Below are 57,671 nucleotides of genomic sequence, written 5' to 3'. Positions count from 1 at the left end.
CGGAGAAGGCCAACTTTTCTTTCAGGTTGCCGACCATTACCTGAATGTTTTCGGCAAGACCCGCCATCTGAAAACGAAACTTACCATGCAGCCGGGAAGAAAAATCGCCGTTAGCTACGGCTGCCGAATAAGCAAGCATACTCTGTATAGGATTAACCACGATGGAACGTATAACCGCGACCATTCCGGCGCTCAAAAGAATTGCGACAATCAAACCGGCAACAGTAAGAATATGACGTTGGTTAATTGCAGCTGAAGCCAAATCACCTTCCGAGGCAGTGATAATCATGGACCATCCGGTTTCATCCAAGGTGGAATAGGAAACAATTTTATCTTCCCCTTTCCACTCATATTCAGTGACACCCTGTTTTTCACGCAGAATTGTACGAATAAAATCATTACTGGACACATCACGGAGCATTATATTCTTGTCCTGACCATGAGCAATTACCCTTCCGTTGCGGTCAAGCATATAGGCATAGCCATTTTTACCTATTCGGATCGGATCAATGAATACTGAACTGAAATAATCCCAGAAAGGAAAAACGCCAACACCACCTATTATTTCTCCGGCATGATCATATACAGCTATGGCTGAAGCAAAAATATACTTACCCGCTGTTTTAGATTTGAAGATATCACCCGTCATATAAACAGGCTGCCCTGAAATAATTCTCTGCACATACTCCCGGGAACTACGGTCTGCACCGCTCAAGTCCTTGCCGGTAGCCGTATATCCGGAGACAACTTTGCCATTTTTATCAAAGGCAAAGGCCGCCCAGTATTTATTTGAATTTTTAAATAACGTCTTGAAGAGATTGTCTGCTTCTTTTTTCCCACCCCCTTCAAGGGCACTTCTCACTGACTGACTCTCAGCAAGCAACGAACCTACAAACTGAACCTGCTCGACATAATCAGATACTGCGGATTTTGAATTCGTGATCAGATTATCCATTTCTGCAAGCCGAGCATGAACCACGGTCCCGTAAGTATCATGACTGACCCAGGCCACTACGGCCGTCATTGTAAGAAGAATAGAAATTGAAACAACTATAATTATGAAAGTATTTACGCATTTAATCTTCATAGACCCCTCTAAAAGAGTTCAGTATTTGTAAAACAGAAACAACATAAAAAACAAAATATAAAATTCACAATTAAAACGCAGAATGAATATTAATGTTTTAATAGAGGGTCAATGGATCAGTATTGCTTTTAACTATTCCGTAACAGCAATAGCTAAATATACACACAACGCTCACACTCACAATAATACGATTACATTTTGTATCAATACAAAAACAGCCCCCCACCACAAAATATGCAGTGAAGAGCTGTTTTATTACACAAAAGTGTCGCCGCAATCGCTCTATCCATTCGGTAAGCAACTGCGGCTGTCGGCGGAGTTCAGGTGGGGAAGATTCCCCTCTGCCTCCTTACTTATAATAGTAAGTACTTATTCAGGTTTGGCAATACTTGCGAAGGCACAATGATTGTGAATCGACTCAAAACTTTCCACGTCAACTTGGTACCACAAAATTTTCGGGTGTTTTTCCAAGCCCATAGCAGCATTGCGGACAACATCCTCAACAAAGGTGGGATTTGCGAAACTTTTTTCTGTGACGTGTTTTTCGTCCTCACGTTTAAGCAGCGAGAACACTTCGCAGGAACCGGACCCTTCGGCAATTTCCACCAGATCCTCAATCCAGACGAATCCTTTTGATTTCGTTTTAATGTGTACCACAGCACGCTGACTGTGAGCACCTTCGTTACTGATAGCCTTGGAGCAGGGACAAACAGTCATGACCGGAACTTTCACACCGAGAGTGAATTCAAGATTATCCCCGACCATCTCACCTTCAACAGTACATTCGTAACTCATGATCCCCTTACGTCCGCTGACCGGGGAAGTCTTTTGCAGGCAGTAGGCAAAGCTGAGTTCGGCATGAGCACGTTCGGCTTCCAGACGGCGCAGAATATCGCTGAGCAGATTATAAAAACTCTTGTAGTCCAATTCTTCGGACCAATCTTCAAGAGCCTCCACAAAACGACTCATGTGTGTTCCCTTGAAGTGCGCAGGCAGATCAACGGACAAGGCTACTTTCGCCATAGTGCTCTGACTTCCGGATTCGCGGTCGCGAACCACAAGAGGAAGGGTCAAGTCACGCACACCGACCCGGTCGATGGACATGGCTACTTTCGCAGGACTATTTTGTACGTCTTCCATTAAACCAACTCTTCCCCGGTAGTAGTAAGCCCCAATTTGCCGTGCTTAACGCCTTTCGTGGAAATCAGACGGTGGGCCAGCTCTTTGATCTGTTTACCGTCACCCTTAAGAACCATGACTTCGAGGCAGTTGTCGTGGTCCAGATGAACATGCAGGGTGGACATGATCAGGTCATGGCTGTCGTGCTGCAATTCGGTCAGACGCTGAGAAAGACCGCTGTGATGGTGGTCGTAGACAAGGGAAAGAGTCCCCGCCATTTCGCCTTCAGTCTCATCCCATTCCCTTTCCACCAGCATGTTGCGGATCAGGTCGCGAATAGCTTCGGAGCGGGTCTGGTAACTTTTTTCGTCACAAAGCTTGTCAAATTTTTCGAGAAGATCGGAATCAAGGGAAACCCCGAAACGTATAGTTTTACCCATTTCAAACCTCCGTAACAATCATATGGATTTGCCGGGAACAACTTCCCGGATATTAACAGTCATTTCCGCGTTGCAGCAGGCGGCCTTCTCAGTCAGCGGAAGCGATGTCTTCCAACCTAGGGATTCAAGTTTCTCCCAGACCGGAACGGAAACATCCCGCCGAGGCTCGGCCATCCAGATGACTCCGCCGGGCTTCAAAACCTGTCGAAAGAGCTGTTCAAGCGGATCGAAAAATCTTTTCTCATACAAAATATCGCCGCCCCAGATAAAGTCAAAAGAATGCGGGGCAAGGGATGGTTCACGCCAGTCCATCTGCAGCCAGAGCGGCTGGGCTGTTTTGTTGGTCACAGCATTGTCTTTGGCAAAATACAGGGGCGGTAATTCATAATCAAAAGCCACAACTTCCGCGCCCAGAGATTGCCCGATAATCGCGGTAAGCCCAAGTCCGCAGCCTAAATCAAGGCATTTACGTCCTTTTATCAAGTCGGCATTGCGGTGCAACCATTCACCGAGCAGCACGCTGGCGGGCCAGAGTTCAGCCCAGTACGGCAACCGTTCATCATCCCCGAATTCATCTTCGCCGATTTCATCCCAAAGGGTCTCCAAATCAGCTGTTCGCTCAATTTTCCAGACCCTTCCGGCAGTTGCAACTTCTATGGTTTCCCGTTCACCGGAAATACAATCCTTCAAGAAAAGCTCTCCTTTCCAGAAAAATATCTATTTTCGCAGCACCTCGCCGGGAAAATATGCATGCCCGAAGAATCGCTTAAAAACTGACTTTACGCCATTAAAGGTGCTTTATTCAAGGCCTGAGTATGCCTTTTTTCGCCAAAACACAAGAGTTAGTAACACGACTTATTAACCCGCAAAATTATAAAATCATTCAATTTTGATTAATTCGATAATTTAACGAATATTTTTCTGCAATTTGACCTTGCAGAAGTCTTTTATTTCTTAAGCAGGAATGCTATCAGGAGCGAGTTATCCACATAGAGACACGGTCAAGAACTATAAAATCAGTATACATTTAAGAAGGAGGCCACATGATTCCGCAGGAACTTCTTTACGCCAAATCTCACGAATGGCTCAAAGTTGACGGTGAAAACGGAACTATCGGTATCACCCATTTTGCTCAGGAACAGCTCGGCGACCTTACTTTCGTCGAACTGCCGCAGGAAGGCGACACTTTCGCAGCAGGCGATGAATTCGGATCAATTGAATCCGTAAAAGCTGCCAGTGAAATGTACGCTCCGGTTGATTGCGAAGTTGTGGAAGTTAACGAAGCTCTCGAGGACGCCCCTGAAAAGGTCAACGAAGATCCTTACGGTGCAGGCTGGCTTGTCAAAGTTAAAATCACCGGCCCCACTGATGCACTTCTCGATGCTGCCGCTTACGAAAAGGTAACTGAAGAAGAAGCCCACTAATCGGAGCCGCTCTTTAATATATAGTACACAAACTTCCCCGCCGACCGCTTACGTCAGCGGGGAAGTAATTTTTTATACCGGAGGACATAATGCCTTACGTACCCCATTCCCCGGAAGAAATCCGGGAAATGCTTGATGTGATCGGCGTGAACTCCGTGGAAGATCTCTTTGCCGAAATCCCGGCCGAACTGCGCCCCAAAAGCTTTGCCCTGCCTAAAGGAAAAAGCGAAATGGCAGTTCTGGAAATGCTGGGCAAAATGGCAGCAAAGAACACCACGGACCTGACCAGCTTCCTCGGAGCAGGTTTCTACGACCATTTCATTCCCGCAGCGGTTGATGCCCTTTCCTCCCGCAGCGAATTCTACACAGCCTACACCCCCTACCAGCCCGAATCCTCTCAGGGGACCCTGCAGGCAATCTTCGAATACCAGACCGCCATGGCCCGGCTCATGGACATGGATTACGCCAACGCATCCGTTTACGACGGCGGTTCCGCGCTCTACGAAGCAACTCTCATGGCCGTGCGTAAAACCAGACGCAGAAAAATCATCGTCAGCGAAGCATTGAACCCCATTTACCGGGTCATGCTTGACTCCTACACCACCAACCTGAACCTTGAGCTCGTCACCGTGCCCCACGATCATGGACGCACCAACGTCAAGTCCATTACCGCAGCAGTAGATAAAGACACCGCAGCGGTTATAGTTCAGAACCCCAACTTTTTCGGTTCAGTAAATGATTTCACCGAAATGTTTGAAGCAGTGCACGAACAGAAGGCACTGGCCATCATGTCCACCTATCCGGTCATGCAGGCCCTGCTGAAAACTCCCGGTCAAATGGGTGCGGATATCGCTGTTGCAGACGGTCAGTCCATTGGACAGCCCCTCTCCTTCGGTGGTCCCTACCTCGGAATCATGACCTGCAACAAAGCCCTTGTCCGCCAGATGCCCGGCCGTATTGCCGGACGCACCGAAGACGAAGACGGCAAGACAGGTTACGTTCTGACCATTCAGGCACGTGAACAGCACATTCGTCGCCAGAAAGCGACCTCCAATATCTGCTCCAACCAGGCTCTCTGCGCACTGCGTACCCTGATCCACCTCTGCCTGCTGGGCGAGGAAGGGTTGCGCCGCACTGCGGTCCTTTCCGTTGAACGCGCCCATTACGCAGCTGAACGCCTCACCGCCATCGACGGTGTGGAAATGTTCACTAAGGGACCCTACGGCAACGAATTCGCCATCTCCCTTCCGGTAAACGCCTTTGAGGTAATCGACAAACTTACCGAACGCGGCATCATCCCCGGCTTCCCCGTGGGACGTTACTACGAAGGATTTGAAAATGTACTGCTGGTGGCTTGCACCGAAAAGACCACTGAAGAACAGATCGGCATCTTCGCCGAAATTCTGCGGGGGGCAATCTAATGAAAACAGTATTTGAAAAATCCGTTCCGGGTCGTGAAGGCTGCTGGCCTGATGAGCCCAAAGCAAAAATCGAGGACCTCATCCCCGCTGAACTTCTGCGTGAAGAAGCTGGCATGCCCTCCCTTTCCGAGCTGGACGTGGTTCGCCACTTCACCCAGCTTTCCCAGAAAAACTTCGGTGTGGATTCCAACTTCTATCCTCTTGGTTCCTGCACCATGAAATACAACCCCAAGTTCACCGAACAGGTGGCTGCCATGCCCGGATTCGCCAAGCTGCACCCGGTCATTTCACAGCTCAAGGGAGCAGGCCGTCATTGTCAGGGTGCACTTGAGGTTATCCACGAAACCGAATCCCTGCTCAGCGAACTGACCGGTATGGCTGCATTCACCATGCATCCCATGGCCGGGGCTCACGGTGAACTGACCGGTGTTATGCTCATGGCCGCTTACCACCGCGACAAGGGCAACAATAAAACCAAAATTATCTGCCCGGACTCCGCACACGGAACCAACCCGGCATCCGCAGCTGTAGCCGGATACGACGTTGTTTCCGTTGAATCCAAAGACGGCATCATCACTCCCGAAGCCCTCGCGGAAGTTCTGGATGATGAAGTAGCCGGCGTTATGATGACCTGCCCCAACACTCTGGGCCTTTTCGAAACCCATCTGCCTGAACTGGTCAAGATGATTCACGAAAAAGACGCTCTGCTCTACTATGACGGTGCAAACATGAACGCCATCATGGGTAAGCTGCGTGTTGGTGATGCCGGGTTCGATATCGTGCACCTCAACCTGCACAAAACCCTTGGAACTCCGCACGGTGGCGGCGGTCCCGGTTCCGGCCCGGTAGGCGTAAGCGAAAGACTCATTCCTTTCCTGCCCATTTCCCGCGTTGAAAAGCTCGAAGACGGCCAGTACTACCTCTCTTACGACGAACCTAAATCCATCGGTTATGTTGCTCCTTTCTACGGCAACTTCGGTGTTTACCTTAAGGCATACGCCTACATGCTCCGCCTCGGGCGCGAAGGTCTGACACGTGCAACCGAAGGTGCGGTCCTCAGCGCTAACTACATGCGCAAGCGTCTCGAAAACCATTTCGAGATTCCTTACAACCGCATCTGCATGCACGAGTTTGTTGCTTCCGCAGTGGAGCAGGCCAAAAATGGAGTTCGCGCTCTCGACGTTGCAAAAGCACTGCTCGACAAAGGCCACCACGCTCCGACCATCTACTTCCCGCTCATCGTGAAGGAATGCCTGATGATCGAACCCACCGAGACTGAGAACAAGGAAACCCTCGACCGCTTCATCGACGACCTCATCGAGATCGCTGAAGTGGCGGAAAAGAACCCTGAAAAGTTGCTGGCCGCACCGCTCACCACCTCTGTCAAGAGACTGGACGAGACCAAGGCCGCACGTTCCATGGTGATTACTGATGACATCAAATAGTTTCCCGACAGATACACGCTCCTACGACCTCGTGGTCGTAGGGGCCGGTCCGGGTGGCTTTGACGCAGCTCTCGAAGCTGCGGAGGAAGGCATCAAAGTCGCGCTGGTCGAAAAAGATCTTCTCGGTGGAACCTGCCTCAATGTGGGCTGCATTCCCACCAAGATGTACCTCGGCGCAACCTCCCCGGTGGAAGAACTTGCCGCCCAGTCCAAGGCACGCGTTGCCAAGGGTGAAATTGATATCGATTTCAATGCACTGTGCACCAAGAAGGACCGCTTCATCGCCGCAACCCGCAAGGCAATGGCCCAGAAAGCCAAAAAGCTGGGTATCGACATTTACCCTGCCGTTGCCAAAATAATCGAGCCGGGTAAAGTTGAAGTCTCCCACCCAGAGGAAAAGGCAGTACTGGAGTATAAAAACCTTATCCTCGCCACAGGTTCCCACCCGACAGTTTTCCCCGGACTGGAGCCTGACAATGAAACAGTTCTGGATAACACTGGATTTCTGTCCCTGACTGAAATGCCCACTTCACTTTTGGTCATCGGTGCTGGTTTCATCGGCCTTGAAATGGCTCAGATCGCCCATCGCATGGGCTGCCAAATCACCGTGGTGGACGCTCTTGACCGTATTGCCGTTTACGAAGACCCTGAAGTTTCCAAAGCTTTACAGTCAGTTTTCAAGCGGCACAAATGGAAATTCAATCTCGGCGTGAAGGTTAAATCTGTCACCGCTGAAAACGGACAGGCAGTACTGCGCACCGAAGACGGTGAAGAATTCACCGCAGAAAAAGCGCTCATCGCCATCGGCCGCCGCCCCAATTCCGCAGATATCGGAATTGAAGCTCTCGGATTGGAGACTGAAGGTCCCGGTTTCATCAAGGTTGACGAAAACCTCGAAGCCGCCCCCAACGTCTACGCCATCGGTGACCTTAACGGAAAAATACTGCTTGCACATGCCGCCAGCCATCAGGCCGGTTACGTTGTGCGCCGCATTGCCGGAATAACCGAAGGCCCCTACGAGCACGGACCTATCCCGTCCATCCTCTACGGTTCCCCGGAAACCATGCGCGTGGGGCTCATGCCCGCCGATCTTGAAGGTAAAGGCGAAGTAAAAACTTCTTCTTTCCCGCTGGTAGCCAACCCCATCGCTCAGGCCTACGCATCCACTCAAGGATTCGTAAAAGTGGTCTGGCTCGACGGAAAAGTGGCCGGAATCACCGCTGTGGGACATCACGTAGCCGGATTCACCACCGCAGCTGCCATGATCGTACAGGAAGGCTGGACCAAAGATGATATTCATAAAGTCGTCTTCCCCCACCCCTCTCTGGACGAAGCCCTTTTAGGTGCGCTGAAAGCAGAACAGAAATAAAATTGCCATAAAAAAGGCCGTAATATCTTACAAGATATTACGGCCCTTCTAGTCGTAAGAAAGACAACAAAACATCTGAACTTATTCAAAAGACTTCTACCCTACCGAATATAATCCCTCTCCGGTGCATATTGCAGCACAGCTGTATTACTCTGACCAGACTGCATATTCATTGCCGTTAGGATCGGCAAAATGAAATCTTCGACCTCCAGGAAATGAAAAAATTTCTTTTATAATTTTTCCGCCGGCATCTGTGATTTTCAACTGGGTTGCCTCCAATTCCTCGCTGTACAAAACAACAAGCACACTACCTTTGTCAGTAGTTGAGGTCAGGTCGGATTTATAAAATCCTCCGTCCATACCGCCATCGACGATCGCTATGTATTCTGGACCATAATCAACAAATGACCAACCAAACGTATCACCAAAAAATTCCTTGGTGATTTCTAAATTTTTGGAAGGAAACTCAACATAATTAATTTTTTCATGCTTGTTCATTTGTAGCTTTTCTCCTTTATTTACTCATACCAACACACAAAACAAACGTCACTTCCCAACAAATTTTTCTATTTCATCAATTCTGTTTAAATAATTCTGGGTATAAATCGGCCCGTTAGCACTGAATGCGGCTGCATTAACGCGATGCACCTGACACCAATGCGCGAGAACCGGATTGGGCCAGATACGGGCATAGGTTTTGATCATATGCAGGGTATTATGGCAGACCGGAGTGAATTCAGCTGTGCGGGCCAAAAGCTCAGTGTAATCTTTGCCGAGATTGAGAAAAAAAGATCCGACAGCCCGTGCGCAAAGATAATTTGAGCCGGAGGCCAACATCTGCAAAAGCTTGTCCTCAGGAAACTGTTCCGGCTGCCAAGGGCGTAACCATTCGTCGGGCACGATTTCTTCTGCTGAATATTCGATGCACCCTTCTTTTAAAAATCGATCTATTTTGCGGGCCAGCGCAGGCCACATGGAACCTATATGCTCAACATCGCGGCTGGCATGCAATCCGGTAATGGCATCGTTTTCTTCGGTTAGCTTGAATTTGAGAAACGGGCAATGCGCTTCTATTTTCTGCTCTGCCCCGTTTCCATTCCATATTCCTGCAAAAATTCGATCCAGCTCGATTACGGTAAGATTATCAAGTTCACTTTCCCAGCTTTTGAGCAGCGGCCCTGCAGTGCGCCAAAGCTCATCCCAGCCTTCAAGATAGGAATAGGGATCAGGCCCGAATGCGGGATAATGTGACAGGCGGGAAACCACGATGATGGGAACTTCCGGGAACCGTTGGCGCACATTACCGATCATTTCCCGGTAGCGTTTCAGATAACCTCCCGGTCTGGCCTGGACCATGCCGCAATTACCTTTCATCCACTGTTCGAATTCGGGATATTCTCTCCATGATTCAGCATTGACGAAAAAAATATATTTGTCTGCAGCATGCACGAAGAGCGGACTGTTTTCGTGAAAAAGATTCATCACAATAAGTTCCGGCTTGGGATCTTCCGGGCCTATCATCTGGAACTGATGCAATAATTTGCGGTCGTGGTAATATTTGTCCAGATCATATTTGCTATTCAAGGCTGCCAACTCTTCAGGAATGATTCCCGGTGAGCTGTTATAAGTAAACGGCGAAGCAAGTACACGGTAGGTACAGAGCTGCCCAGACTTCTGCACTTCCCTGCTGAGGAAATCCATTTGACAGTTTCCCAAGAAATAAAGCATTCTAGATCCTTGATAGTTGCTGTTTTTTATTATGCAAGATTTCACTCTATTGCCGACAGACAGTCAAGTCCCGAACAATGAAAGAAATACAGATCGAAACTTTTGTGCTGGGTCCCCTTGAGACCAACTCTTACCTGCTTAGTTCTGGTTCTGATGCCGTGGTGATTGACTGCGGATTGGATCCTGAACCCATGATGCAGGCAATCCATGACCGCAAACTTAGTGTCAGCTCCATATACCTGACCCATATGCATCTTGACCACGTAGGCGGCGTGGGCTTTCTGCAAAAAATGACCAAGGCAAAAGTTTACGGGAGCCACAAAGATTTATACCTGAATGAAATTCCCCTGAACGACGGCGGATGTCTCGAATTTCAAAAAGAGTTGGATTTCGAAGTAATTGATATGCAGCAGGGACGCCAGACCATTTTAGACAATCCGGTGATGATCCTCGAAACCCCCGGACACACACCCGGAAGCCTGTCCTACTTCTTTCCGGCACAGGGCTGTATTTTCGTGGGGGACCTGCTGTTCATGATTTCCGTGGGACGGACCGACCTGCCCGGAGGCAACAGTGATGAGCTGCTCAGCTCCATCAGTAATCGTATTTTCATCCTGCCCGGTGAGACAAAAGTTTTCTCCGGACACGGCCCCATGACTACCGTGAAGCACGAAATCCGTAATAATCCTTTATTTGTTTAGATTATTTGATGCGCTCCGCGCTTTTTTTATAAAAGATTTTGCCTCCGGGGAGCCTACCGGCGATCCTTCCGGGGACTTAAACCCTTTTTTATTAGCTTCGCTGCATATAATTTTTGATTGCCACTAAAAAAGGAGAAACAGCTTGAGCCGTTTCTCCTTTTTTTGCGTTTATTTATTTGGACAAAAATTAATATTTCAGTCCCAGCTGTTTTTTCAGGTAACCGAAATCGATGTGTTTTTCTACCAGCTCAACGCCGTGCTTGATCTTTGCAGATTCGCGCAGCTTGTGGCGGGAAAGGATATCTTCCATCTTCTTGGCGACTGAAAATGTGTCGTCGCGAACTATAATGATGGGTGTTTCCAGAACTTCAGAACGGGTCAGGATGATGTCGTTGGGGTAAAGATTACCGGTCAGCACCAGACAGGGACATTCGCCCTCAAGAGCCACCAGCTGGACATCGGAACGGTCACCGCCGACAATAACCGCTGAGTTGCGGTGTCTGCGGAAGTGGGTCATGAAGTTCTCAACCTGCATAGTACCGATGAGGAAACTTTCCACCGGCTGATCGATACGGTTGTGGGCAGTGATAATCTTTCCGCCGAGACGGTCGGCAAGATCACCGACTTTGATGGTTCCCATAAGCGGGTCTTTGGGGATCACGCCGAGGACTTTTACGCCCTTACGCTCAAGGAAGGGTTTGATCAGAGTGGTAATCTCGTCCATGAAGGTCGGCGGGATGTCATTCAGAACAACCCCGACCAGATTATCACCCAGTGATTCTTTGAGAACCACTAGATAGTCGTAGTTAAGCTCCTTCTGGAAACGGTCGATGACCACACACTTGATGCCCAGCTTCTTAACCAGATGAATACCGTCCACGCCGCAATATTTGCCGGAATACATTGAACCGGACCCGGCGACCAGAGTCAGGTCTTTGCCCGCGCTGATCTTCTCGTACCCCTCCACAATGGGCTGCACATGGTCCTCAACCTTGCCGTTGAAAGCCTGCACCTTGAAATCGTGGGTAACAACCACCGGGGTAACTACGTTCGGCGGATTGGAAACGCCGAGCACATCCTGAAGGAAAAAGGCATCCTCATCCCCCAGTCTGCCGTCAACCTCCGCGGGAATAGCACCGACGGGTTTCATGTAACCAACGCTGACGCCCTGCTTCTGAAAATGAAGCCCCAAGCCCATGACAATCATGTTCTTACCGGAATAACCGCTTGTAGAACCAATATATAAACCGGACATAAAGTCCTCCTTGTAATCAAAACAAAATCAAAGAAAAATCTTCGAGTAACAGCGGCGAAGCCCTAATAAAAGTTTTTGAGAGAGTCCAGAGAACCCTTTTTCCAAAAAGGGTTCTTACCTATAGCCGTTAGGCGAGAGCTTCTTGCTCGAGTCTTACGGATATAGAGAGCAACGCTGCCCCCCGGAGGACCGCCGGAGGCGAAACTAGCTTACAGTCATGCGCATATTGGCGACAACAGCACCATCAGGTCCGGCGATAACCGGGTTGAATTCAGCCTCCTGAATTTCCGGAAGATCCGAGGCCATCTGGGAAACCATTAGCAGCACATCTTCCAGCGCACCGAGGTTCACCGCCGCCCCGCTACGTACTCCACGCAGAATGGGATAGGCTTTGATCTCCCGGATCATTTCCTGCGCATCATTAAGAGCCAGCGGGGCCAGCCGTGATGATACATCACCAAGCAGGTCTACGTGAAGCCCTGCAAGGGAAAAATTTATAAGCGGCCCGAACTGGGGATCACGCTTGAAGCTGACCACAATTTCGTGGGAATCTTTCGGCCCCATAGCCTGCACCAGACACCCGGTAATGTAGGCATCCTTGCACCTTCTGGCGGCGCGGGTTGTGATTTCCAGAAAAGCCTTGCGCAATGCCTGCGGAGTCTCAATGTCAGTAACAACCAGACCAAGCTCCTGTTTGCGTGATATCTGCGGCGAAGCGACCTTGAGTACTACGGGATAGCCGATCCTTTTGGCAGCTTTGGCGGCCTGATTGGAAGTACGGGCCAGTACGGTTTCAGGAACCGGAAGCTCATACGCGGAAGCAAGCTGCTGCGCGTCCAACTCCACAAGCTCGGTCAACCCGGTCTTGCGGCAGTTTTCAACGATAGACTTGGCCTTGGAGTAATCGCGCCTGAAACAGACATCGATGGGCCAATCTTTTTTCTGCCAACGGTAGCAGCGGGTCATGGCATCAAGGGAGCGCACCGCAGCTTCGGGAAATTCATAGCAGGGTAGTCCTGCCGCACGAAGCATCCTGCGGGATTTTCTGGTCGAGTGGTCGCCCATAAAGCAGGTCAGGATCGGCTTGTCACATTCTTTTGCCAGCTCGATAATGTCGGCGGCAACTTTTTCCACATCATCAAGAATATTCGCCGCCGGAGTCAGAATAATCAGTATGGAATGAAAGACGTCATCTTCAGCTACGGCCCGCAAAACCTTATGGTAGGTATCTGCTTTGGCATCACCGAGCATATCGATGGGGTTGTAAAGCGATGCATAAGGTGGCAGCACTTCCTTCATCTTGTCGAGTGTAGCCGATGAAGGACGGGAAATATTAAGGGATCCTTTTTCACACATGTCGGCAGCAAGAATGCCGGGACCTCCGGAGTTGGTGACGATGGCTACGTTGGAGCCGTTAGGTAAGGGCTGGCAGGAAAATGCATGGGCAAGGTTGAACATATCTTCAATATCAACAGCCTGCATAACTCCTGTCTGGCGAAAAGCTGCATTGTACGCTGTGGTGGCCCCGGTCAAAGCTCCGGCATGGGCAGATGCAGCGCGAGCACCGGAAGGAGTTTCCCCGGCCCGCAAAAGGATAAGCGGTTTCTTGAAAGTGGTATCGTAAGCAGTGCGCAGAAAATCCTGACCGTCTTTGAGGGTCTCACAATAGCCGACAATTACTTTTGTATCGTCATCATTGGCCAGGTAGTTAATCATTGTCGCTTCGCCAAGCACCGCTTTGTTGCCAAGGCTGATAAATTTGGAAAAACCGACCCCTTCATTGTTTGCCCAGTCAAGAGCAGTACTGCACATGGCCCCGGACTGGGAAAGAAAGGCAATATTTCCTTTAAGTGTAAAATCCGGATTAAGGCTGGCGTTCACTGAAAGAGCTGAGTTCATGAGTCCCATGCAATTAGGACCGAGAATAATCATATCATGATTCTTGGCTGCTCTTGCCAATTCGCGTTCCAGACGATAACCTTCGCGTCCGGTCTCACCATAGCCGCCGCTGGTAACAACAGCAGCCCGGACCGGGATATTGGATAGCTCTTCGACTGCTTTTATAGCGTCAGCAGGCGGCAGGCAAATCATAGCTAGATCGGTTCCTCGGGGCAGTCCGGATATGGAAGAAAACGCATTAAGACCGTGAACTTCGGCCCCCTTCCCATTGACGGGGAATATTTTTCCCTTATATCCAGAGGCAAGAAGGTTGGCAGTAATTACGCTGGCCTTATCCTGAGAGTCAGCAGACACTCCGATTACGGCAATTGATTCAGGCTCAAACAAGGCCTTTAAACATGAATAAGAATACATTCGATAATATAAATTCAAGCAGGGTTGTATGGTAGAAAATTTTTCACGCCTCCAGCAAGGTATCCACTATCGATTTTCTCAAGTCAAGCATTTAGCAACTGCTCTTACCCATAGTTCATGGGCAAATGAACAGTCCGAACCTGTTGAAGACAATGAAAGACTGGAATTTTTGGGCGATGCAGTGCTGGAACTTTGCGTAACCGAAGAGCTTTACAAGAGGTTCCAAGACGCCCACGAAGGCCAATTGACCAAGATCAGGTCAAAGCTCGTCAAAGAAAAAAGTCTTGCCGCAATCGCCCGCGAACTGGAAATTAACTCTTTTCTCAAACTCGGGAAAGGAGAAGAAGCGCAAGGGGGCCGCACCCGCTCTTCCCTGCTGGCAGATGCAATGGAAGCTGTTATCGGGGCTGTCTTTTTGGACGGAGGCTACGCTGAAGCACAAACATTCATCATGCGGATATTTGAAGACAAGTGGCCTGAAACTTTCAAAATTGAAAGCTCCAAAGACTTCAAAAGCAAACTGCAGGAAGAGACTCAGGCCAGATTTAAAGAACGTCCGACCTATATGCTGACCGGGACAAAAGGCCCGGAACATGAAAAGATTTTTATGGTAAACCTGAATCTCCCGGATGGGAAATCATTTGATTCGGAAGGAACCAGTCTGAAAAAAGCCGAGCAGACAGCTGCGGCCAAGGCTCTTGATTATCTCTCTGAGACTGAAACAGAATAATCTAAAATTCCATTCTCTAATACCTGCCCTAAAATAAGTTCAAGGACTGGGAGGCGGTGATCAATCGCCTCCACAGTCCTTAATCTTCACCCGATTATCTCAAGCGGTTTTAACCGCCAATGAGCTGCATTGCCATCTTCGGCAGTGAATTAGCCTGCGAGAGCATCGCTACCGCGGACTGAGTGAGAATCTGGTTACGCACGAATTCAGTCATTTCGGTTGCTACGTCGACATCGGAGATACGTGATTCCGCTGCCTGTACGTTTTCTGCCTGAATTGAAAGGTTGGTGATGGTATTTTCCAACCTGTTCTGCATAGCACCGAGATTCGCACGAATCTTATCTTTTGAAATAATTGCCTGCTGGAGCTTATCCAGAGACTTCTGCGCGAGCTCCTGTGTTGATACGGAAGTATCGACACCAAGTGAAGAAGCAGTAGAACTGCCTATGGAGATATAGTAATAGTCTTCCGCGCAATCGTTACCGGTTCCGAAGTGAACCTTAAGAGGCCCGGTTGAATGAAGCCCTGCTCCCTCATGGTCGCTGCTTGCACCGGAAAGGTTACCGTTCAGCAGATGGATACCGTTGAAGTCGGTAGCCATTGCGATACGGGTAATTTCCGAAGCCATGGCCTGATATTCAGAGTCGATGATAAGACGCTGGTCGGAGTTGTAAGTACCGGTGGAAGCCTGGGTTGCAAGCTCTTTCATGCGGATGAGCTTCTCATCGATAACCTGCAGTGCGCCGTCTGCAGTCTGGATCATGGAAATCGCGTCATTTGCGTTTCTCATACCCTGATTAAGGGATTTAACATCTGCGCGCATCAGTTCGCGAATTGCGAGACCTGCAGCATCATCTGCTGCGGTGCCGACTCTCAAACCGGAGGAGAGGCGACGAGTTGAAGTACCGAGATTGCCGTACGCTTCCTGTAAGTTGCGTGAGGCATGCATTGCCATCATGTTGTGGTTAATGACTAAGGACATATCTGAACCTCCTTGTAGTTCACAAAATTCCGTTTTTGTTAACCAACCTTAAGCAGAGCACGTGCCAAAAACATTTATATCATACATTTCAATAATTTAATCATATATACAAAGTCTAGACTTCTTTATGTACAGCTAAAGAGTCAATTTTTTCCCGCTCTTCCGTCCATATTTCTCCCTAACCGGAAAACCTGTCCTACCACCGACCAACATACTGGTTTAACAGCATTTTACTAAAACAAACCTAGCCATAGGCATAAATTTCCGACGGTAAAGCCTTAGGAGAAAGTCAAAAATATATTCAGACGCGGAAAAAGATTTAACCCGGAAAAAAGAGTTCTTAAGATATATGGAAATAAAAAAGGTAGCCCCGCATTCGAAACGGCATATTCGAATGCGGGGCTACCGGGTACCTGTGCAGTCGGGGGAGTCAATCCCGTCTGCGGAGGTTGTAGAAGGAGTTTTCCTATATATTCAGCATCAATTCAGGATACTTCATTCACTTTAGCGCTTGAGCTGGATAAGTTCGCCCATCATGGTGTCAGTGGTGGTGATAACCTTCGAGTTAGCCTGAAAACCGCGCTGGGTGGTAATCATGTTCACAAACTCGACTGCGAGGTCAACGTTTGACATCTCAAGGGAGTTGGAAGCGATGGAGCCTTTACCGCTGCTGTTCGGCAGACCGGTCAATGCATCCCCGGATTCCCTTGTTTCGGTGAAGAGGTTACCGCCTTCCCTCCGGAGTCCCCAATCATTGTTGAATGAGGCAAGAGTCAGGACATAGAGTTCCTGAATCTGTCCGTTGGAATAACGCCCGGTCAGGACACCGTCCCTGCTCACGGAAGTACTCTGCAGGAAACCTGCGGTGTAACCATCCTGAGACTGGAACAAAGTGGTTGAACCGGAGCTGTAACTGGTAGTTGAAAGAGCACTCTTTTCCGCATCACCGAAGTTGGGGATGGTGCTGACATCAGTAATATTAGAACCAAGCAGGCTGGCGTTGGAGGCTGTTGCGCTTCCCCAACCCTTGGTTGATCCGGTTCCAGACAAATCGGAATTGTTAAGTCCGAAGTTCATCTCGATAGTAACCGGCAGATTGGTTGCGTTGGTATAACTTGCGTTAGACCTTGAGAGAAAGTTCGCGGTCATTACCGGCAAACCATCCTGCGAGAATTCAGCCAGAGTCCACATATCTGCATCCTTGGATGTGGTCGGATCCACGGCAGCACCGGGTCCTGCGGATGCGTTACTCTTAAGAGTGTAAGCAGATACTCCGGTCAAATCACCGGCTGCGTTGAAAGTCATGGTTCCGGTCATAAGCAGACCGGCTGCAGCGTTGCTCGCAAATGTATCTGTTCCGTTAGGGAAGATACGTCCGTCTTCCTCGGGGCTGCAGGTTACGATAAATTCCCAAACCTTTTTACCACCGGCGTTACTAAGGGTAACCTGATCAAAATAAGTAGTAACATTATGTGCGGAGCCGTTGGCGTCATAGACTTTAATAGTGGACTGGTAACCGTACAGGGAATCACCGATAGGCGGTTCTGCGGTTCCGTCCCATGAATTGAAAAGAGCAAGATAAGGATCTGTTGCGTTTTCTGCGCGGCTTGCTTCCTGGGAATCAAGGTTGGTAACCATGTTAATAGTCGTGGTTTCCTTGGGAGCGGACTGGAAGTTTTCCAGTCTGATATCGGTGGGGACACCGACAGTACGAACCGAATTACTGGTATTCACACTTGCTCCGGTAGCAACCTGAGAGCTACTTTCGTCCTGCACTTGCCAACCCTGCAACACGTAGCCGTGGGGGTCGGTGAGGTAACCGTCTTTGTCGAAGCGGAAGTTACCGGCACGAGTGTAATAAGAAGTGTCTTCATCCTTGGGAGAGACAATGAAAAATCCGTCACCACCAATTGCGAGGTCAGTGGATTCAGAGGTAGTTTCAAAAGACCCCTGAGCGTAGTCGGCATAAATTGCCCCTACCTGAACACCGCGACCGACCTGAGCGGTTCCTGTGGCGGTGGACATATCCTGACTGATTGCATCTTCAAAGTGCATCTTTGCGCTTTTGAAGCCTACGGTGTTTACGTTTGCGATGTTGTTACCAAGCACGGACATCTTGTCGCCATGTGCCTGCAAACCAGTGATACCTGAGAATAATGATGCTGATAAACCCATTAGAACCTCCTAAAGTCCTGTTGACTCGCGATTGTTCCCTACCTCTTTAAGCAAGATCTTGCCGTAGACCTTATTAGCTTGCAGAAGATTCGTCGTTTGACTCGGTTACTACCGTCGGACTTACTACTTCCTTGATGTTGAGGAAGTTGATGTAGCGACCGTCTTTAAGGTGCAGATACTGCTGACCACCTTCGGAAACCACTCCGCTGACTTCGCCACTGACTTCCGTCTTAACCATTACCGGACTTCCATTAGCGTCTTCCGCCGCCATCGCGATGGTGTAGACACCGTCCGAAGCATTCTTGCCTGCCCAGTTCTTTCCGTCCCATTCGAACTCATAGGTCCCTTTAGCCTTCGAGCCGAGCTGAACTGTGCGTACAAGGTTCTGGTCCTGATCATAAATGTTGATGAACGCGTTAGCGACAGGTTCGCCAAGACCGTAAAAGACCTTACTGATTTCTCCGTTGTCACGACTGATGTTATAACCCTCAGCTTTGACTTCTTTGCCGATGAAGCCTACTGCGGAAACCATCTGCTCCTGAGTGCCGTTGTCGATCATTGTCTTGATATTGCTGTTCACCTGAGTGAGCTGTTCAAGACTGGAGAACTGTGCCATCTGCGCCATGTACTCTTTATCTTCCATGGGGTTGGCCGGGTCCTGATTCTGCATCTGGGTAAGGAGAAGCTTCAGGAAGTCATCCTGACCAAGCTGGCTTTTGTGCTCAGGCTTGTTGCTGGCTGCCATATCGGCTTCCGCCCTTCCGAGTATGTTACTGAACCCTACGTATCCCATGACTACACCTCTTTAATTTTGCTAAGCGGGCCTAAATTTTTGTTAAGCCACTATGTAAAGCCCGCTCTGGGAAATTTGTGCCTTGTGGTTTACACTCTGCATTTCCTGGGCCAAAGAGGTTCCTTCCTGTCTTAAAGTCTGCCAGCGCCTGCGCATTTCCGACATCATTTCCTGATATTGCGCCGAATTATGATCTTCAGCATTTTTCCATGAAGAATCAGTCTGACCATCAGAAATACCGGTCTGAACTTCAAGTTTTTCCACTTTAAGGCCCTGTTCTTCCAGAGCCTGCTTCACAACTTCAAGCTGCTCGGCAATAACTTTCGCTGTTTCGGGATTTTCGGCCCTGATTGTGGCCTGCACATCCTTGTTCTTAACCTGCAACATTACGTTAACAGTGCCCATATCATGTGGATTAAGCTGCAATGTCAGCTGCTTGCGTCCCTGACCGAGATTCTTGAAGATTCCTTCCTGAACCTGCTCAAGGATATTGGACCGGGCAGTTTTTTCCCACATGACATCAGCCTTGCCGGCCTGTGCGGACTTCACTGCACCCTGCAGAGTACCAATGCCGTTACCGAAAATATTTCCGGTAAGGTTGCCTTCGCCCTTCACGAAAGACTCATCAGTAAGCTTGCCGAAAAACTGATCCCAACCGTCCACGTCATCGGAATCGGAAAGGAGCTGCTCAAGCCAATGGCGATTGGAATTCTTGTCCTCGCTCTGCCCTGCCTGCTGCTTACCGGGGTTTGAATCACCCTTCATGTCTGCGCCGTTCTTCTGGGCAGAATTTTCCGCGACTTTCTGGCCGTCCTGCTTAGTGCTTTCACCTATCTCCTTGGTCACACCCATGGAATCGCTGATAACCTCGGCAGAAGCCATACGCACAACGCTGGGAGACTGGTCGGAAGCTTTGTCCATCGCTGAACGCAGGGAATCGCTTACGCTCTTAACCAGCTTGATATCCTTGGCGTCCTGAGCGGACTGCTGCTGGGCCAAAGCTGTCTTGAGAACAGAAAAACCTTTCTTAAAATCGGCAACGGTTGCGCCGTCTGAGGTAAGAAGCTGCGAAAGTTTTTTGCCAGTGCCTCCGCCCAGCTTGAACAGGTCAGTGAGGGTCTTGGTTTCATCTTCAGAAAGCTGGAGCTTTTCAGAGTCAGACATTGTTGCAAGCTTGGCCTGCATCTTCTCAACCACATCACCAAGGTTGCCCTTGCGGATAGAGGCCAGCAGCTGCTTGGATTCATCAGGATTAAATCCCAGCTGAGAAAAAATAGAATTGAGGTTCTGCTCCTGAATGGGACTTAAATTAATCCCCTTCATGCCCTTCATCATACCAGAAAGCTCGGACACAAGCTGTCCGTAGGTAATGCCGTTTTCGCTCATTACCTTTTCTTCAAGCTCGGCAATATCCTTCTTATCAAGGCCGTACTCTTCGAGCTCTTCCTTGATTTCATTCCAGTCTTCACGGCTGACGGTGACGTCCTGAGGCTGTTCTTCAACAGACTGTATCGCCACGTTTTCCGCAGCTTCATCAATATAATCAGACGCTCTCTCAGACTCTTCATACAAGGGTCTGGAGTCACTGATTAAATCCTGAGCCTGCTGGTACGAGGATTCAACCTCGGACTGGCTGGAATAAAGGAAATTATCAAACATTGATGAACGAAAAGAACTTTCAGACAGAGAAGTTCTGTCCAAAAGGTTGCTCAAATCCTGATTACTTTGTTCGAGATGTGGAAGTATTTTCATTTTCTGACTCCTCGACATACTTATATTCACGAGGCGTGCCAAAAACGAAATTAAATTATTTCAGTATATTAGATAAAGAATTTTGTTTAAAAAAGTGGAACATTCTTCCGCTTTAGGAAAAAAAGTTCACCCGAATCAGCTCTGGCTGACCACCGAAGCCAGCTTTTCATAATGGGAAAGGACTTGGATCCATGAGTGACGGCTGTAGTCATTGTTCTGTAAGAAAAGATGTATGAATCCGGTAAACTGTCTCAAAATCAAGGGACATGAATTCCAGAAAGAATCATCAAGGGGAGTACTGCGGGCAAGCCCTCGGCTGAATTCTTTTCCAAGACGGGGAAGATGGGCTGCCATTCTGGAAGCAAGGACCGGATTCTGTTCGGAAAATTCCCGCCAGACGACCATTGCTTGCTCCATATTCCATAGGCCGAAAAGTGCCCCAAAAAATTTCTGCCAAAAACGGCCCAGTAAATCACCGGCCTGTGAGCGGCTGCCGCTAATCTGCTCCAAAGAATACAAGCCATTATCCTTACGGGCAGAAAGAGACATGCGCAATCCCGGCATATTCATCTTGGATAATCCAGCCCGATCTTCAATAATTATACGCTTCGCGGCTACGGCAATACGGGAAGGAGTAAAAGGGTCATGGCAGTAAAGTTTATCCCGGGTGCAGGACCAGCAGCCCAAAGCACAACTCATGGTTGATCGGAGCACGTAATGATCATTCTGGTAAGGACCGGTTTCCCAAGGATTTACATTGCCCATGGAAAGGTTAAGTACCTTCATGCCGGACCATGCGGCGAGATGCATGGGACCTGTGTCCGGGGTAATGAATAGCTGCAAAGACTGTCCGACGGCAATCAGTTCGGCAAGATTCAGTTTACCGCACATATCCAGCACCGGACCTTTGAACAGACGGGCCACTTCCTGCCCCAGACCCTGCTCCATAGGCCCGCCGAACAACACCGGGCGCAGACCTCGCTTTAAAAGCTCGGCGCACAAATCCGCCCAGAAACGGACAGAAGGCCGCTTGGCCTCCTCACTGGCTCCAAGAAAAAGCCCGATTCGGTTGGAATCTTTATGTAATGTCCGGGGCTGTGGCCAAGATGTAGCCGCAAGACTGCTTACAGGAATGCAATCCAAAGCATTTAAATCAGCCCAGTGAAAAAGGTTGTGGCGGTTATTCTCAACCACGCTGGCCCGGTAAAGCTGCCAGTCGCCATAAATATGAGTAGCACCGTTTTTCAAAACCACAGGTCCGAGCTTGGCCTCAGCATCAAGCTCTCCGGCCAGATTAGCCGCTTCGTCACGGATACTTAAATTGATGATCAGCTCATACTTGTTCTGGCGCAAAACGCTCACGCCTTCCCAAGGGAAATAATAAACTCGGGGACTTACATTCATAAGCGGGCGAAAAAACTTCTCTTCAGCCACCACCCAGATAGGATGACCGGGATAAGTTCTCTCCAGCCAGAGGACAAGTGGAAAGGAGAGGATCAAATCCCCCATACGCTGCATCTGAAGAATTAGTATCGGACGTTTGGACATACACGCAGTTTACAGGAATATTTTATAAAATTCCAATATTCAGAGGAGCAAAAAAAGGCCCTTCACAAGAAGAGCCGCAGTCAAATTCGAGTACAGCTATGCAAAATTACTTGGTCAGCTTTTCCCAGTCCGCATTAAATGACGCCAGCCCCTTATCGGTCAGGGGGTGCGCTGCCAGCTGGCTGATCACACTGTAAGGAATGGTCGCCACATCCGCACCGATGAGGGCAGAATCCAGCACATGCATTGGGTGGCGGATGGAAGCCACCAGCACCTTGGTGGGAAATTCATAATTATCAAAAATAGTACGGATCTGGCTGATCAACTCCATGCCGTCATGGGCAATTCCATCCAACCGTCCTACGAACGGGCTGACATAAGTAGCCCCGGCCTTGGCTGCCAGCAGGGCCTGCAAGGGGGAAAAAACAAGCGTAACATTGGTTTTCATACCCTTGCGGTACAAACTCTTGGTAGCCACCAGCCCCTCGTTGGTCATGGGAACCTTGATGACAACGTTATCGCCGAAACCGGCAAGGTCTTCGGCCTCGCGTACCATTTCTTCGGCGGTTTCCCCGACAACTTCAAGGCTGACCGGCCCATCAACCTCGGCACAGATGGCCTCGGCCTGCTTGCGCCAATCGCCCCCTTCCCTTGAGAGAAGGGTCGGGTTTGTGGTTACACCGTCCATCAGTCCCTGAGCCTTGGCCTTCCTGATCTCATCAAGATTAGCAGTGTCCAGAAAGAACTCCATACACACCTCATTTAAAGTCTGATATTTTAGTTATTTATCAAGCACAACCAGCCTTAAATTCAATAGATATTGTTAAGAACATACCTCATTTTCCATTTGACTAAAAGTACTATATTTAAAAATAACCGAGACTTAACTAAAACATACATTCAAAAAAACCAATAAAACCGATTTTGTTGACAACTTTGCAGGAGCGGGGTAAACACTTCTCCATCATGAACGTTTCTTACTCCAACTTTACACTTTATTTTTGGTGGTGGCGCAGATAATGCGTCGCGGTTGGTTACGTTCAAAATACAGGTAACAAATAACAAAATTATAGAACCGCGACAGTGAAAACTGGTCGCGGTTTTTTTATGCCTGCACAGCACTGTCGTAGAAAAAATTCAGGAGAGAAAAAATGACTGACAACGCAACTATCAATGCAGACGGCTTTTTTGGTGAATACGGTGGACAGTTTGTTCCCGAACAGGTTCTTCCTGTCCTGAATGAGCTGGCTGACAACTATGAAAAATATCGCAACGACCCTGAGTTTCTGGAAGAGTTCCAGTACTATCTTGCGAAATATTCCGGCCGCCCTACTCCCCTCTACCTCTGCTCCAATCTCACTGAAGAGCTTGACGGTGCTAAAATCTATCTCAAACGTGAAGACCTCAACCACCTCGGCGCACACAAAGTAAACAACACCATCGGCCAGATCCTGCTCGCAAAACGCATGGGCAAGAAAAAAATCATAGCCGAAACCGGTGCAGGACAGCACGGCGTTGCAACCGCAGCAACCTGCGCGCTCATGGGCATGAAATGCACCATCGTCATGGGTGAAGTTGACATGGAACGCCAGAAGCTGAACGTTTTCCGCATGCGCATGATGGGTGCAGACGTAGTAGCCGCAAAATCTGGCCAAAAAACCCTTAAAGAAGCTGTTGACGAAGCTTTGGCTGCATGGATCGGTGACGCTGAAAATACTTTTTACCTGCTAGGCTCTGCCGTTGGTCCCCACCCCTACCCGGGCATGGTCCGCGACTTCCAGTCCGTGATCGGCCGAGAAGCCAAACAGCAGTGCCTTGAAGACGAAGGACGCCTTCCAGATTACTGCATCGCCTGTGTCGGCGGCGGTTCCAACGCTATCGGTATGTTCGCTGATTTCATTGAAGATGAATCCGTTAAACTCATCGGTGTAGAACCTTCCGGACGTAGCCTTGAGCCAGGTGAACACGCGGCAACCCTTTGCCTCGGCGAACCCGGCGTAATGCACGGCTTCAACTCCTACATGCTGAAAGACGAAAAAGGCGAACCTGCTCCGGTTTACTCCATCTCCGCAGGTCTTGACTACCCCAGCGTAGGCCCCGAGCATTCCCATCTCAAGGACCTCGGACGCGCACAGTACGAGCACGCTTCCGACAAAGAAGCAGTAGATGCTTTCTTCAAACTTTCCCAAACTGAAGGAATCATCCCCGCGCTAGAATCTTCCCACGCGCTGGCACATGCCCTCAAGCTTGCTCCCCAGCTCGATAAAGATAAAATCATCATCGTCAACCTCTCCGGTCGCGGTGACAAAGACGTTGCCCAGATCGAAGAAATGATCGCCAAAGGCGAAATCGAACTGCCTTAAAAGGCATGCCTCCCGGCGGCGCTGCCGCGAGCCCCTTCGGGGAGCCTCCCGGCGGCCTTAAACCCTTTTGCAAAAGGGTTTAAGAATCCCAAAAACTTTTGTTAAGCTTCGCAGATAGCTTACAAAATATTTGTCGAAATAAAACCCCGCCGTATCTCAGAGATACGGCGGGGTTATTTTTGAAAAACAATATAACAGAGCTAAATGCGTAAGCTAATTAAAACGCCGCAGCTACATCTGCCCGTTTAATTTTTCTCCGGCCAGCCACTTGCCGTAGGTTCCTTCGAAATCGGTCAGAATCTGGGCCATGAGCGGCATGAATGAACAAATATTTCCATCTATGCCGAATCCTGCCAGATATGCGGCCTGTCCGGCATAGATCAGATCTTTCTGGACCATCACCAATGCATTCTGCGGCACGCTGATCTTGTTTTTTGAATCAAAGCTTTTGCGGCACGCCTCAACGTCAGTGGAAATCCAATTCCTCGCCAGCACCGGGCGCACGTCATAGACCGAACATTTGTCGTCTTTTAAAAACGGACAGATTTGAAAATAATTTTTCGCAAATTCTTCTATGGTTGTAGATTCAAGTCCCACACCGATTTCAACGCACTGTTCTGCCAATGCGGTAAATTCTTCAGTACTGCGGGTCGCAGCCAGATGCAGGGCGATATGGAATCCTTCCTGTGGGGTCACCGTGATATGCGAAGAACAGCAGTAAGAACATCCTGCTTTGCAGGCTATTTTGAAAGAAGGATCGAGCGATTGAACCTGTCCGAGAATTGCGTTGTAGTTCGCCTCGAATAACGCGATTCCCTTTTGGGCAAGCAGTGAAGGGAAAAGTTCCTGATCCGGTGAAATATTGGCAGAATCTGCGCATACGGCCATGCTCATATCCCGCAAAAGTTTCTGCAACTCCGGGTGTTGCTCGAACAAGGGGTAAACATTTTCCAGAATCGAATCGATAATTTCGTCAAGATTTTCCTTCATGCTCTCCTCCTGAAGAACCTGCACGGTTACGGTTGGCTAAAAATATCCCCGAAATATTATGCCAGAGACTGAACAACGCCCCGGGCAACGCGCTTGCTATGCCAAAATATTTTGTCGCCAAAGCAACACCCAGCCCTGAATTCTGCATACCGACCTCAATAGCCATGGTCAGGCTGTCGCGATGGCTGAATCCGGCCAGACGCCCGGCCCCGTATCCGGCTCCCAGTCCACCGAGATTATGCAGGGCAACAGCGATAAAGACAAGCAGCGGAAAAGAAGCCAGCATATCGCGGTTCAAACCGATGATGCAGGCAATGAGCATGGAAATGACCAGAATAGAGACGGATGGGAAAACATGCAGCAGCGGGTTAAGCCTCTGCTTGAGTAATCTGCGCAGGACAAGACCATCCACCAACGGAAAAATTACAATCCAGAATACGGATTTGACCATGGGCAGGAAGGGAATTTCAATCTGCTGGTTAAGAAGAAGGTAAATAATCAGCGGGGTCAATATCGGAGCAAGGCAAGTGGAAATCAGGGTCATGGTTACCGAAAGCGCAACGTTAGCCTTGGCAAGATGTGCGATGACATTTGAGGCAGTGCCTCCCGGACAGGCTCCTACCACGACCATGCCGATCAAGGCTTCCTGCGGCAGACCGAATATGCTGGCAATCCCCACCGCCAGAACGGGCATAACAGTATACTGCAGTAGCACTCCCAGCCCCACAGCTTTATAATTCCTGATCGCCGCGGCAAAATCGCTGAACTCCAGAGTCAAGCCCATGCCGAACATGATAATGCCCAGACTCAAGGCAATGTGGGCTTTCATCCATGTAAAAAGAACGGGGTGTACAAAGGCGGCAACACTCAACACAATTGCCAGTAAAAGGAAGTGCCGCTCTATAAAGCGGCAGACGGAACTTATCATTTCCACTCCTGCATAAGCTATTTGCAAATCTTCAGTTGCTTTAGAGTATAATGCCCAACCGTGCAAGCAGCACGAGTCCCGCTTGAACATGATTCAATTTTTTGCATATAATAAGATCTACACCCTAAGCTTTATTCAGAACCATGAATTTTAACCGAGCCGCACAAATTCATTTTTTGCACAGAGAGCAGCCAAAATGCATTACCTCTCTGCTGCCCTACACAAAAAATTTCGGTAACACGTGCATGTCCTACTCGCCCCTGCAGCCGGGATTGAATCCTGCTATTTTAGAATCCTGCGGATACATCTCGTGGCTGGAGATAAATCCTGCACATGGGTAAGCATGCGGTGGCTCTTTCAGAACCGGTCGCCGCTCCGGATTCCCAGCTAAAACTCATCAAAGTACTCGAAAAAGCACAGCGGAAAACTGGCCCTTGTTCAGATCGGACCGCAACTGTCTGAAACCCTTTTTAATAAAGGATATGCTGTTTACCAGATCGGCGTGGAAACGGAACTGAATATCCAGAGCTACAGTTAGGACGGTAAAAACAAAGCCTCCCTGCGAAGCTGGCGGAATAAAGCCTTGAAGTCCGGGGGAAAAGTATATCCATTGAAGGGTAGCTCAAGGCACAAATCAAAATTATTCGGGAGAAAAGAACAAATATACGTGGCAAGCAACGCGGGCTGGTTCAAGACGATGATATCCGCAGCAATTGCCTGCGGTCTGGAAGTGTAGACGTAGTGCAGGTGAGTGATTCTTGTCTAGCTCACTTGAATTTTCAATTCATCAAGATAAAAGCGATATTTTTTAACCAAAGGGTACAAAGCATCCTGCATGCCCAGCTTGGAGACATCCTGAATCGCCATGCCAAGCCGGCAAAGTGGATCAAGGCAGAAGTTGGCAGCAGCACCTTTAAGGCTATGTCCCAGACGGGCCACCTCTGTCAGATCACCTGCATCAAGGCTGGTTTCCATCTGCTTCAGTTCATCGAACTGGTGCAATACAAAATGCGGAATCAATTCTTCAAGTTCCTCATTAATGACAAACAATTCCTGTCCTGAATTTTCTTCAGACACTATTTTTACTCCAGAATAATAATTTCGTCAGGGAGACCGGAATCGACGGCAACTGCCGAGATAGTGGATCGAATGGTATCCCATTTTACAGGCTTGGAAATAAATCCGTCACACCCTACCCGGGCAGACTCCAGCCTGTTTGAACTGTATGCTCGCGCAGCAAGGGCAACAATTACCGATTTTGCGCGACCATTTTCGTCTTCGAGTTCACGTATTCTTTGAACAGCGGAAAGACCATCAAGAACCGGAAGCTCAATATCCATAAAAACAAGATCATAACTGTTGTCAGCGAAAAGCTGTACAGCCTGCAAGCCGTCAGCAGCTATGCTTATATCAGCCCCGGTATCAAGGATGAAAAGTTCCAGAATCTTGCGATGATCTTCATTATCCTCAACCAAAAGAATGTTCATCCCTTTCCCGGAATGATATCTTTCCTTGCCTGAATCTTCCAGCGAAGTAAGACAACGGATCAGGTCCGCATCAAAAACAGGCTTGATTAGAGTGTAATCAGCACCAGCCATGCGGGCACTCTGCCTGTCCTCCTCTGTGCAGCCGGCAGAAAACATCATCGCCACCCGCCCGGGGAGCAAGTTTTTCTGCTGTGCTTTTGCGAGGAAGTCAACCCCCTGCATACCGGGCATATCGCTGTCTACCAAAAGCAGGTCATATGTTTTGCCATGCTCTTGGGATACCTCAAGGTAACCGAGCCCCTCATTCCCGTCCGCAGCCATCACCGCATCTATCCCGAATGAATGCATTCTCCGGGCTAACACCTCACGCACGGTATGGTTATCATCCACCATGAGAACACGTGTACCGGAAAAATCTGCAACACTGCGCACCGGTTCATAAACCGATTTTTTAAAAGGAATGGAAAAATAAAAAATACTTCCTTTTCCGCTTTCGCTCTCAAAACGGATATCTCCATCCATAAGTGCTGCCAGCCTTGAAGCCGCGGCAAGGCCGAGACCTACACCGCCGTATTCACGGGAAGCTGATCCGTCATCCTGCACAAAGCGGTCAAAGACGCTTTCCTTAAGACCTTCAGGAATACCAATGCCGGTATCCCGGACAGCATAAAGCAGCCGCTCATACTCATCACCGGACTCTTCAACACTCAAGCGCACATCAACCTCACCACTGGAGGTGAATTTTACCGCATTGGAAACTATATTAAGCAAAATCTGGCGAACCCGGACAGGATCACCGACTACCTGCGCGGGAATATCCGCATCGACATCGCAAATAACTTCAATATCCCGGGCATGGGCGGAGTGAGCCACGCTCTTGCAAACACTCTGTACATCACGCGCAGGATCAAAAGGAACAGGAACAAGCTCAATCTGACCGGACTCAATCTGCACAAAATCAAGTATGTCGTTAATTATTTTCAATAACAATTCCCCTGACCCGCGAAAAATTTCCACGTACCCCATCTGCTCCGGGTCAAGGTCAGTTTCCAACAGCAGATCCCCCATACCGAGGATTGCGTTCATGGGAGTCCTGATTTCATGACTGATCATCGCCAGAAACTGACTCTTAAATCTGCTGGCTGTTTCCGCCTTGTCTTTTGATTTTTCCAATTCACGGACAGTAAAAGACAACTCATCCAAAGCCGCACTCAAATCTCTTTCAGTCTTACGGCGAATATCAACTTCATCCGTAAGCTTGCGGTTCATTGCATTTAAACCTTCAGTGCGGTCCTCAACTCTCTGGTCCAAATCAGCCTGCATGAGGCTCAATTTTTCTGAAAAATGCTCTAGGGATTCAGCCAGACTGCCGATTTCGTCATCCCGACCTGTTCCTTCGAAAACAACAGCTTCGCCATTTTCTGCCAGCTTAGCTTGCCCTGCGAGTCTGGCCAGAGGAGAAAAAAGAGTTCTGCCGACAAAAAAACGCACGCACAATCCGCTTAGCAATGCAACTCCAAGCAGCAACGGCATAATGTGGGTCAAAAAATTTCCGGAACTCCCCGCTAAAAATTCATCAAGAATTCCAATACGGACAAATCCCAGATATTCACCATCTTTCAAGATGCGCCGCTCAATCTGGAGAACCCTGTTTCCATCTTTGTTAGCGGATTTTTCAAATTCACTGATCAGCACCCCGGACTGATTAAAAACGGCGCAGGAGACAATCCCTTTATTGTCGCATACAATTTCAACTATTTCATCAAGCCTGAAGTCCTGATAATTCAAAATAGCTTCGCTGCTTGAAAACGCAACCAAAGCCGCAACGCTATCCCCTTTTGACTCAATCAAGCTGTGTATGTCCGCCCTGTACATATCACTGAATAAATAGCCCAAAGGCAATAGGACGGCAGCCAAAATACAGACTAGCCCCACAGTTATTTTATGCCTGATTCTGAAAAAGTTCCCCATTAAAATATTCCTATTTACTCCACTGAAGAGTTCAACTTAACCTTTCCCGAGACAAGCTTTAATTTCAGTTCATCAAGTTTTTTCAGAACACCGGGCAAAATCAGGTGCCGGCTATATTTCATGTCGCTAAGCCCAACTCCATTGTTGGACAAATGATAAGACTTGCATCCGGAAACATAGTTCCCGTCCAAAACAGCAAGTCCTTCTTCATAAACAGCAATGTCCATTCTTTTTACCATACTGGTCAGGACTGAGCCTTTGGCCATATGATCCTGATCCGAATCCACTCCAACAACCAGATTCCCGGTACTATGGGCAGCCTGAATAACCCCGTTACCGGACAGACCTGCAACAGCGTAAATAATATCCACACCACCGGAATACATACCAACAGCTATGGAATTAGCGAGCTCTGGGTCTTCAAAACCTTTTGAAGAAACATCGGTGCGAACATATTTTTCTACAATTTCAACGTCCCTTCCGGAATACTCCACACCTTGGCGGAAACCGGCCAGAAACTCTTTGACCACCGGCATTTGATTGGCCCCGAGAAAGCCAACTTTTCCGGTTTTGGTCTGCCAGGCGCAAAGAGCGCCTACAAGACATGAACCCATACCATGGGCGTAGTCAATGGAAATGATATTAGGATAACCATCAATCTTTGCGTCATTGAGAATAAATGTAGTATCCGTATGGTCCAGAGCAAACTCTCCAAAGCGGTTGCCGACGGGGACACCGTTAACCACAATAACCCTGACTTCTTCGTCCAGCAGCGATTCAATCGCCTTCACTGTCGCGTCCAGCGAGAATCCACCTTTGCGGGGCAGCACTTTGATCTGCCGTTCTTTCTGCAATTTGCGTAACCCGACAACAACCATTTCATTAAAAGAATTGTCGTTTATGGTCTCACCCGAATGCACAAAACCTATTTTCACTTCCTGTGCATTACAAACAGCTGATGCATAAATTAAACTTAGAAGCAAAAAAAACGTAATTTTGCGAACCAGCCCCATTTCAATCATCCCATTCACCCCTGCCGGCTATGCTTCGTTATTTTCATCCTGGTCCAGTAAACCGCCTAAATCAGCACCTAAAACCCGGCCTGGCCATTTGTAAAAACAATACCCGTGCTCTTCCACAAACTTCCGTATCTTCTGCTGGCCTCCACGGGCAAAAGGAAGTGACGCAAAACCGATATGCTTTTTAGTCACTTCAATATCACCGAAAAGATACATAAGATTGAAGGGAACTGCTTTTTCGGGATGTATTTCAGCAGGAACCACCAGATGCATGGCCTGAGAATTACTGCCCCTGTATACATTAATCTTACCGGTCAGCTCTTTGCGCTCTTCTGCAACATCCTTGAAAAATGGCTCAATCAAACGTTGTAGAGTTCCATCAACCTTGGCTACAGCAAGGCCATAGTTGGTGATGGGAACATCCTGACGGTCGCAATCCCTGATCCGGCGGAGCATATCCGCCCTTTCCTGCATGCAGGCTCCACAGTGAACAACCAGCTTATATTCAGAAAGATCTATGGGCAGGCCGCACCCGGTCTTGGATTCAAAAATAATTTTCCGGTCCGTATATCCTGCAATCCTTGCAGGAATCATTTCATTACCCAGATCTTCCGCCTTTGGATGATGGGGGCAGGCTTCAACAATTAAGACCTTGTCCCCATCCTGCAATTTATCAATGGCATTCGCACCCTGAACCAGCTGCTCCAGATTTCCCTTATGTCTGGCAAAAAGGATGGGAAATGTTGTCAGGGAAACATCACGGGGAATGATATCCATGACTTTTTTAATCGGCTCGGAATCGGCAACAACAAGTGCCGGGCGCCGCTTGTGACCGGAAATAGTCTGGTAGAGTTCTCCCTCTTTGACGATAACCGCGATTCCGCCAGCATCCAGAATTTCACGTATAACTTGTGATTTAGGAAGTCCCAGACGTCCTTTGGGAGAAACAGGGTCCTCGGAAACAACGCAAACAACGAAGTCCCCACGCCCCATGAGATCCCGTGCCAGAACCGGGTCGAGCATATTCTCTTCCGGGGCAAGGGCCGTAATTGATTTCTTAAGCCGTTCAATCCCCCTGCCGTCTTCAGTGGAAGTCGCAACAAAGCGAATTCCGCGGGAACCGCAAAATTCCATATCCGCAAGGCTGGGACGTCTGATATCGGCTTTATTGAAAACCATGACGCAGGGTATGCCCCGGTCAAGAAGCAAAGAAGTAAGTTCCCGCTCTTCATCAAGAATGCCGGACTCATCGGTAACGACTACTGCGACATCAACACTGTACAGACCTTCTTTAATAGCTCTGGCCCGGTCATCACCGGGAATATGGGCGTCAGTGTCGTAAATGGTAACCGGGCCCAACGGATGAATCTCCGCCCGGGTCAAGGGATACATTTCATCTTCACTGGCGACAGGGCTTACTTCATCAAGATTCTCAATTCCGGAAAGAGCACGGATAATTGAAGATTTACCAACATTACTCCTCCCGGCTATGGCTATGGCGAGTTTGGAACCGTTTCCAATTTCAGTACTCATCCTGCTACCTCCGGTTCATATCTGTATATATTCAAAACAGCTTCAACTAGATCAGGTATTATCAACAATTCAAGAGATATCACTTTAAGCAAAATCTTTCATCCCCACAACCAAACCTAAATTTACAGGTCGGACTCCATTCAAATAAAATGCGGGACCCCCTAAAGGACCCCGCATCAATAATGACCTACACCCGCAAGGGTACAATATTACTTTTTCTGGTTCTTGGCAATTTTCTTCCATGAGTCACGCAGGGTGACGGTACGGTTGAAAACCGGCTTTTCAGGAGTGTAATCAGAATCAGCGCAAAAATAACCGATTCTTTCGAACTGACAACGGTAGCCGGGTTCCACATTGGCAAGTGAGCGTTCCACGTAACATTTGGGGCGAACTTCAAGGGAATCGGGACTGATGTGATCTTTGAAGTCGGAACCGTCTTTGTTGTCCATGGGATTCTCTTTGGTGAAGAGATGGTTATAGAGACGGACCTCAGCTTCAACTGCATGATCAACGGAAACCCAGTGAATTGTGCCTTTAACCTTACGGCCATCCTTGGACCAGCCGCCGCGGGTCTCAGGATCATAGGTACAGCGCAGTTCTACAACTTCACCGTTCTCGTCTTTGATCACGTCGGTACAGGTCACATAGTATGCTGCTCGCAGACGGACTTCGCGTCCCACGGAAAGCCTGAAGAATTTCTTCGGCGCATCTTCCATGAAGTCATCACGCTCAATGTAGAGAGTCTTGGAAAAAGGAACCATACGGCTTCCGGCAGACTCATCTTCAGGATTATTCTGGCATTCGAATTCCTCAACCTGACCTTCGGGGTAATTATCGATGACCAGTTTGATGGGATTGATAACACCCATTACCCTATTGGAATGTGCGTTGAGATCTTCACGCACGGAAAACTCAAGCAGTGCGAAATCAACCATGTTGGCAGCCTTGGCAACACCGATGCGTTCGCAGAAATTGCGGATGGAAGCCGGGGAATAACCACGTCTGCGCATACCGGAAATTGTAGGCATGCGCGGATCATCCCAGCCGTTCACGTAGCCTTCTTCCACCAGCTGGATAAGACGGCGTTTACTCATCACAGTGTAACTCAGGTTGAGTCTTGCGAACTCAATCTGCTGCGGACGATAAACACCGAGGGTTTCAAGAGTCCAGTCGTAAAGCGCACGGTTGTTTTCAAATTCAAGAGTACAAATGGAGTGGGTGATTTTTTCCAGTGAATCGGAAATACAGTGGGTAAAATCATACATAGGGTAGATGCACCACTTATCACCTGTACGATGGTGATGGGCCTTTCTGATCCTGTAGAGAGTCGGGTCACGCAGGATAACATTGGGCGCGGCCATATCGATCTTGGCACGAAGCACATGCTCTCCGTCTGCAAACTCGCCGTTTTTCATGCGTTCGAAAAGCTCAAGATTCTCTTCCACTGGTCGGTCACGGTAAGGACTGTTTTTACCTGGTTCCTTAAGGGAACCGCGATATTCACGAATCTCTTCAGCGCTGAGGCTGTCTACATAGGCCCTACCGTCTTTGATGAGTTGCACGGCAAAAGCGTAGAGCTGATCAAAATAATCAGAGGAGTAGTGCAGCCTGTCTTCCCAATCAAAACCAAGCCAGCGGACATCCTTCTCAATGGATTCCACGTACTCGGTATCTTCTTTTACCGGGTTGGTGTCGTCAAAACGCAGGTTGCAGGTTCCTTTGTAATCCTTGGCAAGCCCGAAGTTAAGGCAGATGGATTTTGCATGGCCGATATGCAGGTAGCCATTCGGTTCCGGGGGGAAACGGGTTGCCACCCTTCCTTCATATTTGCCGGTTTCATTATCTTTATCAATAATCGCGGTAATAAAATTCTTACCTACATTGGACTCGGTATTGTCTGACATATATCTGTATCCTTGGACTATTTCTTTGCCGTTGGCAGTTGGAACTTCCACGGCTTTGTTTGATAAGCAGCAATCACTTTGAATTTAATTCAAATACGAAAAATTATCCCAACGGTCAAACATCATAAACGCAAGCTGCACACTCCTGCAATCAGAATAAGGAGGTAAACACCGGAGAAACAAATAAAAAGATTGAGTCAAAATATCGAAACCACTCGTTAAAGAAATTGTTCATGATCTAATTTTCTGCTAGGCTCCCTATAACGCAACTCAAAACGGATAAATTCAGGTAGCCGGAACCATGTAGATGGATTATTCACGGGGAGAATCCGGTCTGCCGTACGAACAATATATGCCAACTTTTTTAAGGAGTCTTTATAATGAATGTAGAATTGGCAAAACCTTTTATCAAGGCAACCTCGGACATCCTGACTATGATGGCCATGATCACGCCTACAGCGGGTAAACCGTTTGTTAAAAAAGGTAATGTCGCAAATGGAGATGTAACAGGCATCGTCGGCTTTACTGGTTCTGTTAGCGGAAGTATCTCTATTTCTTTTGAAAAGGCATGTGCAGCACAAATAGTAAGAAACATGCTCGGCGATGACATTCAAGATATCATTCAGGATGTAAAAGATGCCGTAGGTGAAATCACCAATATGGTTTCCGGCCAGGCACGTGCCGGATTAACTGAAATGGGCTACAAGCTGCAAGGCTCCACCCCCACTGTTATCATGGGAGATAACCATACCATCGCGCACGTAACCGCCGGTCCGGTAATGGCAATCCCATTCACAACCGACCACGGCAACTTCACCATCGAATTCGGATTTGATTAAAAAGCAAAAAAAATCCCCGGAAATGAAAATTTCCGGGGATTTTTTTGTCTAATTTTCAGGTGAAAGCTGCACTTTGACCTGATTACGTCCAGACTCCTTGGCTGCATAAAGACCAACATCCGCAGCCTTCAGCAGCTTCTCCAAAGAATTCGTATCATCATTAAAAGTAGCAACACCTATACTCACAGTAATTCTCAATGAACCGGAACGGGTGTGCATCGCTTCCGCTTCTATTTCCGCACGCAGCCTTTCTGCTACCTGCGCCGCTCCCGGCAACCCGGTATCCGGCAGGAGTATGGAAAACTCCTCACCGCCGATCCTACCGAACACATCTATATTACGTAAAATTTTCAATCCTGTTTTGGCTAAGGCCTTCAGGACATCATCACCTGCATCATGGCCGTATGAATCATTCACATTCTTAAAGAAATCAATGTCCATCATTAATAATGAAAGGTCATGGCCATAGCGACGGGAACGCTCCATTGCATCCTCAGCACTCTCCATAAAGAAACGACGGTTATACAATCCGGTCAGGGAATCAGTGGTAGCAAGCTTACGTAACTTGTCTTCAGCTTCCTTGCGCTCGGTAACATCCCTGAAGGTACCAACCACCCACCATTGCTCATCCTTACGCAAAGGTGAAAGCAGCACTTCAGCCGGAAAGACATCCCCCCCCTTGCGCCGGACGTTTACAGTAAACGCCCCGTAGCTGGACAAAAGCCCTTCCACGTAGCTACCGTCCTCACCTTCAGAATTTGGCGACACATTATCCTCAGCATAGAAACAGCATTCCAGACTTTCCCCCAGCATCTCCTCTGCGCTGAAACCGAAAATAGTTTCTGCTGCCGGATTCCAAAAATGGACCAAACCGTTCTCATCCATCAAAACAAGAGCATCCTGAACAGAATCACTTATGCTCTGGAGCATATCTTCACGTTCCTGCAAATCCTGCAGGGCTTTTTTCTGGGCACTTATATCCGAAGTTGCTCCGCGAAAACCCACAACAGTTCCCTCTGCATCAAAAAGAGGCACGCCGTTGAACTCGAGCCAGATCTTACGTCCATCGCGGTTTACAAATTTAAAAACCAGCCCCCTGAAACTATGGCCGAACTGAGCAGCATCCAAAAATTCCTTGCGGACATCCCAGGAGGATTCTTCATCCACAAAATCAAAAGGGGAGCGCCCGACCAATTCTTCTGCGCTATAACCAAGCACATCTTCAGCTCGACCAGTGACGAAAACAAAACTTCCATCCGGTCCGGTCTCCCAGATAAACTCTCCCGCTGCGTCAGCAATGTCCACAAACCTTTTTTCACTTTCTTCCAAAGCCATTCGAATATCTTCACTGGCAATATTCGTGGATGTCTGACGCCAAAAAAGGTAACCGACCATGACAAACAATAAAGCCAGCAGGGAAACCAAAATATTTCTGCTTGGAACCATCAAGGCATTATCAGGGACACGGGATACAATCTTCCACCCTTCATTGAAGACAACATCCTGCCTCATCAAAAATTTGAATGAATCACCATTAAGTGAATTAAAGGTGTAAACACCTCCAACCGTATCGAATTGTCCATGATCCTTACCCGAAATTGCAGCCCACTCCTTAGGGAATTCGTGCTGCATCCGCCCCTGCTCCCCTTTGAACAAAAATCTCCAGTTATACGTTTCATCCGGACCAATGATCCAGCCCCCGCTATCATTCAAGAGGTAAATATTGCCGAAAGACTCGGCCATTGTAACGCTGAATAATCTGAAAAGACGTTCCCCTGAAAAATTCATAACCAGAAATCCCAGTTCACTCCCGTCTTTGGAATAAACTTTCTTCACCAGCCGTAACACCGGGGAATATGGAATGACCACCTTACCAAATTCCATGTTCAGGTTAAAACGTGAGATATAAACTTCATCCTCAATATTCCTGGCTTCGAGGAAATAATCACGATCACTTTTATTCTGCAGATAAGGACCTGATACCCGCACAGGATTCCCATCCGCAATATTCACCCGGACCATTTCCATGCCTTGCGGGGAAAGAAAACGCAGCTGAACACAACCGTTACATCTCAGCCCGAAAACTGAAAATATTTCGGCAACATCATCATACCTTTCACCATCAGCCCCATGATCTCCCAAGAGACCACCGACAAGACCAGCAAGAATCGAGGTATATTCAACACCAGATTCAAGCCATGTACTGAATGTGGAAACACTCGTCTGAACGAGATCCTCTTCATGAGTTTTGACGAGATTAAGATACTGAGTGCGTTGGGTAAGTATCCCCCATGCAGAAACTAGCAGAATCAGCAAGGCAACGAAGAAGAACTTTTTAATAAAGCAAAAAAACACGCTGTTTGAATTTTTCATTTCCATAAAATGCCCCGGCCCAGAATTCAATTATGCAATGGATACCACAGATTCGCCCCTGAAAGAAAAGCACGACTTTAAGCTGTTAATATTGTAATTACATTATTTTGTACCTCCCCTCAATGTAATTGGGAAATTTCGTATTCTCTGAGCTGTACGCACTGAAACTCCGAATCTTTCGGCAATCTGTGCAGGAGTAGCTCCCTGTTCATATGCTCTTAGAATACGTTCTCGCAGCTTAAGCTTTTGTAGTTCTTCCAAATCCGGAACAGAAACTCTTGTTCCACCCCAGAAGTACATTAACCGTTCAGCCGCATCACGTCCCAGAACACTGATAAGTCCCTCTGCGGACATCCCCCGATGCCTATCCATGTCAGGAAAACCTGCAGCCACTGCTGATAAGTCCGACCCCATCTGCCTGCTCCTATTTTTAAATGCATATTAACCTGTAAAAAATAACACCGTCTACCTTGATCTTATAACAACGGGAAAGCTTTTATTACCAAAAAAACTATTTTGCAAGCCAATTTGTAAATCAAAGATACCAAAAAATAAATACAAGCGAAAATTATACTCAACACAAGGACTTTTTTTTAAAATAAAGGTACTCAATGATACCAAGGAGGAAACATGGGTTTTTATAATGATATAGTTGAAGGACTCGGAAATATGATAGGACAGGGCCGCCAGTACGCAAACCCGACCCAAATGGCTAAAGCATGCGGGGTCGCACCTAACCAAATCCTCCGCTACATCAAGCAGGAAAGGGGAAAACATATACAGGTGCTGGCAAAAATTCTCGATGAAGTAGATGCAAAAATAATTTTTCCAGCAGAAAATTCAGACAACAATGATAACTTCATAAGCCCCCCCCAAGCACAGGCCCGAGCAGAAAAAAACAGTGAAAAACTGAATATAAACCTCGACGCCCAGAAGCTTATGGCCTTCAATTCCCGCTGGATGGGAGAAAAAGGCGACCCTGAATCCATGAAAATGCTGACTGTAACCGGAAACGCCATGGCCCCGCGCATCGAAGACGGCAACCATGTTCTCGTGGATGAATCACAAAAAGATTTTTTTGAGGGGCGCATTTATGCAGTTCGAATAGATGAAGAAATTCTGGTCCGCAGGGTAGCGCGGGAACCGGGAAGAATTCTACTTCTTTCTGATAACCACGAATTATCACCCGGCCCAATCGTCCTTGATAACAACAACCCCGCCCACGACTGGTCAGTCATCGGCAGAGTCGTTTTTGTCGCCAAGGATCTGCTCTGATTTTCGATTTCCATGATTTTCAAAAAAAACGCAGTCCTGCTGTTGACAGTTTTTAATAATGACTTACTTTGATTCAATCCGCGCGGCATAATTCTTTTCCACAAACCTCATGAAAGCCGTTGCGGTTAACAGGCCAAGAGCCTGAAAGCAAAAAATAGTATTGAAATATTGGAGGAAAACAGATGAAACTTAAGCCGTTAGCAGACCGCGTACTGGTCAGACGCCTTGAAGTGGAAGAAAAAACCGTTGGCGGAATCATTATCCCCGACTCTGCAAAAGAAAAGCCCCTCAAAGGTGAAGTCATCGCAGCAGGCCCCGGCAAGCTGGACGACAAAGGCGCCAGAGTCGCACTGGGTGTAAAAGAAGGCGACGCTGTTCTTTTCGCAAAATACGCCGGAACTGAAATCAGCATCGAAGGTGAAGATCACCTGATCATGCGCGAAGACGACATTCTTGCTGTTGTTGAATAATTAAGATCACATACATTAGTTATGAACAGCCTCTTTCTGGCTGCATTATAAAATTTCTTTATTTTAAGGAGAAAACACCAAATGGCTAAACAGATCCTCTTTGACGCCAAAGCTCGCGAAAAACTGAAAATCGGCGTAGACAAGCTCGCCAATGCTGTAAAAGTAACCCTCGGACCCAAAGGCCGTAACGTTGTTATGGACAAATCCTTCGGTTCTCCGGTCATTACCAAAGACGGCGTTTCCGTAGCCAAAGAAATCGAACTCAAAGACAAGTTCGAAAACATGGGTGCACAGATGGTTAAGGAAGTTGCTTCCAAAACCTCCGACATCGCCGGTGACGGTACTACCACTGCTACCATCCTCGCTCAGGCTGTTTTCACCGAAGGTGTTAAACTCGTTGCTGCCGGACGTAACCCCATGGCTATCAAACGCGGTATCGACAAAGCTGTTGAAGCTATCATCGACCACCTCGAAACTCTTGCTAAGCCCACCCGTGATCAGAAAGAAATCGCACAGGTCGGTACTATCTCCGCAAACAACGACGTAACCATTGGTAACATCATTGCCGAAGCCATGAACAAGGTTGGTAAAGAAGGTGTTATCACCGTTGAAGAAGCAAAAGGTCTCGACACCACCCTCGACGTTGTTGAAGGTATGCAGTTCGACCGCGGTTACCTCTCCCCCTATTTCGTATCCAACGCAGAAAAAATGATCTGCGAAATGGATGAGCCCTTGATCCTGATCAGCGAAAAGAAAGTTACCAGCATGAAAGAACTGCTGCCCGTTCTGGAGCAGGTTGCTAAAATGAGCAAACCTCTCGTGATCATCGCTGAAGACATCGAAGGCGAAGCTCTGGCTACCCTCGTTGTAAACAAACTCCGCGGTACCCTGAATGTTGTCGCTGTTAAAGCTCCCGGCTTCGGTGACCGCCGCAAGGCAATGCTTGCAGACATCGCAGCTCTCACCGGCGGCGCAGTTGTTTCCGACGACATCGGTCTCAACCTTGAAGCTGTCGGCCTTGAACACCTCGGTTCCGCCAAGCGCGTTGTAATCGACAAAGAAAACACCACTCTCGTTGATGGCGCAGGCGAAGGCGAAACAATCAAAGCCCGTGTAGGCCAGATCCGCAACGAAATCGAGCTTTCCACTTCCGAATACGACCGTGAAAAGCTTCAGGAACGCCTCGCCAAGATCGTTGGCGGTGTAGCAGTAATCAACGTTGGTGCTGCAACTGAAACCGAGATGAAAGAAAAGAAAGCTCGCGTGGAAGATGCACTCAACGCAACCCGCGCAGCTGTTGAAGAAGGTATCGTTCCCGGCGGCGGAACCGCACTCATCCGCTGCCTCCCCGCTCTGGAGAACATCACCGCAGCTGATGATGACGAAACCGCAGGCATCGACATCATCCGTCGTGCCATCGAAGAGCCTCTGCGCCAGATCGCAGGCAACGCAGGCCTCGAAGGTTCCATCGTTGTAGAAAAAGTTAAAGAAGCAAAAGACGGTAACGGCTTCAACGCTGCTATCGGCGAATACGAAGACCTCATCAAGGCCGGTGTTATCGACCCCAAAAAGGTTACCCGTATCGCTATCCAGAATGCAGCTTCCGTTGCTGGTCTCCTGCTGACCACCGAATGCGCTATCGTTGAAAAGCCCGAACCCGCAGCTGACATGCCCGCAGGTATGCCCGGCGGAATGGGCGGCGGTATGCCCGGCATGGGCGGCATGGGTGGAATGGGCGGCATGTACTAAGCCAGCCTTACCATCCGGCTCCATAAGCCAAATAACAAAATCCCCGGCAGCCTTGCGGTTGCCGGGGATTTTTCGTTGCGCTTTTTCAGTAGGATTGACTGAAATTTATTTCTTAAGCCCAGCAAAAAGGGCTGCATTGTAGGAGGAGCGTACCAGCGGAGCGCTGTACATGTGAACGACACCCTTCTCTTTGCCGTAGCGGGCATACTCTTCGAACACATCGGGATGAACATAACGCTGCACTGCCGGATGCTGCATGGAAGGCCGCATGTACTGCCCGATGGTAACAATATTGCAGTCAATGGCCGCAAGATCATCCACCACCCCGCGCACCTCATCGTCATTTTCACCCAAACCGACCATCAGCCCGGACTTTGCAATTGCCCCGGCAGCTTTTACCCGCTTCAAAAGTTCAAGACTCTGCTTGTAGTCAGCCTGCGGACGAATTCTACCATAATGTGCTGGTGGCGTTTCTACGTTGTGGTTGATGATATCCGGTGCAGCTTCAATGACGGCCTGTAGTGCTTTCTGATCGCCCTGAAAATCAGGAATCAGAACCTCAATGGAGGATACCGGGAGCTGCTCCCGCACAGCCCGGATGCAGGCCGCAAAATGGTTTGCCCCGCCGTCAGCGAGATCATCACGGGTGACGGAGGTAATGACCACATGCTTAAGCCCAAGCCTCTTGGATGCTTCAGCCACGCGGCTGGGTTCGGTGGGATCAAGCGGAGTGATATCGCCGCTTTCAATATTGCAGAAAGCGCAATTGCGGGTGCAGATGTCACCCATGATCAGAAAAGTTGCGGTATGCTCGGAAAAGCATTCGAACATGTTGGGACACTTGGCACTCTGACAGACAGTGCTCAAGCTGAGATCTTTAACCAGTTCGCGGGTGGAGCTATAGGTCTTGTTGCAGGGAATTTTGACCCGGAGCCACGACGGGATGCGCAGGTAATTTTCTTTGGAGCACATAGTTGGTCTCCCGATAATTTTTGAGCGGTCCCTCTAATGAGGAAACCGCCCATTCGTTATAAAGCTCCCATCTAGGAAGTGGAATCCCGGAAGTGGAGTCCGGGAAAGGTGGATTACTTAATTTTTTCTGCGTAAGCTTCGCTGTTCAGCAGCTGGCTTCTGTCTGCACCTTCATCAACGGTGATGCGCAGCATCCAACCGTCTTTGTAAGGAGAAGTGTTCACATCCTCAGGCGTATCTTCAAGACCTTCATTAATTTCGGTGACAGTACCGGAAATGGGCATGTACAGGTTGCTGACCGCTTTGATGGATTCAACAGAACCGAACTCGTCGCCAGCTTCAAAATGGTCACCTGCTTCAGGAAGATCAACAAAAGCAACTTCACCGAGCTGTTCCTGTGCGAAATCGCTGATACCGACGACTGCGGTGTTGTCATCATTGATCAGAACCCAAGTGTGCTCGGGGTGGTAGAACAGATCTGCGGGAAAAGTAAGTTCGCTCATTTATCTCTCCAAAATATTTTTTATATAGATATAATCTTAGCTACTCAGAACATCTAAGATCATAATGTTCAGTATTGGCCACACTAAAACTGATAGGGATTCCAAAGGGGATTATTCCCTTTGGCCGTCAGAGACGAAATCACCTATCAAAACGCAAAGCGTGTCGACGTCTATCCCCGAAGCCATGCTTCACAAACTTCGTAGAAACCTTCTGCGAGAGTCGGGTGGGCATGAATGGTGTGGGCTACGTCCTCTGCGGTGAGTCCGTTTTTGATAGCCAGACCGGCTTCTGCGATGAGATCGGTTGCATGGGCGCCGGCAATATGCGCGCCGAGAATTTTTCCACTCTCTTTTTCGCAGATAATCTTAAACATTCCCGGAAGTTCACCCATGGCCTGCGCTTTACCCAATTCACGGAACTGGAAGACCTGTGAACGAAATTCGATGCCTTTGCTGAGGGCCTCTTCTTCAGAAAGACCAACGGTTCCGATCTCAAGGGAGGTAAAAATTCCTGAAGGAATGACGGAATAATCAAGAGCCCGTTCTTTGCCCAGGCAATTATCAACAGCACAGAGACCTTCAGCGGAAGCAGCATGCGCCAACATGACCCGGGCAGGTCCCAGAACATCACCAATAGCGTAAATTCCTTCAGCAGAGGTTCTCATGTTACCGTCAGCCTTAATCCAGCCCCTTTCGTCAGTCTCGACTCCCGCTTCAGCCAGATTCAGGCCATCGGTATTCGGAGTACGGCCTACTGCGACCAGAACAACGTCTGCTTCGATAGTTGATTCGCCGCCTTTTGCGTTTTCAACAAACGGGGAAGGCCCAATAATGCACTGGACTTTACCGTCGACAACTTCAACTTTCTGGACAGTCTTGGCCAGCTGCACTTTGATACGGTGTTTTTTGGCTTCACGCTGCAGAAGTTTACTCATATCCTTATCAACGGAAGGAATGGGCAGCAGACGATCCAAGCCCTCCACAATGGTGACCTCAGAACCGAAAGCACGATAAATGAATGCCAGCTCACAACCGATGACTCCACCACCAACGATGACCATCTTCGCGGGAACATGGTCCAGATCAAGGGCATCATCACTGTTAATGATCCGCTTGTGATCCACAGGCAGGGAAGGAAGTTCAAGGATGCTTGATCCGGTTGCAATGATGATATGATCGCTTTTGATTTCTTCCACACCTTCTTCTGTGTGAACACGGACGGTCTTATCTGCACCGATTTCAGCGGAACCGCGTACAACCCTGATATTCAGGGAAGAACAGGTCTTTTCCAGACCACCGCAAAGAACCTTGCGGACTCTTTCCTTACGCGCAACCACAGCTTCCATGTCTGCTTTGAATCCTGCGGATTCTTCTCCGCCTTCAGCTGCGATGCCGAATTCCTTGAGACGTCCTGCTGTTTCAAGAGCTTCAGCAGAAGATTTAAGAGTCTTGGTGGGAATACATCCCCAGTTCAAACAAGTCCCGCCGATCTCGGCCTTTTCAATCAAAGTAACCTCAGCTCCACGGCGCGCTGCTTCAAAAGCTGCGATATGGCCGCCGGGGCCTGATCCAATAATGGTGATGGATGGCATTCTGTGCTCCTGTTTGGGAAATATTACAGTTCTTCGAGCTCAAGATTATATGTCATGGGGAAAGCTTCATGCAGGGAAGCGGTAATCAGGCACCCCTTGCGCATGATCTTTTCAACACGGTCAAAGATAAAACCGTAATCTTCGTCCATGTGCACGGTAACATCGAGAGTGATACCGATTACGCGGGCACGTTTCTTTTCATCCAGACCGGTTTCAAGAGTAGCGGTCCCGGTGATGCGCTCATATTCTGCGCCGCGAGTTTCCAAAGCCTTGGCAAGGGAACCACAGAAACAGTGCAGGGTGGAAGCTGCCAGAAGCTGTTTTGCAGTTCCGCCGCGAGCGTCCGCGGGAATCTCGGAGTAATCGATAGCGATTTCACCAAGAACCTGAGATTTTGTATCCATAATCTGCTTATCGCCTTTGCGGTCGTATGAAACAGTAAGTTGAGCCATAGATGTTCTCCTTTGTGATTTTTCAGACAAACTTCGTTGTCGCCAATAGCTCCAATCGTGCCAACACAAAGAACAATCGACATTACAGACACTTGCAGAAAATATAATTTAAATCCAGACTCTTTTGACCAAAACAGAACACCCCAAGACGACAGGTATGTCGCATTGATTCAAAAAACAATTTATTTGTTCGCGATATATAAGGATCAACGCGAAAACGACAAATGCGTCGCTTTTTTTAGTTCTACCTCCATAATTTCAAAGGATTCCCAGTAAACGCCCAATCCATACCTCTTGAGTAGGCTTTGACCTGTAGCGACATTTCTGTCTGACAATTTCTCCCGGCAGGTAAAAACATAAAAAAAGACCGCCTAAGCGGTCTAAAAAACAATCTTATAAATCGAGGAAAATTAAAAATCCAGCTTGATAGCTTTTGAGGCTGCAGGCTTTTTGGCAGGTGCTTTCTTTTTCGCTGCTTTATCTTGCTTGGTTGCTGATCCACCATCGAGGTTGAAAGTCATGCCGTCTTTTTTACCCTTTGCACCTTGCGCGGATTTACCAGCCTGCATCTCTTTAGAGGTAGCACCAGGCTTAAAACCACGGCCGAATATCTTGGGTCCGAGTTTATCCGAAATCTTCTTCGCTTCACGATTCAGAGGATTAGTTTTCAAAGCTGCTGCAGCTGCATCGTAAGCCTCGGTATACATCCTTTTACCGAGAAACAATTTGGCCTGACGCACATAGATACTTTCGTTGGCTCCAAAACGGCGAACAATATCTTTTATTACTTCAATTGCTTTTTCCTGCTCGCTCATCATCTCATAAGCTAACAGAAGGGAAATATACGGTCTGCTGTCCGAAGGAGTCTTTTCAATGGCACGCTCCAGATATTCAACTCCATCCGCCGGGAAGCCGGATTTAACCAATCTACCGCCGACATCCTGCAATAACCCTCTTTCGTCGGGAAATGCTTCGGTGATTTTACGGAAATATTTTTTAGCTTCTTTGACGTCTTTTTCAGCCAAAAATTTTTTGTCCGGTCAGAACATACTGGTCTATCTGGTTTTTCTGCTTGCGGACTTTCTCAACAGCTGCTTTTTCAAGAGCACTTTTAATCGTGTCATGAATCTTCATAAACACCGCGGCCAATTTCTTTTCCTGCCCCTTGGTGTATTTCAAGCCACGCGGAAGAACACGTTTAAGCTCATCCATCGCCAGCAACTGCCGGATAACTTCATCAATGAGAATTCCAATCTCAAATTTTTCCCGCCCGAAAACCTGACTTGAAGCCAGCTCATCAAGAGACAGGCTCAATGCATGCAGGCAGCGCATATAATCCTTACGTTGTCCGTAAGCCTTGGCGCGGGCAATATTCTCTTTAATGCTTTTCGGCGAACTCATCTATAAAACTCCCCTCGAACCATCCCCAAATTCCCCCGACAAATGATCCGACATCAAGAAAAGTCAAAATTATTAATTTAATATATAATTGTTGACTCTATACCGCATATTGTCAAGGCAGGACCTTATTAATATTCTTTATACTTCACTGTTCTGTACATAAGAATGCACATTGACGTCATACTCTCCCAAAGGGTAATCATACCTCAAGCTTATATGAATGGTCCTGCAATTCAAAATTTGCATCAATTCAACAATTCGACCCCCAAAGACTTAAATGAACATTTATCTTATAATTATCCTTGCTTCTCTTGCCGGTGCCTGCCTGCTGGGTATTTATTCCCGGCAACTTAACCGAAAGGCACTTTCCCCTGAATTGCCTAAAGAATTCGCCGCGACCTTTGATGCCGACGAGTACCGTAAATCTCAGGACTACACCAAAGTCGGGATGGGTTTTGAAAATATCTCAAGTTCCGTCACAACAGTCATCACCATCATGTTCATCACTCTGGGTGGATTCAATGCCGTTGATCTCTGGGCCAATGGATTTGGGTACGGTCAGGTCATAACCGGACTGATTTTCTACGCCGGACTGGCAGTTCTCAGCGATATCATGTCCCTGCCCTTCTCTCTTTACAGCACTTTTGTGATTGAGGAGAAGTTCGGATTCAACAAGACCACCCTAAAGACTTTTTTTGTCGATAAACTCAAAGGTTATCTAATCGGGGGCATAATCGGCGGAGCAATCCTAAGCGGTGTGCTGCTCTTCTTCAACGCAGCCGGTTCAATGGCCTGGCTCTGGTGCTGGATATTTACCGTTCTCGTAACCCTTGGCGTGCAGTATATCGCCCCCACTTGGATTCTGCCCCTGTTCAATAAATTCACTCCTCTCGAAGAAGGCGAATTGCGCGATAAGATTGAGAAGTTCGCAGCAGACAATGGATTCGAGCTTTCAGGGATTTTCATGATCGACGGCTCCAAACGCTCAACCAAAGCCAACGCCTACTTCACCGGATTCGGTAAGAAAAAACGTATCGCCCTGTTCGACACCCTGATCGATAGCCTTTCCACTGATGAACTGGTTGCCGTACTCGCCCATGAAATAGGACACAGCAAACTTGGACATATCCGAAAAATGATGATCATGAGCATCGTCAACACCGGGGTTGTTTTCCTTCTCATGTCCTTTTTCCTTGGCAACGAAGAATTGTTCGCTGCTTTCGGGATGCAGAACATCTCCGTTCACGCGGGCCTGATTTTCTTCGCCCTGCTTTACACCCCGGTATCCATCGTGCTCGCCATTTTCAGCAACATCCGTTCCCGCAAGCACGAATTCGAAGCGGATGCCTTTGCCGCTAAAACCACGCAAACACCGGAAGCACTGGTCAACGCGCTCAAGAAGTTATCGGTAAGCAACCTCTCAAACCTCACACCGCATCCTTTTTACGTCTGGCTTGAATACAGCCATCCCCCGGTACTCAAGAGAATTGATGCGCTGCGGAATTTAAGCTGAGACGCTCCGCGCTTTAGATAATAAAAATGCCTTCGGCAACATCTCTGCTCGCAACAGAACGCTAAACTCGAAGCCTCGTTATGCGGCAGTACGTCCTGCAGGGGGCCTTAAACCCTTTACAAAAGGGTTTACTCCACTGTCGTTATCCCTAAGACTCGCGGAAGACCGCTAGCTTAAGGACTATTGCAAGAGTCCAAAACCTTTTATTTCGGCTGCGTCGTCAGCTATATGAAAATTTTATGCTATTAGAAAAAGAAAGAGAACTGGTCGTTGAGTATGGACTTAAGCTGCTTGAATCCGGTTTAACCACCGGAACAGGTGGGAACTTGAGTGTTTTGAACCGTAAGCAAGGACTTTTGGCTATCAGCCCCAGCGGTCTGGATTATCGCCTTTCTACTCCCAAAGATATTGTGGTCATGGATCTGGATGGCAATATCAAAGATTCTGAACGCAAGCCTTCCAGCGAGTTCGGATTCCATACTGCGCTTTATAAAAAACGCGCTGACGTAAACGCTGTTGTCCACACTCACTCTGTCTACGCTACCACTGTGGCCTGCCTGAATATGGAGCTTCCTGCTGTTCATTATCTGGTAGGCTTTGCCGGTAAAAAAGTTCCCCTTGCACCCTATGCAACCTTCGGTTCACAGGAACTGGCAGATAACGTTACCGGGACCATCGCGAACTACAACGCTGTGCTGCTGGCCAACCACGGACTTATTACCATAGGGCACCAGATAGGCAGTGCATTTGATGCTGCTGAAGAGTTGGAACTGGTTGCCAGAATCTACATTCAGGCTCTCTCTGTGGGCAAACCTGTAATTGTCCCGGACGACGAAATGGATAAAGTTATCGATAAATTTTCCACATACGGACAGGCCGGAGGCAAGGACTAATCATGGAATCAGGACAGCTCAGCACTATCATCGAAATTGCATTTCCACTGTTCCTGATCATGGACCCGCTGGGAAACCTCCCGGTATGCCTGTCCATGCTTCGCGAATACTCCCCTTCCCGGCAGCGCAGGATTCTGCTTCGAGAGCTTTTCTTCGCTCTGGGAATTATAATTCTATTTATGTACATGGGTGCAGGCTTGATGAATATGCTCAACATCCATCAATCCACATTGAGGATCGCGGGCGGAGTCATACTTTTTATCATCTCAATGAAGATGATATTTCCAAAACCGGAAAGCGTGTCGGACGAGGTGGAAAAGGACCCGTTCATTGTACCCATTGCGGTCCCGTTGTTTGCAGGTCCATCCCTGCTGGCGGCGGTAATGGTTTACGGCTCCAAAGGCGGAGCAGGACTGAATGTATTATCCGGGGTGCTTATCGCTTGGGGCATGACTTTCATCATCATGATGACCGGACCAACAATGGCCCGTGTGCTGGGTAAAAGAGGTTTAAGAGCCTGCGAAAGACTCATGGGCCTGATTCTTATCCTTTTATCCGTGCAGATGCTTGAGGATGGAATTGCCTACTACATAAACAACGTACTCGCACCTTAATCATTGATGCATGGTCAGGAGTGGGGAGATTGAAATAAAGATCTAAAATCTTCCCAGCTCCTCCAGACGCTCCATGGATTTTCTTAGCATTTCGGTGTTGACCGGTTTGGCAATGTAGTCATCAACACCAAGGTCAGACATGCGCTGAAAATCGCTTTCACGCCCATAAGCACTCATCACAATAATGGGAATTCTCTTATCAGGAGATTCCTTCTCCCTGATCGCTGCAATGGCATCAAAACCATTCATCTCCGGCATCTGTAAATCCATAAGGACAAGGTCATAATCCTGATCTGCCATGCAATTGATTACTTCCCAGCCATTCGTGGCGGTACGTACTAGATGCCCCCAATTCTCAAGCTTTTTACGCATGAAGACCTGGCTGCTGATGTCATCTTCCGCCAACATTATCCGCAAGGAATGCACAGGACGCTCAACGTCACTTACCGACTTCCCGCTTTGCTTCACCTTTACTTTAAAACCAATCTCAATCCTGGGTTCGGATTCGAAATAAAGATCTGCGCCGATTCCTTCCGTGGTCAGTTGCAGACACTCAACAAAAATCTCATGCTCAGGCAAAGAGTTACAACCTGTGCCGCTGACATAGAAAGCGAGAGCTGAATCAGAATCAGCATCTTCATTGGAAGTAAGCCTAAGACCTACAGAAATATCAGAATTCGGAAAAAGCTCTAACCCGTTGTTGATCAGGCAGAACAGGGCCTGAGACAGACCTTTACGGTCACAAAAAATGGTCTCTGGAACCCCGGAACAAATCGAAAGATTAATATTGCGATTTTGAATTGATGTTGCAGGGACAAACAATTCTACGGCTTTACCAATGCAGGCAGAAGGATCAATGAATTCTTTTTCGCTGGGATCAAAACTCCCGGACATTCCGCTCAGCAGATTATTAACCGCATCTTTAAAGCGTTCAGCTGAAAGCGTACACTTTCTGACATATTCTCTGGCTTCAGGCCCAATATTCATTTTGTCCAAAACGTGCAAACTGCCAATCATTCCAGCCAGAGGGGTTCGCATTTCATGACAAAGAATCTGCATCAGGGCAGGGTCGGCAGTAAAGCTGGCCTGTCTTGCATCGTCATGCAACTCCGCGCAGCAATCACTCGTATCAACAACGTCAGTAAGCCCCTTTAAAGCCTGCCAGAGTCTTACCCCCCCTGCCCCCAGCAAAAAAAGACCGACAACGCAAAACAGCAATACCCCCACCTGATTTTCACCGGAAAGAACTATCGCCACGAGTAAAAACAACACCCCAACAAGACATTGGAGAAATGTAAATTTAATTTTCCTAGACATCACAAATCCTGAAGCACCCCATCAGATAAGAATGATCAAACCCGAAACACTCAAGATCAATATAGAAAAGACTGTACTCATATTTTAAAGACACCACAACTAATCCATGAATTTTACCGATACATTGTAACTATCCAATTTCATATACTTACTTAAACGCAGACGGCTTACTGAGACAGCTGCAAGACACTGATTATATCAATAAAAAAACAAAGCCCGCACTCGAAAAAGAGTACGGGCTTCGACGTCCTTAATAGCACAATATTTATAGACTCAGGACCATTCCCTGATCGGATTTAGCTTCCTGGGCAGAATCAGAGGAGGGGGAATCCTGTTGCACGCTCTTAAGCATGGCCAGCTCTTCCACAGAAAGAATTTTGTTAATATCGAGGATTATAACAAAATCATCATCCTGCTTGCCCATCCCACGAATAAACTCAGTCTTAATAGTAGTACCCATTCTTGGAGGCTCTTCAATCATGTTCTCGGTAAGCTCAATTACTTCCCGGACAGAGTCAGCCAGAGCACCCATAACAGTACTTTCGCCATCAAAGGAAACCTCAACGATAATGATGCAGGTATTAATTGTGTCTTCTGTCCTGCTCATACCGAATTTCAAGCGCATATCTACAACCGGAACGGCGTGCCCCCTGAGGTTGATAACCCCGCGCATAAATTTGGGGGTTCGCGGAATTCTGGTTATGGGAGTAAGCTCCAGCACTTCCCGTACACTGGCAATATCCAGCGCATAAATATCTTTGTTCAAAGTAAACGTCAGATATTGGTTGGTAGTACTATTAATTTCAGTATTCATCTTTATACCTGCCTAATTTAATCATCTCGGTAAAAGCAATATTTCCTAATTCATGTAACTATATATCAAGCTGGGTAAAACAACCAGTGCTTATCAGAATTTTTCAAAATCGCTGTCAGAGAAGTCGCTACTCATATCAAGAGAAACACCTGCGCTGTTATCTACCTCGGGAGAGATCTCTCTAACCGGGACAACAGGAGCACTTGCCTTAGGAGCTGGATTAGCTCTCACTGTCTTTCTAGGTGCAGGCAGGGCACGAACTCTGGGAGTAGAATGATTGCTTACTCTGAAAAAACTCATTACCTGCTGCAACTGCTCAGCCTGGCTGGAAAGCTCTTCAGAAGTGGATGCCATTTCCTCGGATGCGGAAGCATTCTGCTGAGTAACTTGATCAAGCTGCTGTACAGCTTTATTTATCTGCTCAGCTCCAGAAAGCTGCTCACTGCTGCCTGCAGCAATTTCCTGTACAAGTTCAGCTGTTTTCTTAATATCCGGAACAAGCTGAGTCAGCATTTCGCCCGCACGCTCCGCAACACTTACTGTGCTGGTGGAGAGCTCGCCGATTTCTCCTGCAGCAGCCCCGCTTCGCTCAGCAAGCTTGCGAACTTCAGCAGCAACAACGGCAAAACCTTTCCCGTGTTCGCCGGCCCGGGCAGCCTCAATCGCTGCATTCAATGCAAGCAGGTTGGTCTGACGGGCAATTTCTTCGATGATAGAAATTTTTTCAGCAATATTCTTCATGGCATCGACAGCTCTGGTAACGGCCTCACCACCTTCTTCTGCCTGCTTTGAAGACTGCAGTGCAATCTGTTCAGTCTGATGGGCATTCTCGGCATTCTGTCTGATATTGGCAGTCATCTCTTCCATGGACGCAGAAACTTCTTCTACGTTTGCAGCCTGTTCAGTGGACGCCTGTGAAAGACTTTCAGCTGTGGCAGAAAGTTCCTCACTACCGGAAGCTACGTTCTCGGAGGAAACACCAACTTCGGCAACAACAGAAGAAAGACGAACAACCATATCATTCAGAGAGTGGGCCAAAATACCTATCTCGTCACGCTGTTCAATATCTAAAGTTCTGGTGAAATCTCCCTGCGACATGTACTCAGCAAAAGAAACACCTTTGCGGATTGGTGTGGTGATGATGCGTGTTACAGTGATGGAAATCACGATACCACACAAAAGAGCCAAAGCTAATCCACCAAGAATCATAGAGAAAGATGAGCTAATTACGTTTTGGGCTGAAATCTGCTGGCTATTGAGAATTTCCTGACTCAAATTGAGGGCATCGGCACCAACCGCAGCCATCTTTTTAAGTTCCCCACCTTGAATGTCGATTTTTTCAACAATTAAGTTGAAACCCTCAAGGTAGGCTCGAGCGGCTTTCTCAAGACCGCTGATATCCAAACCTGCTGTTGCTTCAACCCAACCATTATGGCGAAGAGTAGAGCACTCATCAATGACATTGCTGAGAATAGAACGAGTCTGCTTTGCAGATTCAGCTTCACCTGTGCGCAGATAATTTGAAAATGTAAACCTTGTTGTTACAAATTGCTTTTCAATTTTGCCGATTGCGCTATATGCAGCAAAAACGGTTTCCATATCCACAGATTCCACAGCCCCGCGCATGCTTTGTTCCATGGCTTCTCTGGCACGTCCTGTAATGCTGTCCAAACTTTTATTCAAAGAACTGGCTGCAACGACGCAATTGCTGATAGCTTCTTTCTTTTCATCTTCAAGCTGAACATATTTCTTAAAAATCTGTTCATAGGCAGAAGCACTGTCAGCCACAGACAAAACATCAGTCAATCCCTTGCCTGTAAAGCTGTCTTTACTGGCAGAAATATTCCGGCTGATTTCGTTGATCGAATTATAAAAATTATCTGTATATTCCGAAGAACCCTTTAAAGTATAATAAAGGACATTCAAACGAGAATCATACATATCAGTCACAGCATTGCTGACGACTTCAGTCCGTTTAGACTCATCTGCTACCTTGGAAAGTCCATACCAACCGACAGTGCCAACAACTGCTGTCAGCAACAGTACAACAACAAATCCTCCGCCAATCTTCCACCCGAGCTGCAAATTTTTGAACATCTGGTGCCTCCTTATATTCTTATTGAAAAAATTTTTTCAAATAAACGTCCGCTTAGAAATAAAGCTGAAAATATTTAATTAAGGTACAATACTCTACAAAGAACAAAAAATTATTAACAATTAGTGACTGTTTTACAGCAACTAGAAATTATTCTGCTACATTACCTGAAAGGTGTGCACGAACTGCTTCAAGAACATTGTCCAACTCACCAACCACTTGCGGCAGATAGTCCCGTATAACATCCACTTCCCCTTTACGTGCTGCCAACTCAACCTTTTCAGCGAGTAAAGCAATCCCTTCAGCCCTTACCGTTGCGGAGATTCCTTTCAATGCGTGTGAATATTTAACAATCAAATCTAGATCACCGGAATGCACGGATTCCTTAAGACTATCAAGTCGATCTGGAGCATCGACAAGATAAACTTTTAAAATTTCATACCCCAACTCAACATCACCACCGAGGTGGTTGTAAAAAGCCCGTTCATTAAAGACCATCTCAGCCATGTAGTCCTCCACTAAAAATGATGCGGGTTAGGTTCGTTAAAAATATAGTCGCGCGTAAGCAGGAAGCTCCTGCTCAAGCTTGCATCGCAAAAAACGCTCCTGTCCATTTTCTTGGGCAATACTCCTAGCGTTTTCCAGCTCTTTCAGTCCCTCGCTTAATCTAAAAATCTTAAGATTAGTAACTCCCACCTCTGCGCTTAACCGCCAATCATCGGGATGATGCAATGAAAGATGTGAAAGAAAACCTAATCGAGTAGGTTCTCCACCCATTATCCCCCGAAACAAATTCGCTAAACGCTTGAAAATTAGTATATTATCAGGATCAAGATAAAGAGCAGCAAAATAGCAATCTGATGCACACGAAGGGATATCCTCTATTTCATTAAAGGCCACACCGGCACGCATATCAAAACCAGCCTTATTCAGGGCATCTCCCCAAAACATCAAAAGATCAGTCTCATCGGCAGGTTTAGAGGCAACAATAGAATTGGCTGCGGCATAGACATACCAAAAATGTTTCGCAAGATCCCATTGCCTGAACTTAACAGCGCACAAAGAAGCGGTCATACTGAAATAACAATTATTTTCAGGCGTACTCTTATTCAGATACGGTCTTATCAACTCCATGAATAATCCCGTTTGTCCCGCACGACAAAAAGTCCTGCAAAGCGCAGCATCCCTCATTTCGCTACTTTCAAGCAAAAGTAATCGAGCCTGCAAACTATCCCAATCAACACTGGTGTCTCCCGCTTCACCAAGGGCAAGTTCACACATGCAAAGCGAAAGTTCGGCCAATTCATCAGAGACATTACGTTTGCGGGTGTCATGCGCTATTTTAATTATCTCTACAGCTCTGGAGGTTGGCAAATGATCTTTCAAAACACGTGCATAAGCAGCCATTCCAATCAACGAAGCCGACTGAGGATTCTTAGTCAGGCGATCAAGGATTTCTTTCAACTCGAGCACATCACTGTAGACCTCGATCTCAGTTCCGAGTTCAAACAATTCGCCTAATTCATCACCTACATTTGGAGTAACAACAGCACACCCGGAAGAAGCAGCCTCAAAGAGGCGAAAGTTAACTTCTCCGAACAAAGCTTCATTCGGCACAATTCGCGTATTACTATAGATCTCTATCATCTGAGAAAAATTTAAACCATCAAGTAGACATAAGTCGTATTGAGACTTGAGAAAATCCACAAACCATTTACGAGAACGTCTTTGGCTGGTCACCCTTCCAACAAAAGTTAAGTCATGTTCGCGTCTCGAATGCGGAACTATGCCAGATCCTCCGGCTTGAAGATATCCCATCCAGGGCAACCATTCAATTTTGGTATCGCAGGTCTGTTTTAATTTCGAAGTATATTTTTTTTGGGTTGTAAGAACACAATCAAACAGGTGAGCATAATGACGATGCCAGTACATATTCATGTGAGTATCAACGGACCAAAAAATTTTCAAACAATCCAGTTTTTCAAGTCCTTGTAAAAGAACTCTTCTACCCAAATATTCCTGCTGCAAAATCAACTCGGGCTCGTACTGCATTTCTATTAGCTTTGTTGCAATATCGTAGTCTCGTTCATGCACTGAAATACATTCAACAATACACCCTAAATCCTTAAAAGCATTTATGAGATGAAAATTACAATTTATTAACAACAGTTTTTGCATGTAAACTCTATACGCTAAGCACCGCAGACTTGAAAAGATAAAATACAATAGGATTTAATAAACAAACATTCTTCGCAATTGATTACCAAGATCACACATACTAATCAAGACCCTGCAAAAACGATTGGTTGTGATTCCAAAGAGAATTAGCCTTTCTGGCCCGCTAAAAAAGCACCCGCCGGAGGCCCTCACACGCCCCACTTAACAATCCGGCCCCCATCCTGAGTATGTGCGGAACAAAAAAAAGCCCCTGAACCTAAGTTCAGGGGCTTAAAATAAAAGCTTGCGACGACCTACTTTCCCACTGGCTACCCAGCAGTATCATCGGCGATGGAGAGCTTAACTTCCGAGTTCGGAATGGGGTCGGGTGTGACCTCTCCTCAATGGTCGCAAGCAAATATGGCTTGCTTCGATGAGCAAAAATATATGGTCTAATAGAGCCATTAGGCTCTTAACTTTGTTTAGTGTGCGTCAGGTGTGGAGTTTTCAATTTCATTTGTTAGCGAAGCGTATTTTGATACGTGAGCTGACAAATTAAATTTTAAACTTCGCAGATGATGTGCAATAAGCAAAGTTAAGGGAAGAGAAGAAAAATAAGTCGCACGATTTATTAGTACCGGTCAGCTGAATGTGTCGCCACACTTACACCTCCGGCCTATCAACCAGGTGGTCTCCCTGGAATCTTTAGATGCAAAAGCATAGGGATAACTAATCTTGAGGCAGGCTTCCCGCTTAGATGCTTTCAGCGGTTATCCCTTCCGAACTTAGCTACCCTGCAATGCCGCTGGCGCGACAACAGGAACACCATAGGTTCGTCCACCCCGGTCCTCTCGTACTAGGGGCAGACCCTCTTCAATTATCCTACGCCCACGGTAGATAGGGACCAAACTGTCTCACGACGTTTTAAACCCAGCTCGCGTACCACTTTAATCGGCGAACAGCCGAACCCTTGGGACCTGCTTCAGCCCCAGGATGTGATGAGCCGACATCGAGGTGCCAAACCGCGCCGTCGATGTGAACTCTTGGGCGCGATCAGCCTGTTATCCCCGGCGTACCTTTTATCCTATGAGCGATGGCCCTTCCATGCGGAACCACCGGATCACTAAGACCAACTTTCGTTCCTGCTCGACATGTCTGTCTTACAGTCAAGCTCCCTTATGCCTTTGCACTCAACGGCTGGTTTCCAATCAGCCTGAGGGAACCTTTGCAAGCCTCCGTTACTTTTTGGGAGGCGACCGCCCCAGTCAAACTACCCACCAGACACTGTCTCCAAGCCGGATGACGGCGTTGGATTAGAATTCAAGACTATCAAGGGTGGTATTTCAAGGTTGGCTCCACCGACACTAGCGTGCCGACTTCAAAGCCTCCCACCTATCCTACACATGATAGCCCTAAACCCAATGTCAAGCTATAGTAAAGGTGCACAGGGTCTTTCCGTCTTACCGCGGGTAACCGGCATTTTCACCGGTAATTCAATTTCACTGAGTCTCTGGTTGAGACAGTGGGGAGATCGTTACGCCATTCGTGCAGGTCGGAACTTACCCGACAAGGAATTTCGCTACCTTAGGACCGTTATAGTTACGGCCGCCGTTTACTGGGGCTTCAATTCGGAGCTTCGCCGAAGCTAACACCTCCTTTTAACCTTCCAGCACCGGGCAGGCGTCAGTCCCTATACATCGTCTTACGACTTAGCAGAGACCTATGTTTTTAGTAAACAGTCGCCCCCCCCGATTCTCTGCGGCTCCAAACAGCTCGGAGAGTATATAACTTCACCGTCTGGAGCATCCCTTATCGCTAACTTACGGGATCATTTTGCCGAGTTCCTTAACCAGAGTTCTCTCAAGCGCCTTGGTCTACTCGACCCGACTACCTGTGTTGGTTTGCGGTACGGTCAACAAATGCTAAACTTAGAAGATTTTCTAGGCAGTCTGGAATTACTCACTTCAAACGTAAAGTTACGGCATCGTGTCTCGGCCTTAAAGAGGAACGGATTTGCCTATTCCTCAAGCCTACGCACTTACACCGGCATATCCAACAGCCGGCTGAGCTATCCTACTGCGTCCCTCCATCGCACACATTTGCTGGTACGGGAATATTAACCCGTTTTCCATCGACTACGCCTTTCGGCCTCGCCTTAGGGACCG

48 protein-coding genes and 2 rRNA genes (2 of these 50 cut by a window edge) are annotated in these 57,671 nt (G+C 47.8%); 14 read left to right on the top strand and 36 right to left on the bottom strand.

The window, feature by feature from the left end:
- The 4 genes from ACNI29_RS12170 to ACNI29_RS12155 form a co-directional block, all read right to left on the bottom strand.
- Positions 1 to 1,087: the 5' portion of a methyl-accepting chemotaxis protein gene (locus ACNI29_RS12170; RefSeq protein ID WP_419778638.1), read on the bottom strand. The gene continues 1,229 nt to the left of window position 1, outside the view; 1,087 of the gene's 2,316 nt are visible here — the first part of the coding sequence; it begins with the start codon at positions 1,085 to 1,087; the stop codon falls past the left edge of the window.
- A 369-nt stretch (positions 1,088 to 1,456) separates the two neighbouring features.
- Complete coding sequence (gene folE2, locus ACNI29_RS12165; RefSeq protein ID WP_419778637.1) at positions 1,457 to 2,227, bottom strand: GTP cyclohydrolase FolE2; 771 nt, start codon at positions 2,225 to 2,227, stop codon at positions 1,457 to 1,459.
- Complete coding sequence (nikR, locus tag ACNI29_RS12160; protein WP_419778636.1) at positions 2,227 to 2,646, bottom strand: nickel-responsive transcriptional regulator NikR; 420 nt, start codon at positions 2,644 to 2,646, stop codon at positions 2,227 to 2,229. The genes folE2 and nikR overlap by 1 nt, the downstream gene beginning before the upstream one ends.
- Positions 2,647 to 2,664: 18 nt before the next feature.
- Complete coding sequence (locus ACNI29_RS12155; RefSeq protein WP_419778635.1) at positions 2,665 to 3,336, bottom strand: class I SAM-dependent methyltransferase; 672 nt, start codon at positions 3,334 to 3,336, stop codon at positions 2,665 to 2,667.
- Positions 3,337 to 3,689: 353 nt separating this feature from the next.
- On the opposite strand from ACNI29_RS12155, the gene gcvH (ACNI29_RS12150) reads away from it, so the two are divergent.
- From gcvH (ACNI29_RS12150) to ACNI29_RS12135, 4 genes are all read left to right on the top strand, one after another.
- Positions 3,690 to 4,070 (top strand): glycine cleavage system protein GcvH, encoded by a 381-nt coding sequence (gcvH, locus tag ACNI29_RS12150; protein WP_419778634.1) that lies wholly within the window; start codon positions 3,690 to 3,692, stop codon positions 4,068 to 4,070.
- Between the two features lie 89 nt (positions 4,071 to 4,159).
- Entirely contained in the window at positions 4,160 to 5,491 is a 1,332-nt protein-coding gene (gene gcvPA / locus ACNI29_RS12145; RefSeq protein ID WP_419778633.1) for an aminomethyl-transferring glycine dehydrogenase subunit GcvPA, read from the top strand.
- The gene (gene gcvPB / locus ACNI29_RS12140; protein ID WP_419778632.1) at positions 5,491 to 6,936 is read left to right on the top strand and encodes an aminomethyl-transferring glycine dehydrogenase subunit GcvPB; all 1,446 of its coding nucleotides are present in this window, start codon (positions 5,491 to 5,493) and stop codon (positions 6,934 to 6,936) included. Before gcvPA ends, gcvPB begins: the two co-directional genes overlap by 1 nt.
- Complete coding sequence (locus tag ACNI29_RS12135) at positions 6,923 to 8,305, top strand: dihydrolipoyl dehydrogenase family protein (protein WP_419778631.1); 1,383 nt, start codon at positions 6,923 to 6,925, stop codon at positions 8,303 to 8,305. The genes gcvPB and ACNI29_RS12135 overlap by 14 nt, the downstream gene beginning before the upstream one ends.
- A gap of 147 nt (positions 8,306 to 8,452) precedes the next feature.
- Here the strand turns inward: ACNI29_RS12135 and ACNI29_RS12130 are convergent, their stop codons facing one another.
- Both ACNI29_RS12130 and ACNI29_RS12125 read right to left on the bottom strand, forming a co-directional pair.
- Entirely contained in the window at positions 8,453 to 8,803 is a 351-nt protein-coding gene (locus tag ACNI29_RS12130; protein ID WP_419778630.1) for a VOC family protein, read from the bottom strand.
- 48 nt (positions 8,804 to 8,851) lie between these two features.
- On the bottom strand, positions 8,852 to 10,006 hold the full coding sequence (locus ACNI29_RS12125) for an SGNH/GDSL hydrolase family protein (protein ID WP_419778629.1): 1,155 nt from the start codon (positions 10,004 to 10,006) through the stop codon (positions 8,852 to 8,854).
- 104 nt (positions 10,007 to 10,110) lie between these two features.
- Here ACNI29_RS12125 and ACNI29_RS12120 point away from each other — a divergent pair, with 104 nt between their 5' ends.
- Positions 10,111 to 10,734 (top strand): MBL fold metallo-hydrolase, encoded by a 624-nt coding sequence (locus ACNI29_RS12120; protein ID WP_419778628.1) that lies wholly within the window; start codon positions 10,111 to 10,113, stop codon positions 10,732 to 10,734.
- 187 nt (positions 10,735 to 10,921) lie between these two features.
- On the opposite strand, the gene ACNI29_RS12115 is transcribed toward ACNI29_RS12120, so the two are convergent.
- Positions 10,922 to 11,989, bottom strand: a complete 1,068-nt coding sequence (locus tag ACNI29_RS12115) for a phosphotransacetylase family protein (protein ID WP_419778627.1) — start codon at positions 11,987 to 11,989, stop codon at positions 10,922 to 10,924.
- A 204-nt stretch (positions 11,990 to 12,193) separates the two neighbouring features.
- Positions 12,194 to 14,302, bottom strand: coding sequence for an acetate--CoA ligase family protein (locus ACNI29_RS12110; RefSeq protein ID WP_419778626.1), 2,109 nt, complete (start codon positions 14,300 to 14,302; stop codon positions 12,194 to 12,196).
- A 28-nt stretch (positions 14,303 to 14,330) separates the two neighbouring features.
- On the opposite strand from ACNI29_RS12110, the gene rnc reads away from it, so the two are divergent.
- Positions 14,331 to 15,032 carry a ribonuclease III gene (gene rnc, locus ACNI29_RS12105; RefSeq protein ID WP_419778625.1) on the top strand — a complete coding sequence of 234 codons (702 nt, stop codon included), beginning with the start codon at positions 14,331 to 14,333 and terminating at the stop codon, positions 15,030 to 15,032.
- Positions 15,033 to 15,141: 109 nt separating this feature from the next.
- Here the strand turns inward: rnc and ACNI29_RS12100 are convergent, their stop codons facing one another.
- The 6 genes from ACNI29_RS12100 to fsa form a co-directional block, all read right to left on the bottom strand.
- On the bottom strand, positions 15,142 to 16,014 hold the full coding sequence (locus ACNI29_RS12100; RefSeq protein ID WP_419778624.1) for a flagellin N-terminal helical domain-containing protein: 873 nt from the start codon (positions 16,012 to 16,014) through the stop codon (positions 15,142 to 15,144).
- Between the two features lie 504 nt (positions 16,015 to 16,518).
- Positions 16,519 to 18,189 carry a flagellar hook protein FlgE gene (locus ACNI29_RS12095; RefSeq protein WP_419778623.1) on the bottom strand — a complete coding sequence of 557 codons (1,671 nt, stop codon included), beginning with the start codon at positions 18,187 to 18,189 and terminating at the stop codon, positions 16,519 to 16,521.
- Between the two features lie 73 nt (positions 18,190 to 18,262).
- Positions 18,263 to 18,982 carry a flagellar hook assembly protein FlgD gene (locus ACNI29_RS12090; protein WP_419778622.1) on the bottom strand — a complete coding sequence of 240 codons (720 nt, stop codon included), beginning with the start codon at positions 18,980 to 18,982 and terminating at the stop codon, positions 18,263 to 18,265.
- A gap of 42 nt (positions 18,983 to 19,024) precedes the next feature.
- Positions 19,025 to 20,734 carry a flagellar hook-length control protein FliK gene (locus ACNI29_RS12085; protein WP_419778621.1) on the bottom strand — a complete coding sequence of 570 codons (1,710 nt, stop codon included), beginning with the start codon at positions 20,732 to 20,734 and terminating at the stop codon, positions 19,025 to 19,027.
- Positions 20,735 to 20,869: 135 nt separating this feature from the next.
- Positions 20,870 to 22,282 carry a glycosyltransferase family 9 protein gene (locus ACNI29_RS12080; RefSeq protein WP_419778620.1) on the bottom strand — a complete coding sequence of 471 codons (1,413 nt, stop codon included), beginning with the start codon at positions 22,280 to 22,282 and terminating at the stop codon, positions 20,870 to 20,872.
- Positions 22,283 to 22,388: 106 nt separating this feature from the next.
- Positions 22,389 to 23,033: a fructose-6-phosphate aldolase gene (fsa, locus tag ACNI29_RS12075; protein ID WP_419778619.1), complete on the bottom strand. Its 645-nt coding sequence runs from the start codon at positions 23,031 to 23,033 to the stop codon at positions 22,389 to 22,391.
- Positions 23,034 to 23,433: 400 nt separating this feature from the next.
- On the opposite strand from fsa, the gene trpB reads away from it, so the two are divergent.
- The gene (gene trpB / locus ACNI29_RS12070; RefSeq protein WP_419778618.1) at positions 23,434 to 24,645 is read left to right on the top strand and encodes a tryptophan synthase subunit beta; all 1,212 of its coding nucleotides are present in this window, start codon (positions 23,434 to 23,436) and stop codon (positions 24,643 to 24,645) included.
- Between the two features lie 231 nt (positions 24,646 to 24,876).
- Here trpB and ACNI29_RS12065 read toward each other — a convergent pair whose 3' ends face one another.
- The 7 genes from ACNI29_RS12065 to ACNI29_RS12035 all read right to left on the bottom strand — a co-directional run bounded on the left by ACNI29_RS12065 (position 24,877) and on the right by ACNI29_RS12035 (position 34,477).
- The gene (locus tag ACNI29_RS12065; RefSeq protein ID WP_419778617.1) at positions 24,877 to 25,635 is read right to left on the bottom strand and encodes a YkgJ family cysteine cluster protein; all 759 of its coding nucleotides are present in this window, start codon (positions 25,633 to 25,635) and stop codon (positions 24,877 to 24,879) included.
- Positions 25,619 to 26,563, bottom strand: a complete 945-nt coding sequence (locus ACNI29_RS12060) for a bile acid:sodium symporter family protein (RefSeq protein ID WP_419778616.1) — start codon at positions 26,561 to 26,563, stop codon at positions 25,619 to 25,621. Before ACNI29_RS12060 ends, ACNI29_RS12065 begins: the two co-directional genes overlap by 17 nt.
- A 762-nt stretch (positions 26,564 to 27,325) precedes the next feature.
- Positions 27,326 to 27,640 carry an Hpt domain-containing protein gene (locus ACNI29_RS12055; RefSeq protein ID WP_419778615.1) on the bottom strand — a complete coding sequence of 105 codons (315 nt, stop codon included), beginning with the start codon at positions 27,638 to 27,640 and terminating at the stop codon, positions 27,326 to 27,328.
- Between the two features lie 5 nt (positions 27,641 to 27,645).
- The gene (locus ACNI29_RS12050; protein ID WP_419778614.1) at positions 27,646 to 29,901 is read right to left on the bottom strand and encodes a response regulator; all 2,256 of its coding nucleotides are present in this window, start codon (positions 29,899 to 29,901) and stop codon (positions 27,646 to 27,648) included.
- Between the two features lie 134 nt (positions 29,902 to 30,035).
- A complete protein-coding gene (locus tag ACNI29_RS12045; RefSeq protein WP_419778613.1) occupies positions 30,036 to 30,956 on the bottom strand; it encodes a BMP family ABC transporter substrate-binding protein in 921 nt (306 codons plus the stop codon).
- A 105-nt stretch (positions 30,957 to 31,061) separates the two neighbouring features.
- A complete protein-coding gene (gene hydF / locus ACNI29_RS12040; protein ID WP_419778612.1) occupies positions 31,062 to 32,573 on the bottom strand; it encodes a [FeFe] hydrogenase H-cluster maturation GTPase HydF in 1,512 nt (503 codons plus the stop codon).
- A 209-nt stretch (positions 32,574 to 32,782) separates the two neighbouring features.
- Complete coding sequence (locus ACNI29_RS12035; protein ID WP_419778611.1) at positions 32,783 to 34,477, bottom strand: glutamine--tRNA ligase/YqeY domain fusion protein; 1,695 nt, start codon at positions 34,475 to 34,477, stop codon at positions 32,783 to 32,785.
- A 380-nt stretch (positions 34,478 to 34,857) separates the two neighbouring features.
- Here ACNI29_RS12035 and ACNI29_RS12030 point away from each other — a divergent pair, with 380 nt between their 5' ends.
- A complete protein-coding gene (locus ACNI29_RS12030) occupies positions 34,858 to 35,316 on the top strand; it encodes a chemotaxis protein CheX (RefSeq protein WP_419778610.1) in 459 nt (152 codons plus the stop codon).
- A 48-nt stretch (positions 35,317 to 35,364) separates the two neighbouring features.
- Here the strand turns inward: ACNI29_RS12030 and ACNI29_RS12025 are convergent, their stop codons facing one another.
- Both ACNI29_RS12025 and ACNI29_RS12020 read right to left on the bottom strand, forming a co-directional pair.
- Positions 35,365 to 37,695, bottom strand: a complete 2,331-nt coding sequence (locus ACNI29_RS12025; protein WP_419778609.1) for a sensor domain-containing diguanylate cyclase — start codon at positions 37,693 to 37,695, stop codon at positions 35,365 to 35,367.
- Between the two features lie 96 nt (positions 37,696 to 37,791).
- Positions 37,792 to 38,103 (bottom strand): helix-turn-helix domain-containing protein, encoded by a 312-nt coding sequence (locus ACNI29_RS12020; RefSeq protein ID WP_419778608.1) that lies wholly within the window; start codon positions 38,101 to 38,103, stop codon positions 37,792 to 37,794.
- Between the two features lie 216 nt (positions 38,104 to 38,319).
- On the opposite strand from ACNI29_RS12020, the gene ACNI29_RS12015 reads away from it, so the two are divergent.
- From ACNI29_RS12015 to groL, 3 genes are all read left to right on the top strand, one after another.
- Positions 38,320 to 38,964, top strand: coding sequence for a S24 family peptidase (locus ACNI29_RS12015; RefSeq protein WP_419778607.1), 645 nt, complete (start codon positions 38,320 to 38,322; stop codon positions 38,962 to 38,964).
- A gap of 182 nt (positions 38,965 to 39,146) precedes the next feature.
- On the top strand, positions 39,147 to 39,434 hold the full coding sequence (gene groES, locus ACNI29_RS12010) for a co-chaperone GroES (protein WP_419778606.1): 288 nt from the start codon (positions 39,147 to 39,149) through the stop codon (positions 39,432 to 39,434).
- 81 nt (positions 39,435 to 39,515) lie between these two features.
- A complete protein-coding gene (groL, locus tag ACNI29_RS12005) occupies positions 39,516 to 41,183 on the top strand; it encodes a chaperonin GroEL (RefSeq protein ID WP_419778605.1) in 1,668 nt (555 codons plus the stop codon).
- A gap of 105 nt (positions 41,184 to 41,288) precedes the next feature.
- On the opposite strand, the gene lipA is transcribed toward groL, so the two are convergent.
- The 6 genes from lipA to ACNI29_RS11975 all read right to left on the bottom strand — a co-directional run bounded on the left by lipA (position 41,289) and on the right by ACNI29_RS11975 (position 46,103).
- Positions 41,289 to 42,155 (bottom strand): lipoyl synthase, encoded by an 867-nt coding sequence (lipA, locus tag ACNI29_RS12000; RefSeq protein WP_419778604.1) that lies wholly within the window; start codon positions 42,153 to 42,155, stop codon positions 41,289 to 41,291.
- Between the two features lie 113 nt (positions 42,156 to 42,268).
- Positions 42,269 to 42,658: a glycine cleavage system protein GcvH gene (gene gcvH / locus ACNI29_RS11995; protein ID WP_419778603.1), complete on the bottom strand. Its 390-nt coding sequence runs from the start codon at positions 42,656 to 42,658 to the stop codon at positions 42,269 to 42,271.
- 170 nt (positions 42,659 to 42,828) lie between these two features.
- Positions 42,829 to 44,250: a dihydrolipoyl dehydrogenase gene (gene lpdA / locus ACNI29_RS11990; RefSeq protein ID WP_419778602.1), complete on the bottom strand. Its 1,422-nt coding sequence runs from the start codon at positions 44,248 to 44,250 to the stop codon at positions 42,829 to 42,831.
- A gap of 23 nt (positions 44,251 to 44,273) precedes the next feature.
- Complete coding sequence (locus tag ACNI29_RS11985) at positions 44,274 to 44,702, bottom strand: OsmC family protein (RefSeq protein WP_419778601.1); 429 nt, start codon at positions 44,700 to 44,702, stop codon at positions 44,274 to 44,276.
- 410 nt (positions 44,703 to 45,112) lie between these two features.
- A complete protein-coding gene (locus ACNI29_RS11980) occupies positions 45,113 to 45,727 on the bottom strand; it encodes a tetratricopeptide repeat protein (RefSeq protein ID WP_419778600.1) in 615 nt (204 codons plus the stop codon).
- Positions 45,720 to 46,103, bottom strand: a complete 384-nt coding sequence (locus ACNI29_RS11975) for a hypothetical protein (protein WP_419778599.1) — start codon at positions 46,101 to 46,103, stop codon at positions 45,720 to 45,722. Before ACNI29_RS11975 ends, ACNI29_RS11980 begins: the two co-directional genes overlap by 8 nt.
- A gap of 277 nt (positions 46,104 to 46,380) precedes the next feature.
- Here ACNI29_RS11975 and ACNI29_RS11970 point away from each other — a divergent pair, with 277 nt between their 5' ends.
- The 3 genes from ACNI29_RS11970 to ACNI29_RS11960 all read left to right on the top strand — a co-directional run bounded on the left by ACNI29_RS11970 (position 46,381) and on the right by ACNI29_RS11960 (position 49,123).
- A complete protein-coding gene (locus ACNI29_RS11970; protein ID WP_419778598.1) occupies positions 46,381 to 47,616 on the top strand; it encodes a M48 family metallopeptidase in 1,236 nt (411 codons plus the stop codon).
- 239 nt (positions 47,617 to 47,855) lie between these two features.
- A complete protein-coding gene (locus ACNI29_RS11965; protein WP_419778597.1) occupies positions 47,856 to 48,509 on the top strand; it encodes an L-fuculose-phosphate aldolase in 654 nt (217 codons plus the stop codon).
- Between the two features lie 2 nt (positions 48,510 to 48,511).
- Positions 48,512 to 49,123 (top strand): MarC family protein, encoded by a 612-nt coding sequence (locus ACNI29_RS11960; protein WP_419778596.1) that lies wholly within the window; start codon positions 48,512 to 48,514, stop codon positions 49,121 to 49,123.
- A gap of 42 nt (positions 49,124 to 49,165) precedes the next feature.
- On the opposite strand, the gene ACNI29_RS11955 is transcribed toward ACNI29_RS11960, so the two are convergent.
- The 7 genes from ACNI29_RS11955 to ACNI29_RS11925 form a co-directional block, all read right to left on the bottom strand.
- A complete protein-coding gene (locus tag ACNI29_RS11955) occupies positions 49,166 to 50,440 on the bottom strand; it encodes a response regulator (RefSeq protein ID WP_419778595.1) in 1,275 nt (424 codons plus the stop codon).
- A gap of 265 nt (positions 50,441 to 50,705) precedes the next feature.
- Positions 50,706 to 51,254 carry a chemotaxis protein CheW gene (locus ACNI29_RS11950; protein ID WP_419778594.1) on the bottom strand — a complete coding sequence of 183 codons (549 nt, stop codon included), beginning with the start codon at positions 51,252 to 51,254 and terminating at the stop codon, positions 50,706 to 50,708.
- Positions 51,255 to 51,347: 93 nt separating this feature from the next.
- Complete coding sequence (locus tag ACNI29_RS11945) at positions 51,348 to 53,351, bottom strand: methyl-accepting chemotaxis protein (RefSeq protein WP_419778593.1); 2,004 nt, start codon at positions 53,349 to 53,351, stop codon at positions 51,348 to 51,350.
- Between the two features lie 148 nt (positions 53,352 to 53,499).
- Positions 53,500 to 53,856 (bottom strand): Hpt domain-containing protein, encoded by a 357-nt coding sequence (locus ACNI29_RS11940; RefSeq protein ID WP_419778592.1) that lies wholly within the window; start codon positions 53,854 to 53,856, stop codon positions 53,500 to 53,502.
- Between the two features lie 36 nt (positions 53,857 to 53,892).
- Positions 53,893 to 55,527: a glycosyltransferase family protein gene (locus ACNI29_RS11935; protein WP_419778591.1), complete on the bottom strand. Its 1,635-nt coding sequence runs from the start codon at positions 55,525 to 55,527 to the stop codon at positions 53,893 to 53,895.
- A gap of 280 nt (positions 55,528 to 55,807) precedes the next feature.
- Positions 55,808 to 55,922: ribosomal RNA gene (gene rrf / locus ACNI29_RS11930) — 5S ribosomal RNA — on the bottom strand.
- A gap of 194 nt (positions 55,923 to 56,116) precedes the next feature.
- A 23S ribosomal RNA gene (locus tag ACNI29_RS11925) occupies positions 56,117 to 57,671 on the bottom strand; it runs 1,379 nt beyond the window's last position.

Source organism: Maridesulfovibrio spiralis (SeqCode) (assembly GCF_048571135.1).
Classification (GTDB): domain Bacteria; phylum Desulfobacterota; class Desulfovibrionia; order Desulfovibrionales; family Desulfovibrionaceae; genus Maridesulfovibrio; species Maridesulfovibrio spiralis.
Note: the sequence above shows the minus strand (reverse complement) of the source record. Positions and strands in the feature narration are given on the sequence as shown.

Coding starts and splice junctions, on each gene's coding strand:
- folE2 (WP_419778637.1), bottom strand. CDS start 2,227: ATGGAAGACGTACAAAATAGTCCTGCGAAAGTAGCCATGTCCATCGAC.
- nikR (WP_419778636.1), bottom strand. CDS start 2,646: ATGGGTAAAACTATACGTTTCGGGGTTTCCCTTGATTCCGATCTTCTC.
- gcvH (WP_419778634.1), top strand. CDS start 3,690: ATGATTCCGCAGGAACTTCTTTACGCCAAATCTCACGAATGGCTCAAA.
- gcvPA (WP_419778633.1), top strand. CDS start 4,160: ATGCCTTACGTACCCCATTCCCCGGAAGAAATCCGGGAAATGCTTGAT.
- gcvPB (WP_419778632.1), top strand. CDS start 5,491: ATGAAAACAGTATTTGAAAAATCCGTTCCGGGTCGTGAAGGCTGCTGG.
- ACNI29_RS12135 (WP_419778631.1), top strand. CDS start 6,923: ATGACATCAAATAGTTTCCCGACAGATACACGCTCCTACGACCTCGTG.
- ACNI29_RS12130 (WP_419778630.1), bottom strand. CDS start 8,803: ATGAACAAGCATGAAAAAATTAATTATGTTGAGTTTCCTTCCAAAAAT.
- ACNI29_RS12125 (WP_419778629.1), bottom strand. CDS start 10,006: ATGGATTTCCTCAGCAGGGAAGTGCAGAAGTCTGGGCAGCTCTGTACC.
- ACNI29_RS12120 (WP_419778628.1), top strand. CDS start 10,111: ATGAAAGAAATACAGATCGAAACTTTTGTGCTGGGTCCCCTTGAGACC.
- ACNI29_RS12115 (WP_419778627.1), bottom strand. CDS start 11,989: ATGTCCGGTTTATATATTGGTTCTACAAGCGGTTATTCCGGTAAGAAC.
- ACNI29_RS12110 (WP_419778626.1), bottom strand. CDS start 14,302: ATGTATTCTTATTCATGTTTAAAGGCCTTGTTTGAGCCTGAATCAATT.
- rnc (WP_419778625.1), top strand. CDS start 14,331: ATGGTAGAAAATTTTTCACGCCTCCAGCAAGGTATCCACTATCGATTT.
- ACNI29_RS12100 (WP_419778624.1), bottom strand. CDS start 16,014: ATGTCCTTAGTCATTAACCACAACATGATGGCAATGCATGCCTCACGC.
- ACNI29_RS12095 (WP_419778623.1), bottom strand. CDS start 18,189: ATGGGTTTATCAGCATCATTATTCTCAGGTATCACTGGTTTGCAGGCA.
- ACNI29_RS12090 (WP_419778622.1), bottom strand. CDS start 18,982: ATGGGATACGTAGGGTTCAGTAACATACTCGGAAGGGCGGAAGCCGAT.
- ACNI29_RS12085 (WP_419778621.1), bottom strand. CDS start 20,734: ATGAAAATACTTCCACATCTCGAACAAAGTAATCAGGATTTGAGCAAC.
- ACNI29_RS12080 (WP_419778620.1), bottom strand. CDS start 22,282: ATGTCCAAACGTCCGATACTAATTCTTCAGATGCAGCGTATGGGGGAT.
- fsa (WP_419778619.1), bottom strand. CDS start 23,033: ATGGAGTTCTTTCTGGACACTGCTAATCTTGATGAGATCAGGAAGGCC.
- trpB (WP_419778618.1), top strand. CDS start 23,434: ATGACTGACAACGCAACTATCAATGCAGACGGCTTTTTTGGTGAATAC.
- ACNI29_RS12065 (WP_419778617.1), bottom strand. CDS start 25,635: ATGAAGGAAAATCTTGACGAAATTATCGATTCGATTCTGGAAAATGTT.
- ACNI29_RS12060 (WP_419778616.1), bottom strand. CDS start 26,563: ATGATAAGTTCCGTCTGCCGCTTTATAGAGCGGCACTTCCTTTTACTG.
- hydF (WP_419778612.1), bottom strand. CDS start 32,573: ATGAGTACTGAAATTGGAAACGGTTCCAAACTCGCCATAGCCATAGCC.
- ACNI29_RS12035 (WP_419778611.1), bottom strand. CDS start 34,477: ATGTCAGACAATACCGAGTCCAATGTAGGTAAGAATTTTATTACCGCG.
- ACNI29_RS12030 (WP_419778610.1), top strand. CDS start 34,858: ATGAATGTAGAATTGGCAAAACCTTTTATCAAGGCAACCTCGGACATC.
- ACNI29_RS12025 (WP_419778609.1), bottom strand. CDS start 37,695: ATGGAAATGAAAAATTCAAACAGCGTGTTTTTTTGCTTTATTAAAAAG.
- ACNI29_RS12020 (WP_419778608.1), bottom strand. CDS start 38,103: ATGGGGTCGGACTTATCAGCAGTGGCTGCAGGTTTTCCTGACATGGAT.
- ACNI29_RS12015 (WP_419778607.1), top strand. CDS start 38,320: ATGGGTTTTTATAATGATATAGTTGAAGGACTCGGAAATATGATAGGA.
- groES (WP_419778606.1), top strand. CDS start 39,147: ATGAAACTTAAGCCGTTAGCAGACCGCGTACTGGTCAGACGCCTTGAA.
- groL (WP_419778605.1), top strand. CDS start 39,516: ATGGCTAAACAGATCCTCTTTGACGCCAAAGCTCGCGAAAAACTGAAA.
- lipA (WP_419778604.1), bottom strand. CDS start 42,155: ATGTGCTCCAAAGAAAATTACCTGCGCATCCCGTCGTGGCTCCGGGTC.
- gcvH (WP_419778603.1), bottom strand. CDS start 42,658: ATGAGCGAACTTACTTTTCCCGCAGATCTGTTCTACCACCCCGAGCAC.
- lpdA (WP_419778602.1), bottom strand. CDS start 44,250: ATGCCATCCATCACCATTATTGGATCAGGCCCCGGCGGCCATATCGCA.
- ACNI29_RS11985 (WP_419778601.1), bottom strand. CDS start 44,702: ATGGCTCAACTTACTGTTTCATACGACCGCAAAGGCGATAAGCAGATT.
- ACNI29_RS11975 (WP_419778599.1), bottom strand. CDS start 46,103: ATGAGTTCGCCGAAAAGCATTAAAGAGAATATTGCCCGCGCCAAGGCT.
- ACNI29_RS11970 (WP_419778598.1), top strand. CDS start 46,381: ATGAACATTTATCTTATAATTATCCTTGCTTCTCTTGCCGGTGCCTGC.
- ACNI29_RS11965 (WP_419778597.1), top strand. CDS start 47,856: ATGCTATTAGAAAAAGAAAGAGAACTGGTCGTTGAGTATGGACTTAAG.
- ACNI29_RS11960 (WP_419778596.1), top strand. CDS start 48,512: ATGGAATCAGGACAGCTCAGCACTATCATCGAAATTGCATTTCCACTG.
- ACNI29_RS11955 (WP_419778595.1), bottom strand. CDS start 50,440: ATGTCTAGGAAAATTAAATTTACATTTCTCCAATGTCTTGTTGGGGTG.
- ACNI29_RS11950 (WP_419778594.1), bottom strand. CDS start 51,254: ATGAATACTGAAATTAATAGTACTACCAACCAATATCTGACGTTTACT.
- ACNI29_RS11945 (WP_419778593.1), bottom strand. CDS start 53,351: ATGTTCAAAAATTTGCAGCTCGGGTGGAAGATTGGCGGAGGATTTGTT.
- ACNI29_RS11940 (WP_419778592.1), bottom strand. CDS start 53,856: ATGGCTGAGATGGTCTTTAATGAACGGGCTTTTTACAACCACCTCGGT.
- ACNI29_RS11935 (WP_419778591.1), bottom strand. CDS start 55,527: ATGCAAAAACTGTTGTTAATAAATTGTAATTTTCATCTCATAAATGCT.